The organism is Paenibacillus psychroresistens, from assembly GCF_009728935.1.
GTDB lineage: Bacteria > Bacillota > Bacilli > Paenibacillales > NBRC-103111 > Paenibacillus_AC > Paenibacillus_AC psychroresistens.
In genome coordinates this window covers 1,322,914-1,372,500 of record NZ_CP034235.1, presented here as the reverse complement: position 1 = coordinate 1,372,500, position 49,587 = coordinate 1,322,914, and the positions used below count along the sequence as shown (strand labels likewise).

General features: G+C 41.4%; 47 protein-coding genes and 1 riboswitch (1 of these 48 only partly in view). Of the genes, 11 read left to right on the top strand and 36 right to left on the bottom strand.

Annotation, left to right across the window (positions count from 1 at the left end; translation table 11 throughout):
• Positions 1 to 75 precede the first annotated feature (75 nt).
• A complete protein-coding gene (locus tag EHS13_RS06170) occupies positions 76 to 429 on the top strand; it encodes a DUF2614 family zinc ribbon-containing protein (RefSeq protein ID WP_155699519.1) in 354 nt (117 codons plus the stop codon).
• Positions 430 to 495: 66 nt separating this feature from the next.
• Here EHS13_RS06170 and EHS13_RS06165 read toward each other — a convergent pair whose 3' ends face one another.
• The 6 genes from EHS13_RS06165 to gatC all read right to left on the bottom strand — a co-directional run bounded on the left by EHS13_RS06165 (position 496) and on the right by gatC (position 6,792).
• On the bottom strand, positions 496 to 2,232 hold the full coding sequence (locus tag EHS13_RS06165; protein ID WP_155699518.1) for a glycosyl hydrolase family 18 protein: 1,737 nt from the start codon (positions 2,230 to 2,232) through the stop codon (positions 496 to 498).
• Between the two features lie 11 nt (positions 2,233 to 2,243).
• Positions 2,244 to 2,678 carry a Fur family transcriptional regulator gene (locus EHS13_RS06160; RefSeq protein ID WP_155699517.1) on the bottom strand — a complete coding sequence of 145 codons (435 nt, stop codon included), beginning with the start codon at positions 2,676 to 2,678 and terminating at the stop codon, positions 2,244 to 2,246.
• A gap of 28 nt (positions 2,679 to 2,706) precedes the next feature.
• The gene (locus tag EHS13_RS06155) at positions 2,707 to 3,399 is read right to left on the bottom strand and encodes an MgtC/SapB family protein (protein WP_155699516.1); all 693 of its coding nucleotides are present in this window, start codon (positions 3,397 to 3,399) and stop codon (positions 2,707 to 2,709) included.
• 170 nt (positions 3,400 to 3,569) lie between these two features.
• Complete coding sequence (gatB, locus tag EHS13_RS06150) at positions 3,570 to 5,018, bottom strand: Asp-tRNA(Asn)/Glu-tRNA(Gln) amidotransferase subunit GatB (protein WP_155699515.1); 1,449 nt, start codon at positions 5,016 to 5,018, stop codon at positions 3,570 to 3,572.
• A 13-nt stretch (positions 5,019 to 5,031) separates the two neighbouring features.
• Entirely contained in the window at positions 5,032 to 6,483 is a 1,452-nt protein-coding gene (gatA, locus tag EHS13_RS06145) for an Asp-tRNA(Asn)/Glu-tRNA(Gln) amidotransferase subunit GatA (RefSeq protein WP_155699514.1), read from the bottom strand.
• A 21-nt stretch (positions 6,484 to 6,504) separates the two neighbouring features.
• Positions 6,505 to 6,792 (bottom strand): Asp-tRNA(Asn)/Glu-tRNA(Gln) amidotransferase subunit GatC, encoded by a 288-nt coding sequence (gene gatC, locus EHS13_RS06140; RefSeq protein WP_155699513.1) that lies wholly within the window; start codon positions 6,790 to 6,792, stop codon positions 6,505 to 6,507.
• A 146-nt stretch (positions 6,793 to 6,938) separates the two neighbouring features.
• Positions 6,939 to 7,101: riboswitch (cyclic di-AMP (ydaO/yuaA leader) on the top strand.
• A 53-nt stretch (positions 7,102 to 7,154) separates the two neighbouring features.
• Here gatC and EHS13_RS06135 point away from each other — a divergent pair.
• Positions 7,155 to 7,961, top strand: a complete 807-nt coding sequence (locus tag EHS13_RS06135) for a 3D domain-containing protein (protein ID WP_155699512.1) — start codon at positions 7,155 to 7,157, stop codon at positions 7,959 to 7,961.
• 46 nt (positions 7,962 to 8,007) lie between these two features.
• Here EHS13_RS06135 and EHS13_RS06130 read toward each other — a convergent pair whose 3' ends face one another.
• The 10 genes from EHS13_RS06130 to EHS13_RS06085 all read right to left on the bottom strand — a co-directional run bounded on the left by EHS13_RS06130 (position 8,008) and on the right by EHS13_RS06085 (position 18,506).
• The gene (locus EHS13_RS06130) at positions 8,008 to 8,976 is read right to left on the bottom strand and encodes a polysaccharide deacetylase family protein (protein WP_227013816.1); all 969 of its coding nucleotides are present in this window, start codon (positions 8,974 to 8,976) and stop codon (positions 8,008 to 8,010) included.
• 54 nt (positions 8,977 to 9,030) lie between these two features.
• On the bottom strand, positions 9,031 to 10,689 hold the full coding sequence (locus tag EHS13_RS06125; protein WP_162462980.1) for a PucR family transcriptional regulator: 1,659 nt from the start codon (positions 10,687 to 10,689) through the stop codon (positions 9,031 to 9,033).
• Positions 10,690 to 10,779: 90 nt separating this feature from the next.
• A complete protein-coding gene (locus EHS13_RS06120; RefSeq protein ID WP_193571572.1) occupies positions 10,780 to 11,469 on the bottom strand; it encodes a cysteine hydrolase family protein in 690 nt (229 codons plus the stop codon).
• Positions 11,447 to 11,896 (bottom strand): cupin domain-containing protein, encoded by a 450-nt coding sequence (locus EHS13_RS06115; RefSeq protein WP_155699510.1) that lies wholly within the window; start codon positions 11,894 to 11,896, stop codon positions 11,447 to 11,449. Before EHS13_RS06115 ends, EHS13_RS06120 begins: the two co-directional genes overlap by 23 nt.
• 92 nt (positions 11,897 to 11,988) lie before the next feature.
• Entirely contained in the window at positions 11,989 to 12,666 is a 678-nt protein-coding gene (gene biuH / locus EHS13_RS06110) for a biuret amidohydrolase (RefSeq protein WP_155699509.1), read from the bottom strand.
• A 3-nt stretch (positions 12,667 to 12,669) separates the two neighbouring features.
• The gene (locus EHS13_RS06105) at positions 12,670 to 13,686 is read right to left on the bottom strand and encodes a formamidase (RefSeq protein ID WP_155699508.1); all 1,017 of its coding nucleotides are present in this window, start codon (positions 13,684 to 13,686) and stop codon (positions 12,670 to 12,672) included.
• A 94-nt stretch (positions 13,687 to 13,780) separates the two neighbouring features.
• Positions 13,781 to 14,944: a BMP family ABC transporter substrate-binding protein gene (locus EHS13_RS06100; RefSeq protein WP_155699507.1), complete on the bottom strand. Its 1,164-nt coding sequence runs from the start codon at positions 14,942 to 14,944 to the stop codon at positions 13,781 to 13,783.
• A gap of 66 nt (positions 14,945 to 15,010) precedes the next feature.
• Positions 15,011 to 15,913 carry an ABC transporter permease gene (locus EHS13_RS06095; protein ID WP_227013815.1) on the bottom strand — a complete coding sequence of 301 codons (903 nt, stop codon included), beginning with the start codon at positions 15,911 to 15,913 and terminating at the stop codon, positions 15,011 to 15,013.
• Complete coding sequence (locus EHS13_RS06090) at positions 15,910 to 16,974, bottom strand: ABC transporter permease (protein ID WP_227013814.1); 1,065 nt, start codon at positions 16,972 to 16,974, stop codon at positions 15,910 to 15,912. Before EHS13_RS06090 ends, EHS13_RS06095 begins: the two co-directional genes overlap by 4 nt.
• Positions 16,971 to 18,506, bottom strand: coding sequence for an ABC transporter ATP-binding protein (locus EHS13_RS06085; protein WP_155699505.1), 1,536 nt, complete (start codon positions 18,504 to 18,506; stop codon positions 16,971 to 16,973). The genes EHS13_RS06090 and EHS13_RS06085 overlap by 4 nt, the downstream gene beginning before the upstream one ends.
• A 206-nt stretch (positions 18,507 to 18,712) precedes the next feature.
• On the opposite strand from EHS13_RS06085, the gene mobA reads away from it, so the two are divergent.
• Positions 18,713 to 19,369, top strand: a complete 657-nt coding sequence (gene mobA / locus EHS13_RS06080) for a molybdenum cofactor guanylyltransferase (protein ID WP_155699504.1) — start codon at positions 18,713 to 18,715, stop codon at positions 19,367 to 19,369.
• 21 nt (positions 19,370 to 19,390) lie between these two features.
• Here mobA and EHS13_RS06075 read toward each other — a convergent pair whose 3' ends face one another.
• On the bottom strand, positions 19,391 to 20,530 hold the full coding sequence (locus EHS13_RS06075) for a DUF4097 family beta strand repeat-containing protein (RefSeq protein WP_155699503.1): 1,140 nt from the start codon (positions 20,528 to 20,530) through the stop codon (positions 19,391 to 19,393).
• A 183-nt stretch (positions 20,531 to 20,713) separates the two neighbouring features.
• Here EHS13_RS06075 and EHS13_RS06070 point away from each other — a divergent pair, with 183 nt between their 5' ends.
• From EHS13_RS06070 to EHS13_RS06050, 5 genes are all read left to right on the top strand, one after another.
• Positions 20,714 to 21,976, top strand: coding sequence for a molybdopterin molybdotransferase MoeA (locus tag EHS13_RS06070; RefSeq protein WP_155699502.1), 1,263 nt, complete (start codon positions 20,714 to 20,716; stop codon positions 21,974 to 21,976).
• A complete protein-coding gene (gene mobB / locus EHS13_RS06065; RefSeq protein WP_155699501.1) occupies positions 21,973 to 22,527 on the top strand; it encodes a molybdopterin-guanine dinucleotide biosynthesis protein B in 555 nt (184 codons plus the stop codon). The genes EHS13_RS06070 and mobB overlap by 4 nt, the downstream gene beginning before the upstream one ends.
• 140 nt (positions 22,528 to 22,667) lie before the next feature.
• Positions 22,668 to 23,048, top strand: coding sequence for a GntR family transcriptional regulator (locus EHS13_RS06060; protein WP_155699500.1), 381 nt, complete (start codon positions 22,668 to 22,670; stop codon positions 23,046 to 23,048).
• On the top strand, positions 23,048 to 23,899 hold the full coding sequence (locus EHS13_RS06055; RefSeq protein WP_155699499.1) for an ABC transporter ATP-binding protein: 852 nt from the start codon (positions 23,048 to 23,050) through the stop codon (positions 23,897 to 23,899). The genes EHS13_RS06060 and EHS13_RS06055 overlap by 1 nt, the downstream gene beginning before the upstream one ends.
• 2 nt (positions 23,900 to 23,901) lie before the next feature.
• Complete coding sequence (locus tag EHS13_RS06050; RefSeq protein ID WP_155699498.1) at positions 23,902 to 24,537, top strand: ABC-2 transporter permease; 636 nt, start codon at positions 23,902 to 23,904, stop codon at positions 24,535 to 24,537.
• A 112-nt stretch (positions 24,538 to 24,649) separates the two neighbouring features.
• Here the strand turns inward: EHS13_RS06050 and EHS13_RS06045 are convergent, their stop codons facing one another.
• Positions 24,650 to 25,027, bottom strand: a complete 378-nt coding sequence (locus EHS13_RS06045; protein ID WP_155699497.1) for an ATPase — start codon at positions 25,025 to 25,027, stop codon at positions 24,650 to 24,652.
• A 159-nt stretch (positions 25,028 to 25,186) separates the two neighbouring features.
• On the opposite strand from EHS13_RS06045, the gene EHS13_RS06040 reads away from it, so the two are divergent.
• Positions 25,187 to 25,489 carry a YciI family protein gene (locus EHS13_RS06040; protein ID WP_155699496.1) on the top strand — a complete coding sequence of 101 codons (303 nt, stop codon included), beginning with the start codon at positions 25,187 to 25,189 and terminating at the stop codon, positions 25,487 to 25,489.
• Here EHS13_RS06040 and EHS13_RS06035 read toward each other — a convergent pair whose 3' ends face one another.
• The 13 genes from EHS13_RS06035 to EHS13_RS05980 all read right to left on the bottom strand — a co-directional run bounded on the left by EHS13_RS06035 (position 25,490) and on the right by EHS13_RS05980 (position 41,000).
• Positions 25,490 to 26,692 (bottom strand): M24 family metallopeptidase, encoded by a 1,203-nt coding sequence (locus EHS13_RS06035; protein WP_155699495.1) that lies wholly within the window; start codon positions 26,690 to 26,692, stop codon positions 25,490 to 25,492.
• 33 nt (positions 26,693 to 26,725) lie between these two features.
• Complete coding sequence (locus EHS13_RS06030) at positions 26,726 to 32,641, bottom strand: hypothetical protein (protein WP_155699494.1); 5,916 nt, start codon at positions 32,639 to 32,641, stop codon at positions 26,726 to 26,728.
• A 13-nt stretch (positions 32,642 to 32,654) separates the two neighbouring features.
• Entirely contained in the window at positions 32,655 to 33,860 is a 1,206-nt protein-coding gene (locus EHS13_RS06025) for an S-layer homology domain-containing protein (RefSeq protein ID WP_162462979.1), read from the bottom strand.
• A 162-nt stretch (positions 33,861 to 34,022) separates the two neighbouring features.
• Positions 34,023 to 34,592 carry a hypothetical protein gene (locus EHS13_RS06020; RefSeq protein WP_227013813.1) on the bottom strand — a complete coding sequence of 190 codons (570 nt, stop codon included), beginning with the start codon at positions 34,590 to 34,592 and terminating at the stop codon, positions 34,023 to 34,025.
• Positions 34,585 to 35,034 carry a hypothetical protein gene (locus EHS13_RS06015; protein ID WP_155699491.1) on the bottom strand — a complete coding sequence of 150 codons (450 nt, stop codon included), beginning with the start codon at positions 35,032 to 35,034 and terminating at the stop codon, positions 34,585 to 34,587. Before EHS13_RS06015 ends, EHS13_RS06020 begins: the two co-directional genes overlap by 8 nt.
• 52 nt (positions 35,035 to 35,086) lie before the next feature.
• Positions 35,087 to 35,242 carry a hypothetical protein gene (locus EHS13_RS36355; RefSeq protein WP_193571477.1) on the bottom strand — a complete coding sequence of 52 codons (156 nt, stop codon included), beginning with the start codon at positions 35,240 to 35,242 and terminating at the stop codon, positions 35,087 to 35,089.
• An 18-nt stretch (positions 35,243 to 35,260) separates the two neighbouring features.
• Positions 35,261 to 35,437 (bottom strand): hypothetical protein, encoded by a 177-nt coding sequence (locus EHS13_RS06010; protein WP_155699490.1) that lies wholly within the window; start codon positions 35,435 to 35,437, stop codon positions 35,261 to 35,263.
• 36 nt (positions 35,438 to 35,473) lie between these two features.
• Positions 35,474 to 35,614 carry a hypothetical protein gene (locus EHS13_RS06005; protein ID WP_155699489.1) on the bottom strand — a complete coding sequence of 47 codons (141 nt, stop codon included), beginning with the start codon at positions 35,612 to 35,614 and terminating at the stop codon, positions 35,474 to 35,476.
• A gap of 3 nt (positions 35,615 to 35,617) precedes the next feature.
• Positions 35,618 to 36,517 (bottom strand): hypothetical protein, encoded by a 900-nt coding sequence (locus EHS13_RS06000; protein ID WP_155699488.1) that lies wholly within the window; start codon positions 36,515 to 36,517, stop codon positions 35,618 to 35,620.
• A gap of 6 nt (positions 36,518 to 36,523) precedes the next feature.
• A complete protein-coding gene (locus EHS13_RS05995) occupies positions 36,524 to 37,486 on the bottom strand; it encodes a type II secretion system F family protein (protein ID WP_155699487.1) in 963 nt (320 codons plus the stop codon).
• Positions 37,479 to 38,900, bottom strand: a complete 1,422-nt coding sequence (locus tag EHS13_RS05990; protein ID WP_155699486.1) for an ATPase, T2SS/T4P/T4SS family — start codon at positions 38,898 to 38,900, stop codon at positions 37,479 to 37,481. Before EHS13_RS05990 ends, EHS13_RS05995 begins: the two co-directional genes overlap by 8 nt.
• 28 nt (positions 38,901 to 38,928) lie before the next feature.
• Positions 38,929 to 40,173, bottom strand: coding sequence for a CpaE/TadZ family protein (locus EHS13_RS05985; protein ID WP_155699485.1), 1,245 nt, complete (start codon positions 40,171 to 40,173; stop codon positions 38,929 to 38,931).
• 11 nt (positions 40,174 to 40,184) lie between these two features.
• Complete coding sequence (locus tag EHS13_RS05980; RefSeq protein ID WP_162462978.1) at positions 40,185 to 41,000, bottom strand: SAF domain-containing protein; 816 nt, start codon at positions 40,998 to 41,000, stop codon at positions 40,185 to 40,187.
• Between the two features lie 521 nt (positions 41,001 to 41,521).
• On the opposite strand from EHS13_RS05980, the gene EHS13_RS05975 reads away from it, so the two are divergent.
• Positions 41,522 to 44,020, top strand: coding sequence for a S1C family serine protease (locus EHS13_RS05975; RefSeq protein WP_227013812.1), 2,499 nt, complete (start codon positions 41,522 to 41,524; stop codon positions 44,018 to 44,020).
• Positions 44,021 to 44,118: 98 nt separating this feature from the next.
• Here the strand turns inward: EHS13_RS05975 and EHS13_RS05970 are convergent, their stop codons facing one another.
• Together EHS13_RS05970 and EHS13_RS05965 are read right to left on the bottom strand one after the other, a co-directional pair.
• Complete coding sequence (locus EHS13_RS05970; protein ID WP_155699483.1) at positions 44,119 to 45,495, bottom strand: sialate O-acetylesterase; 1,377 nt, start codon at positions 45,493 to 45,495, stop codon at positions 44,119 to 44,121.
• A gap of 36 nt (positions 45,496 to 45,531) precedes the next feature.
• Positions 45,532 to 46,422, bottom strand: coding sequence for an AraC family transcriptional regulator (locus EHS13_RS05965; RefSeq protein WP_155699482.1), 891 nt, complete (start codon positions 46,420 to 46,422; stop codon positions 45,532 to 45,534).
• 243 nt (positions 46,423 to 46,665) lie between these two features.
• Between EHS13_RS05965 and EHS13_RS05960 the strand changes: the two genes are divergently transcribed.
• Positions 46,666 to 47,100 (top strand): CBO0543 family protein, encoded by a 435-nt coding sequence (locus EHS13_RS05960; RefSeq protein WP_405083551.1) that lies wholly within the window; start codon positions 46,666 to 46,668, stop codon positions 47,098 to 47,100.
• Between the two features lie 44 nt (positions 47,101 to 47,144).
• Here EHS13_RS05960 and EHS13_RS05955 read toward each other — a convergent pair whose 3' ends face one another.
• The 3 genes in view from EHS13_RS05955 to EHS13_RS05945 are tightly spaced (at most 25 nt apart) and all read right to left on the bottom strand, a layout consistent with a single transcriptional unit that may run on beyond the window.
• Entirely contained in the window at positions 47,145 to 48,197 is a 1,053-nt protein-coding gene (locus EHS13_RS05955) for an HD-GYP domain-containing protein (protein WP_155699480.1), read from the bottom strand.
• 25 nt (positions 48,198 to 48,222) lie between these two features.
• A complete protein-coding gene (locus EHS13_RS05950; RefSeq protein ID WP_155699479.1) occupies positions 48,223 to 48,600 on the bottom strand; it encodes a response regulator in 378 nt (125 codons plus the stop codon).
• A gap of 4 nt (positions 48,601 to 48,604) precedes the next feature.
• On the bottom strand, positions 48,605 to 49,587 hold the 3' portion of the coding sequence (locus tag EHS13_RS05945; RefSeq protein WP_227013997.1) for a response regulator. 1,381 nt of this gene lie beyond the right edge of the window; 983 of the gene's 2,364 nt are visible here — the last part of the coding sequence; the start codon falls outside the window, past its right edge; its stop codon occupies positions 48,605 to 48,607.

Below are 49,587 nucleotides of genomic sequence, written 5' to 3'. Positions count from 1 at the left end.
TACACGAAGACTCATTTTCCTGCTAAAGATAGGATCAAAGTCGCATACCCTTAATCTAAGAAAGAAGTTGAAAAAATGCTTTTTAAATCGAGTAAAGTGAATGAATTTCGATTGTGGGGATTAGCTTTAACGATGGGCGGCCTATTAATTATGATCATAGGAATGGCTGGAATTGTTTTTGATTGGGGAGTAATTGGTCAAGTTATCGCAGCAATTTTTCTAGTTTTAGGGCTTATAAGCGTTATGGTTAGCATGGGGATTTATTTCTGGGCGGGAATGTTATCTACAAGTGCAGTCGTCATTGAATGTCCGGAATGCGCAAAACCTACTAAGATGATTGGTAAAACAGATCGTTGCATGTTCTGTAAAACGATTCTTACACTTGACCCCGAGCTTGCTAATACTAATAAACCTGTTGCCAAAGAATAACTAAGCACAAAAAACAGGCTTGCTCCCCAAAAGGGAAGCAAGCCTGTTTTTAATTATCAATCAGATTCAAGGTCGTTTCTCAAGCCCATCTTGGATAACTGTCCAAATATCCGGACTTTCAAATGAACGACTCCATGATGCAACTCCTGCTAAATCAAGCTTCTTCGCTAACTCCACTCTACTGCCTATTGATTGCGCATCTTCAATCCATATTCTAATCGTTTTATTGCCATCTTTATATTCCACATAATTCTGCCCAGTTTCAGCATCGAAGACTGGAGTCAGGTTCTTTTCCTTGATTAGAGTTTGAACTACTTCCATAGAAACAGCCTTCGAAGTAACTTTACCTCCAGATTCTGTCCAAATACGCGTATAAAATGGGATCCCCATTAATATTTTGGATGCCGGTACCTCGTCTTCTTCAATAATCTGCGCAATGCCTTCCTCTACCCAAGGAAGCGAGGAGACAGATCCAGCAATCGGACTTGTCGACCAATGCTCATCATAGGTCATAACCATCATATAATCTACTGAATCCTTAACTGCGCGACGATCCATAAACTTAGAATAGACATCAGAACCATCTTTAACTGTTACATCTATAGAAACAACAAGTCCTTGCTCATGCAGAAACGGGGATAACTCACGCACAAATTGCACAATGTTAGCTTTATCCTTCAATGCTACATTCTCAAAATCAATATTAATTCCATCAATCTGATAGATTTGAGCAAAGCTAACCAGCTGTTTAATCATATTAAAGCGAGTATCATAGGTTGATAGAGCCTCAGTGGTTTGTTTCTGTTCAAAACCATTGCTAAAAAGCGCCCAAACCTGCAAGCCTTGACCATGCGCCCACTGCACAAAATCGGCATCTGCTAGATTCTTTAAATTCCCCTGCCCGTCCATCAAATGAAACCATTGCGGACTAATTACGTTTAATCCAGGCATTGGCGGAAGCTTGCTCGTATCTGGGTTTTTAGAATATACCTGCTGCCAGGTCAGATTAACCTTACCTCCAAGTGGTCGCCAAGGTACGTAGCTATCTTTGACTTTAGATTTAGGCGCTACTTCTATATGATCTAAAATCACTTCTGATTTAGCTACATAACCCATAATGCCATTATCCAGCTGCGCTCTATACCAGCCATTCACTTCTTCCCAAATCATAATGGGTGCATTCTGCTTCAAATCTGCATAGATTGGGGCTTCGGTCGATGGGTCAGAACGCAAGGCATATTGTTTCTCCATATCCTTAGGATCCTGTTTGATTTTGCCCCACTGTGTAACATCACCTTCTTTATGCAAAAAAACAACACCGTTCTCTTCGGATTCAAGTAAATTTATATTGTAATATTCACGCAGCGGTTCAATAGGCAAATAGACAATATCCTTATTCATCTCCACAGGAAAATGCAGTGTAAACGGCTTCTCATTTACGACACCTGTCAACTGGCTCGTTTTTAATCGTACTACTTTATCCTGGGTTGTTAGAATAATAGAGTTACTCTCAGCTTCATAAAGCAATGTAGGATCAATAAGCGATTTAATAATTTCAAAAGGCAGCTTTAGCGATTCTTTCTCCCCGATTGCTGACTGTTTAAGTAGTTCACCTTGATAAAAAATCGGCTTTTGTAAGCCACCAAAATCTCGTTTGATATGGGTTTCATTGGGTTGGTCTTTAAACCATGTTATATATAATGCTGTTCCTGACAGCAGTAAGAGGATTAAGAAAAACGAGAATAGAACCCAACGCCAGCGAAAAGGTCGGGGTTCGGAAGAGGGCATTCTAGCGAATCGCATGGTTCACTCCCTTAATGTATAGTTACGGGCGTACAATTCTTGCAGGTTCCGTACACTTCGAAACGATGTCCTTGAATTTTAAAGCCTGTTTCATCCGCTGCGGATGATTCCACATGATCAAGCGCCGGATAGTTGAAATCAACCAATTTGCCACAATGCGTGCATTTGGCATGGTAATGGTTGGACATGTCGGCATCAAATCGACTTGAGCTATCGCCATAAGCAAGCTCACGGACTAAACCTGAGTCAATAAACACCTTAAGATTATTATAAACGGTAGCCACGCTCATACTTGGAAAGCGGCTCTCTAAGGCTCTGTAAATTTCATCGGCGGTCGGATGCGAAACCGTATCCAGCAAAAACTGTAATACTGCATGTCGTTGCGGAGTCATCCGAACCCCTGTTGTCTTGAGTTTATCCACTGCTTCAGCAAATCTAGAAATCATATACACACACCACCATTCAATACATAATTTATTCGACCGTTACACTTGTAACGTCATTCATATGGCCAATTTGCTCCATAATCGGAACAATAATTGATTTTCTAGGGAATTTCAAAGATAGTGTTACATGAAAAATTGGATCTTTGGAATCTTGTACTTCTTCTTCAATAAGCAGCTTTCTGATATCTACACTCTTACCTTCTAAAAATGTAGAAATACTGCCCAAGGTGCCTGATTTGGTACCTAATTGAATTTTCATTGTATATATACGTTTGGCTCGGAAAAATTTCTTCTCGACCGCATTTAAAACCGTTAAACTAACAATAACCATCACCGTGGCTAGAATAGCAGCAAAGTAGAATCCTGCGCCTACAGCAAGACCAATCCCCGCAACTATGAATAAAGTAGCTGCAGTGGTTAACCCCGAAACCGACATTCCATTACGCATAATAACGCCCGCGCCAAGAAATCCAATGCCTGGCAAAACTTGAGCTGCTAAACGAGCAGGGTCCAACCGGGCAATATCCGAGTTAGCAAAATCAGCAAAGCCATAAATAGAAAGCAGCATAATTAAAGCCGAGCTCAAGCAAACTAAGATATTAGTGCGAAAGCCAGCAGGATGGCTATTGCGCTCCCGCTCCACTCCAATTAATCCACCAAGAAGCAAGGCAAGCAAAAGGCGAATGGTTATATGCAAGGGATCAATGTGCCAAATATCCATGACTGCACCCCCACTGATTATGATTATCATTATTGTAGCACAAAAGTAACCTGTCTACATATAGACTATACTCAAAAAGAGCGTTTCCGTTGCAGATTCTGACAAAGTAAATATTGTCATAGCTCTACAAAACAGGAAACGCTCCATTAATTGATCAGAAAATCATATCATTATTGGCGATTTAAACATTCAAGAATAAGTTTATTAACCAAACCTGGGTTGGCTTTCCCCTTGGTCTCTTTCATAACCTGCCCGACTAGGAAGCCGATAGCCTTTTCTTTGCCTGCTTTAAAATCAGCTACGGATTGCGGGTTGTTGGCAACGATTTTCTCTACTTCCGCCTGAATGGCGCCTTCGTCACTAATTTGCACAAGCCCCTGCTCTTCCACGATGATTTTAGGCAGCTTTCCGGATTCAAGCATAGCTTTAAAAACCGTTTTAGCGATTTTGCTGCTTATCGTTCCTTGCTCAATTAAACCGATCATCTCACCCAAGCCTTGACCCGTAATCTTAACCTGCGGAAGCTCAAGGCTATTAGCGTTCATAAACCCAAGCAAATCCCCCATGATCCAATTGGATACGGCTTTGGCGTCCGAGGTATATTGCAGGCTTTCTTGGAAGAAATCAGCCATATCTTTAGAAGCTGTGATTACTGCAGCATCATAGCTTGGCAAACCAAACTCAGAAGAGTAACGCGCTTTTCTCGCATCCGGTAATTCAGGAATTGAAGCACGAACTCTTGCCTTCCATTCGTCATCTATATACATTCTGACTAAATCAGGATCCGGGAAATAACGATAATCATGCGCTTCTTCTTTACTGCGCATAGAGATGGTTTTACCTTGTGCTTCATCCCAACGCAGGGTTTCTTGAACAACGGTTCCTTCACTGTCCAAAACAGCAGCCTGGCGAATTTCTTCATACTCCAAGCCTTTTTGAACACCACGGAACGAATTCATATTCTTCAGCTCTGTACGAGTTCCGAGCTTTTCTTGCCCCACTGGACGAATACTGACGTTAGCATCACAGCGCAGTGAGCCTTCCTCCATTTTCACATCGGAAACATCGCAGTACTGCATAATCGCTTTAATCTTCTCTAGATAGGCTCTCGCTTCCTCTGGAGAATTCAAATCAGGCTCAGAAACGATTTCAATTAGCGGTGTACCGACACGATTGAAATCAACTAAAGAAGCATAGCCGCCATCGACATGTGTCAGTTTGCCTGCATCTTCTTCCAAGTGGAGTCGGGTAATCCCGATGCGCTTAGTTACTCCGCCTACTTCAATATCAATCCAACCGTGCTCGCCTATAGGTTTATCATATTGTGAGATCTGATAAGCCTTAGGAGAATCCGGATAAAAATAGTTTTTGCGATCAAACTTGCTTTCTGTCGCGATCTGGCAATTCAAAGCCATTGCTGCTTTCATGGCATATTCAACAGCCTGTTTATTGAGCACAGGCAGAACACCAGGATGACCCAAGCAAACGGGACAAGTATGCGTATTAGGCGGAGCGCCAAAGGATGTGGGGCAGCCGCAAAATATTTTGGATTTGGTATGAAGCTCGACATGCACCTCTAGACCGATGACAGTTTCATATTCATTCTTGGTCACAAACATTAGGTTGCTCCTTTCACAGCTTAGGACGCTGTTTATGATGGTCAGTCTGAATTTCAAAAGCATGTGCTGTACGCAGAATGGTCGTTTCATCTAAAGGCTTGCCAATAATCTGCAGCCCAACCGGAAGTCCATCTACAAATCCACAAGGGATACTAATTGCCGGAAGACCAGCTAGATTAACCGGAATCGTGAGAATATCGTTCAAATACATCGTTAACGGATCATCTACCTGCGTACCGATTTTGAAGGCGGTAGTTGGGGCAGTCGGGCCGATAACGACATCAAATTTAGCAAATACCTCATCAAAATCTTGTTTGATTAAAGTACGAACTTTTTGAGCCTTTAAATAGTAGGCATCATAGTAGCCAGAGCTAAGTGCATAAGTGCCCAGCATGATCCGTCTTTTCACTTCTGAACCGAAGCCTTCGCTCCGGGATTTGCGATACATTTCGATCAAGCTATCCGCATTATCGGTTCTCACTCCATAACGCACCCCGTCAAAACGGGCCAAGTTTGAGGATGCTTCTGATGAAGCAAGCAAGTAATAAGCTGCAACTGCATATTCCGTATGTGGCAATGAAACTTCTTCCCACGTTGCGCCTAAGCCTTCTAATACTTTGAGCGCGTTCATCACAAGTTCTTTTACTTGCGGGTCTACACCTTTGCCAATGTATTCTTTAGGTACGGCGATTCGCAAGCCTTTAATGTCACCAGTCAAGCTGGCTAGGTAATCAGGAATATCCACTTTTGCTGAAGTTGAATCTGCTGGATCATGGCCTGCAATAGCTTGAAGGACATAAGCAGAGTCCTCCACATTCTTAGTTAAGGGACCGATTTGGTCTAGGGAAGAGGCAAATGCCACGAGCCCGTAACGTGACACGAGTCCATAAGTAGGCTTTAAGCCAACAATCCCGCAATAAGCCGCTGGCTGACGAATGGAACCGCCCGTATCTGAGCCAAGCGAAAAGTAAACTTCACCAGAGGCAACAGAAACTGCGGACCCACCACTGGATCCACCGGGAACATGTTCTAAATTCCAAGGATTATGCGTTAAATGAAACCCTGAATTCTCATTTGAGCCACCCATAGCGAATTCATCCATATTGAGCTTGCCAATTGTAATTGATTGAGCGCTTTTGAGCTTAGCCATAACAGTAGCATCATAAACTGCTGTGAAGTTGGCTAGGAATTTACTTGCACAGGTAGTAGGCAAGCCCTCTGTGGAGATATTATCTTTAATCCCTGCTGGCAAGCCATATAATAATCCACGCTCTGGATTAGATTGCTCGTCCAGTTTTTTAGCTGCTGCTCTGGCTTGATCTTCATTCAATGAAAGGAAAGCTTTCACTTTGCCCTCAACTTCATGAATTCTCGAGTAGGAATGCTCTACCAAATCAGTTACAGTCAGTTCCTTATTGTGCAGTTTATTATGTACTTCTTGTAATTTAAGATCAAATAAAGACAACTTAAAATCTCCCTTCAAAATCTATTCTAATACTGCCGGCACTTTAAATTGACCTTCTTCTTCCTCTGGTGCATTTAGAAACACTTTTTCAAGCGGTAGCGATGTATGATTTATGTCTTCACGCATCACATTTAACAATGGCATAGCATGGCTCGTAGGTTCAATTCCTTCCGTATCCAAGCCGTTTAATTGCTCTGCATATTTCAAAATGTTATTTAACTGCTCTGTAAAAACTTGTTTTTCCTCGTCACTTAGCTCCAAGCGCGCTAATTTCGCAACATGCTCAACATCTTTTAGTGAGATACTCATCGATTGACACCTCTTTTATCGTCAGCTGTCCCCGAAGTGGATCTGCCGGAATTTTCTCTTCATTATAGACGATTCAACAGAAAAATAAAATATTCGTGCGCGATTTCCATATTTTATGGGTTTCGATTTGTTTGTCTCTATGGTAGCCTTAAGAGATGCCGAAACCTTCTTCCCGAAGGTGCGGGGGATGATTTATTACGGAATGCAGACTTTTGCCTTCCGCTAGGGGTGAATCTTTACTTATAAGATGGGCTGTATCCTCAACCCAAACCCGACAACTAACCTCGTAGGACAAAACCTACTGGTAACAGACAACAAGGTTCAAGTTGCCGTTAACAGTATAAAAGGAGATTTATAAACCTATGGAGCAATCCAATTTCAGAAAATGCGTCATAAGTCTGACCCTCAGCGTTAGTTTGTTAGCGGGGACTGCGCTTGCTACAGCAAAAGCTAATAATTGGTATGCCGTACCTCAGCAACAGAAGCAAGTCGTATTAAAACCTCAAAAACAAGTAGCTTTTGCCAAACAGATGGATAGTAATGTGCAAGCAGACAATCTTCTGACGTTAGTTCAACCTCAAAATGTTGCAGCCAAAACTGTAACGGCTCAACCCGTTCAACCCACAATTCTTAAAGCTACCATTGAAGCAGCCACACAAACAGCAAAAAAAACGATCGAACAGCCTATTCAAGCTAAACGAGAAAAGCCCGTTCAGGCTAAACGAAGCGCACCAGTCCAACCTTTAATGAAAAAAGATGTAGCTGTAAAAAAGCAAGTTTCTAGCCCAACAGATTCTGCCTCAGCTAAAGCACACACCTTGGAAACCTCATCTGGGAAAACTATTAAATATAGCCGACTTATACCCGTTAAGGCTACAGCTTACACAGCATCAGCTGAAGAAAATGGTTTATGGGGGGCGTTTGACTTCCTCGGCAATCCATTAAAACTTGGCACCATAGCCGTGGATCCAGATGTAATCCCTATGGGATCTACTGTTTATGTCACAGGATATAGCTTTAACGGTCTGCCTGCGAATGGAATGATCGCTAAAGCAACTGACCAAGGAAGCAGTGTTCGTGGTAAACGTGTTGATATTTACATTCCCACTTCCAAAGCAGATGCAACCAAGTTTGGCATGCAGGATGTAAAGATTTATATTATGGAATAATAAAATTAGCCGAGATTGAATGAATGAGGTGCAGAAAGAATGCACCTCATTTTGCTACCGGCAAATGAAGCAGCTCGGGTACCGTAACCAATTTAAAACCCTGTTTTTTTAATTGTTCAATCACAATAGGCAAAGCCTTAAGCGTACCCGATAAATCTTGACTATCCCCGCCTGCAGAATGTTGAAGAATAATCGCACCTTTATGTGTGTGTTCCATTATGTTAGCTACAACCTGTGAGTCACTTAATTCCTTCCAATCCAAAGAATCGATATCCCAATTGACAGCAATTAATCCATTTTTAGCAGCCCATTTGAGTTGATTTTCTTGAATAGCCCCATAGGGTGTTCGAATTAACTTAGGCTCATATCCAATTAATTTATCTAAAATCAGCTGTGTTTGCGTAAATTGTTTTTCAAACTGAGCTTCTGTCATTTTTGCTGGATTAGCATGGTCGTAAGAGTGGTTTCCAATAGCATGCCCCTCGTTTACTATACGCCTAATAATAGAAGGGTTAGCTTGTGCACGGATACCTAACACGAAGAAGGTTGCCTTCACATGATATTTCTGCAAAACATCAAGGATCTGTGGTGTATATTTGTTATCTGGACCATCATCAAAAGTTAAAGCAATTTTGCTTTCATGATTGGAGCCGTTGAGACGGAAGAATTGTGGGTATTTAAGTCGAAGCTGGGGTAAGGTTAGCTTTTTTTGCTGTGATTGTTGAGCCGGTATGGAAGGTTCTTTCTTCTTTTTTTGCGTTATTCTTGGTGCGGGAGATGGCTTTGGTTTTAGCACTGGCTTTTTAGCAGGCTTTGGCACTGTGGTTGGCGATACCGAGAATGTCCATTCATCCTGCAGAAACCCTGTAAGACCATTCGAAATTTTATACGGTGTTTGGATTCCTGGCTGTTCGAGCGTTTGCACTTGGTTGGGTGAATGAATGGCCGAATGGTAAGTTTGGCTGCAGCCACTCATGAATAAACATACTAGTAAAACAGCCACTCCAAATTTCATCGTAGACGCCCCTTTTTTTGTACCTCCTTTCTAGTTTGGTTGGTTTGCGAGTTCTTATACACGCATTTGATGAAGTTTTAACGCTAGCTGCAGCTGCAGCTGAATTTCTGGATTTTCCAGATCCATGACCAGAATATCTTTAACGCGCTCAAGCCGATAGATGACGGTATTATAGTGTGTGAATAGTCGTTCTGCTGTTTGTTTCATATTGCGATTAACTTGAAAATACATTTGCAGCGTCTCCACCAGATTAGTGTCATGTTTAGCATCATAATCTAACAGCGGCTGCAGGAATTTTTTCTGAAAATGATTAACCTCCTCACACTCTGGGAGTAAATACAACAACGAATAAACACCTAATTCATCATTTGTTAAAACCGACTGGTCCAGCGCACAAATTATGCTGATTTTATGAATTTGTTTTGCCTCACGATAGCTGGTATTCAGCTCCTCTGGTTTATCCACTCGCTTTCCCAAACATAGACTTACGCGATCATTATGCTGCAGCTTACGTAAGAGATGTACAATCTTACTCGGATTTATTGGGTTTAGGTTTAAGTTGGAGTTATCTTCGTTACAAGGAATGACCAATATGGCCTCCCCTTCAATAATCGCCGTATAAATTTCTTTGCCTTCCAGCTTCACAGCTCTCCTCAGCATTTCCAGAAGCTCATGCAATTCTGCAACGGAGGGCTTAGAATCCGCCATGCGAACAATAGCTGTTGAATAACCTCCTTGGAGCACATTATAGCAACCACAGGCCTCCGCCCTTATTCGCAAATCAGATAAATTGTGAAATCTCCCCAAAAGCCAATCTTGGATAAATTGATCGATATATTGCGATTCCACCTGCCTTTTCGCCTCGATATTCATCATTTCAAGGCCAGCTATGGTTATGGTGCGATCCAGTGTCAAGCAATCAAGAGGGACTACTTCCTGCCGCCACTCCAATAAAATAAGCAAGGAATGCAGACGACGTTTTCCCGGAATATCCGACATATAAATTCGAATTTGTCTACCATCCAGCTTTAAATAGCCACTGCCCATTTCAGGTAAATACCTCAGCTCTTGCCAAGACTCGTCTAATAGATGCTCTTCAAAAAGAATTGCTGTTGCATCAGATGTCACTAATCGATTGGAGGAATCCAATAATACAATGGGATTCCCTAATAATTGCTCCAAACGTTTTAATAAATCCTTCATGCCCCCGCCATCTAACAATACACTGGACATCGCTTGAATCCGTTCCTGTAGAATAGATATTTGCTCCACTTCATGAAAAAGCACACGTTCCATGACGTCACGAACAACATCAGAAAATACAGTTCCAACTGGTAATTCGATAATAGGGAAATTTAATTGATTAGCTATTTCCAGTGCTTGTGATGGGATTTCGTGAATAAATCGTTTTGTTTTAATACCAAGTGCAGAAACACCTTTTTTCACCAACTGAGGGATTAATTCAATAAGCGCTTCCGCATTATCTCTAAAAGGGTAGCCAGTTGTCATTAAGAACTCACCTGGTTTGACCCAATCTATGACATCAGGAACCTCCATAACGTTGATCCGCTCTATGAGGTTATCCAAACCCTTTCCACCTGCGAGCAGCTTGGCATCCTTCAACAACGGAAATAAAAATAAGTCTCGACAGCGTAAAATCGGTGTTTTGATATCTGGAACATCTACTGTTGGTTTATCCTGAATTCGTTTCATAAGGCACCCCCTTTTTAAAACAGCATAGAGCTTGGGCATTTCGGCTTCTTTTAATGAAGCGCGATTAGCACAAGCTCTTTAACATTCGATTTATTGTATAGCCTCTAATAATGCGTTGCAATCGGAAACCCAACCAAATATGGCACCTTGTTGATGGACCATTCTAATGGCCGCTTCGTGATCAGCGAAGTCATATGCAGCTGTAGCATCCTCTAATACCAAGCATTCATACCCTCTATCATTGGCCTCACGCAATGTCGTATGCACACAAACATGTGTCGTAACTCCAGTTAATAGGAGCGATTCAATCCCATGGCTTTTTAACAATTGTTCTAAATTGGTATTATAGAAGGCTCCTTTGCCTGGCTTGTCTATCACCCATTCATTAGCCAAGGGTTTTAGCTCCTTTACTATCTCGTGACCATATTCACCTCGAATGAGAATTCGTCCCATCGGACCCTCATCTCCAATCCCTTTGCCATTGACTTGGCTTCGGGTTAACTTACTTTCTGGACAATCGGATAGATCCGGCAAATGCCCCTCACGAGTATGAATAATCATCATTCCGATTGCGCGACATCCTCCCAGAATACTCTGCACTTTAGGAATAATTGCCTCCGCGGGTGAAACATCATTGCCCAATGCTTCGCCAAACCCACCTTTACAGCAAAAATCATTTTGCATATCAATGACCACAAGCGCGGTGTGGCTCAAATCGCATTGGAAGGGAAACGGCAAGGCGGAAACAAGGATAGTATCAGACACTTGACTTACTTTCACTAATATACCGTTCCTGCGCTGGAACGAGAATGGTTTCAAAAAACCGATTGGTTGGTGTCTCCAGATTTGTTGGGATAAACATGCTGATTTGATAAGTAGGTGCAATATCATCATTAACCACCGAATGCACAGTCCCTTGCGGAACAAGAAAGCTATCCCCTGCTTGATAAGATTTCCACACACCATTACAGAGTAATTTCACTTTACCTTGAGTAATATGAATGATTTCTGCGACATCGTGGTAATGCGGAAGTACGCAACCGCCAACTCCAATTTTTTCCCATAGTACAGAGCTCATCTGGATACCCATGTTATCCGCATCTGCCGCTGTGCAAATCTCTTTATGATACAAATAAGGATGCGCTGGAATCGGGCTCCATTCCAATTGATCACCCTCGTAAACTTTTGTCTCTATTGTTGTGTTCATCTATTTATGTGCCTCCTAAGAGTTTTGTAAAAAACTGACATCGTAAGCATTAACCGAGTTTTTGTCAAAAAACTGACATCGTAAGCATTAACTTAATCCAGTGCAGCCAAGACTTTATCTGACGATGAGACACTGCCAAAAACTCCGCCTTGCATCGTGACCATATGTAAAGCCGCCAAATGGTTGTTATAATCGGTTGCTCCTGTGCAATCCTCAAGAATTAAACATTCATAGCCACGATCATTCGCATCCCTCATAGTGGTATGGACGCATACATCGGTTGTAATGCCTGTTAGAATTAAGTGCGTAATACCTTGAGTACGTAGAATCAAATCCAAATCCGTAGCATAAAAACTGCCCTTCCCAGGTTTATCGATGATAATCTCACCTTCAATTGGGGCCAGCTCCTCAATAATTTGCCATCCTGGCTCATCACGGACAAGTATCCTCCCAGTCGGACCTGGAGAACCAATCTCCGCACCAATCTGTGCACTGCGCCAGCGTTTATTCGCAGGTAAATCAGATAGATCTGGACGATGACCTTCACGAGTATGAATCACCATAAAATCAGGAGTTTCCCTTACTTTCTTAAGCAGCTTTTTAATGGGCTCAATGGCTTTTGCTGTAAGAGACAGGTCATATCCCATCCGATCGACATAGCCGCCTTTTCCACAAAAATCTATTTGCATATCGATGATTATCAACGCCGTTCTACGTGGTACAAATTCTCCATCATAAGGCCAATTGTATGGCTCTGCTTGAATGATCATCCGTTAGTCTCCTTTCCTATCGGTTTCTTCATTTATAAATAAACGATTGGGCTTAGGAAAACCATAGGCGCCGCCATCTTTATGAACGATACCTTCTTCCCATGGTAGGAGATACTTGCCCGCTACCATATCTTTCATAAAGGTATAAGGACAATCATTCGCTCCACCTTTAACGGCTACATATCCGCGATGTCCAAATTGATAAATGTTATTCTCGACACCCCAATTAAGGCGTGCTTCATCAGCTAAATCGGGTCTAACCTCTGATGTGATAATCTCGTCGGGACGACCGCCACCTTCAACTATGGATGTACCATCAAAGTTAACAATCATGCCCTCGCCCATTGAGTCAAAGGTTCCATCACTGCCGCTTAAACAAACCGAAGCTGTAATCATTAAATTGCAAAAGGCATTAGCTTGATTGGTCAATCTCCATGAATGACGGATCGGTGCTGTATATCCCGCTGTGCGAAGCATAACGTTAGCGCCTTTATATGCACATTCCCGCGCCATTTCAGGAAACATTCCATCATGACAAATAACTAAAGCCAATTTGCTCCCGTTTGGACCCTCACATACGGGTATGCCTAGATTGCCGGGCTCCCACGGTTCTACTGGTACCCATGGGTGAAGCTTGCGATAGTGGAGCTTCAGCTTGCCTTTATCATCAATGATCAATCCGGTATTATATGGATTACCCAATGGGTTGAATTCCATTATTGAGAAACAACCCCATATTTTATTATCACTGCATGCTGTTTGAAGAATGGCTACCTCCGGTCCATCGATCCTACACATAATTTCTGGATTCATATCCATAGAAAGTCCGTGCAAGGAATATTCAGGAAATACAACCAGATCCATCGTTGATAAATTTCTTCGTGCTTTTCCTACTAGACGACTAACTTTAATAGTCTGATCTCTAAGATCTGATGGTGTAACAACTTGAGGTAATTGCTGCTGCACCAACCCGATAACGAGCCCCCCAGAGGACTTATTCAAACCGCCGAGTCCATTCACACAACGTTCCCTCCCTTTGGAACACAGTTAGATCAGGGGGAAGATAAGCAACCTCCACCCCTGCCACTCTGTTATTTTTTTTATAGATTACCTATTAATTACCGCTCGGGATAGAACCCGTAACGCCTTCCACTAAGTAATCTGCTCCTTCTAGAACTTCCAATGCTGGCGTTTGGCCGTCTTCCACTTTTATAGTGCCTTTTTGATCCTTGATAGGACCTTTAAATGGACTTAACGTCCCAGCTAATAGCTCAGCTTTCTTAGCTTCAACCAAAGCTTTCACATCATCCGGTACTTTACTGCCGAAGCCCGTTAGCTGCACAACATTGTCTTTCATCATTCCGCGATATTTGCCATCGTACTTACTGCCTGTAAACTTACCTTCAACTGCTGTTTTAACCATATCTACATATAAGTCCGACCAATTCCAAACCGAACCGACAATCCAACCACTTGGAGCAAGCGAGGAACCGTCAGCATGATAGCCTACAGATAAAGCGCCTCTTCTTTCCGCTGTTTCAATGACTGTTTTTGTACAGTCTTGATGTTGAGATAGCACATCCACACCTTGATCAATCAGACTGTTAGCTGCATTGGCTTGCTGACCTGGATTACACCAGCTTCCAGTGAAGACAACTGCAGTCGTTGCAGCCGGATTTACCGATTTAGCACCCAACTCAAAAGCATTCACATTAAGCAATACTTGCGGAATCGGCACAGACACAATATAGCCGAGCTTGCCCGATTTAGACATTTTGCCAGCTGCTATACCTGCTAGATAAACCGGCTCCCAAATGGTTCCGAAATAAGTCCCTAAATTGGCTGCTGTTTTCAAGCCACCTTGATGATAGAACAACACGTCAGGATGACGCTTCGCCACATTCAACGCTGGATCCAAATGACCGTATGAGGTCGGGAAAATAATTTTGGCGCCGTTTTTAATCATCTCTTCCATAACACGTTCCGCATCTGCTGTTTCAGGGACATTCTCAGAGCGAAGCACCTTTAAATCCGGGAATGCCTTTTCAACGCCAACACTTCCTAAATAAGCTGCTTGATTATAACCAAAGTCGTCCTTAGCCCCTACAAAAATGAAACCAACTGCTTTTCCGCCCATACCCGCCACTGTTGCCGCTGCCGTTGATGATCCAGCAGTTGCATCTGTTGTAGTTGCCTTGTCTCCGCATGCCGTCAATGCTACCAAGCTAAATACCAATAACCCCATAACCGCCAATTTCGACCTTTTCACAATTCCCATGCAGATGACCTCCTCTTTTTTGTATGAAGCTTGAAGCTTTTCTCTCTGAATCTCTCCAAACCATCCCTAGCTCGCCCCAGTAAAAACCTTGCTTAAACCTTCGGGCATCCGACTGCGTTGCTTTCTCTCTACAATATACATAGCCACCAATGTGAGTACATAAGGTGTCATAAAGAGCAAGAAGGGTGAAATGTGCACGCCACTTTGTTGGACTACCAGCTGTAATGCTTGGGCACCACCAAACAGATAAGCACCCAGCATTGCACGATACGGCAGCCATGAAGCAAAAATCACAAGCGCCACGGCGATAATACCGCGACCCTGCGCCATATTCTCCACCCAAGTATGCGTGAACGCAGTCGATAGCTGAGCACCGCCAATACCTGCAAGAAAACCACCAGCTAGCACGGCAAGATAACGAATCAATTTCGGATTAACTCCATAAGCAAAAACGACTTCTTCTTTTTCACCTGTCGCCCGTAAAATGACACCCCAACGTGTTTTGAAGAGCAATAACCAGATAAGCGGTACTAAAATAAAAGAGAGATAAGTCAGAATATCATGATTAAAGAAAATGGGACCCAATATCGGAATCTTGGAGAGTCCGGGGATAGCTAGCGGCTCAAAGCCATTAATTTGCTTAGAGACTAGGTCTCTCCCGAAAAAAGCGGTCACCCCAATCCCAAAGAACATAACCGTTAAACCTGAAGCGAGTTGATTGGCATTACGTGCAATGACCAGAAAAGCATGAATGGAAGACATTGCCGCACCGCATAATCCGCCAATTAGAATACCTAACCAAGGATTGCCTGTATATACCGTTGCCGCGAAAGCTCCAAGTGCTCCAGCCAGCATAGAACCTTCGGTCCCGAGATTAATCACACCTGCTCTTTGGGCTATAAGCTCCCCAAGGGATGCATATAATACGGAAGTTCCTGAACGAATCGCACCTGTAAAAATATCTATCATGATTTACTCCTCCTCCCTTTGGCTAAAATGGCGAAGAGGACAAGTGCCATTAGAATATTAACGGAGGAGGATGGCAAACCACTTGTCATTTCCAAGGAGCTGCCGGTGATGCTGATTGCACCAATAATCATCGCTGTTCCCACTAACCATAAAGGGTGGTTCCATGCCATCCACGCTGCTAGGAAACCAAGATAACCATAGGTAGCGCCTGTTTCTGGACGGAGTCTGCCTTCAATTCCCGTAATCACTATCATTCCGGCAATTCCGGCTATCGCACCAGATGCTACCAGTGTCCAAAACTGCGTTCGCCCCACGTTGTAACCAGCTCGCATCGCAGCCAGCGCATTACCGCCAACAACCCTTATCCCAAAACCTAATCTAGTTTTCGCTACGATGAACCAAACGATAGCTGCAATGACGATTGCAATAATAATTCCGATGTGAAGTCGCGATCCGCTAAGTGTAGGCAAGCGAAGCTGACTTGCCAGCTCTGGAGAGAACGGCCAATTGAATGAGGCAGGATCCTTGAGTGCACCATGAACGAAAAGACCGACCGTAAATAAAGCAACATAATTGAGCAGCAAGGTAGTAATGGTTTCATTCATATTGCCTTTCACCTTGAGGAAAGCAGCAATAGCTGCCCATAACCCCCCACCTATTGCTCCTGCAACCATCATCAAAGGTATGCCGATAATTCCCGGAAGATCATGTAAGTAGAACACACCAGCCCATGTCGAGAACAAAGCGCCAATCGCAAGCTGGCCTTCACCGCCTACGTTGATTAAACCGGCTTTTGCTGGTAAAGCCGTTGCGAGTGCTGTAAGAATAAACGGAGTAGCTTTGATCAGCAGTTCGCCAAATCCATAAAAATCACCAAATACCGAATGTATCATTGTTTTATAAAGCTCTATAGGATTTGCGCCTACGATGATTAGGAAAATAGCAAAGATCACTAAGGGTGTTACTATCACTATCCCCCAGCCTAAACTAGGTCGAACGGAGCTTAATAATTTTGCAGCTGATGAAGGAGATTTAGCAATCGTTAATATCGCTTCTTTCACGCCGTTTCCCCCTTCAGCATGACATGACCAATGGCAAATGGGTCGGTTTCCAGTGGATTATAGGGTCCAAATAGCTGTTGATTAGCGAGTACGATTATTCGGTCTGATAAATCAAAGATTTCAGACAAATCCTCAGAAATGAGTAGAATAGCCGAACCTTTCTTTGCCAATGCGACCAACATATTTTGAATAGCTCGTGTTGTGCCAATATCTAAACCGCGGCTTGGGTAGCTCACCAAGAGAATACGCGGACTTTGCAACAGCGCTCTAGACAATACCATGCGCTGCACATTCCCTCCCGAAAGCTTATCCGCCCTCCTGCTGGATTCCGCCAATCCTAAGGTTTTCACTTCTTCGTAATCATTCAGCTGTTTATGGACCTTGAGCCAATCAATGCCTAACCCTTTTGGGGTCATAGGCAGACCCGCGAGCACCATATGATGCAGAATTGAAAATTCAGGGATAATCGATTCTTTTAAGGGATCTTCTGAAACATAAGCCATACCTGCTTCAATGAAGGTTCGCGGAGGAGCACTCGTTAAATCGCGTTCATTCAAAAGGAGCTTACCTTCCTCCGGTATTCTTAATCCAAAGAAGGCTTCAACTAGCTCACGCTGTCCATTTCCTGATATTCCAGCTACGCCTACAATCTCGCCTTCACGCAGCTTAAGATTAAGATTTCGCAATACCACTTGACCACGGTCATCACGAAGCGTTATATTCTCAGCATGCAGAGCAACGGGTCTAATTTCACTATACGCTTGTTTTTGAGGTGGTTTGGGAAGCTCCTTACTGCCCATCATTTTGGAAATGAGTTCGTCGCCAGTAAACCCTTCCTCAGTTGTTGACGTATAGGTTACTTTACCTAACCTCAAAACAGTTACCCGATCAGCACAAGCCATGACCTCATTAATTTTGTGAGTGATGAAAAGAATGCCATATCCATCCGCACGCAGCATACCCAGCATGTTCAGAAAAGCTTCTACTTCATGCGGGGTCAGAACACTAGTTGGTTCATCGAATATGACAATACGAGTTGTTTCAATAATTAATACCTTGAGGATCTCCACACGCTGCCGTTGCCCTAAATCAAGCTGCCAAATGTATGCATCGGGGTCTACTGCAATCCTGTAACGTGCTGATACCTCGTTAATTTTCTTACGCAGCTCCTTGCTGTTTAACAGAAAACCTTTGTTTAATACAGCGAGTGAAATGTTCTCCAAAACAGATAGTGCTGTAACTAGTCGAAAATCCTGAAATACCATGCTTACACCGTGCGCTCTTGCTAGAGAAGGTGGATGAAGAGACACTGGCTGATCATCCATCCAGATAGTACCGCCGTCTATCGCATGTACACCATACAGCATTTTCATTAATGTACTTTTTCCAGCTCCGTTCTCACCTAGGATTGCATGAATCTCTCCAGCTGCAACAATTAGATCTACTTGATCATTTGCCGTAAAATCACCGAATCGTTTAGTTATGCCTTTGGCTTCCAACAAAACCTTGTTTTGCGATTGCTCCATATCCATTCCCCTTTCTCCACACTCATTAGATTATATGTGATGTTTTATTACATATTAGCTTTATAAGTAAGATTATATAACATATAAATACCGTTGTCTTTGGTGTTTTGAGCTAATAATAATGAAATATGTTTGTTAATTACTAATAAAAGAATGAGAAACACGTTTTTATATGTTAGTTTATTTAACACAATAATGAAGGGGTGTATTTAATGAGGTTACTTGGTCAGGATAGTAGAGGGATAGTATTGTTAGCAGGAGGGGCCAGCCGCCGAATGGGACAAGATAAATGGATGCTGGATGCTGGAGAAATGACGGTAATGGAGCGTATTATTTCTGTTTTGTACCCTTTAGGGGGTGAGCTTTGGATTATTGCAGCAACTTCGGACGATCTGAAGAAGCCAGATAAATTTCCCGACTTATCGCAACGGTTTCCCAACATTCACAAGACGCATGACACATCACATGACATCGGGCCACTTGCTGGTATCGCTGCTGGTTTAGCCAATTGTACTCAAGCTTATATATTGGTATCCGCTTCGGATATGCCCTTCCCATCTATTGCGGTTGCTGAAGGTCTATTCGATTTATGTATGACTGCAAATGCTCAAGCTGCTATTCCACAATTTGAGGGGAGACACCATCCCCTATTCGCTGTATATCGTCAAGATTGCTTAAGCAGTTTGATGGCTTATATCGCGAATGATGGACGAAGAGTTATGGAATGGGTGCAAAGCCTGGACATCGCAATTCTTCCAGAAGAACAAATAAAACAGCTCGATCCACAAGGGACCGCGCTGTTTAACATGAATAATCGTGATGATTATGAATTGGCTTTGAAGCATATACAGGAAAAGGATCATTTATAACACTGAATGTAAAAGTATAGCTTATGGCGCAAGCGGGGCAAGTGGCGCAAGTGGCGCTATCGGCTTTAAGCTAGTTTCATCTGCATAATCTACATTAATGCTTCCATTGGAGCTTTTAAGTGTAATTTCATGAGTTCCCGCGTTAAGCTTGCTCGATCGATGCGTTTTTTCACCATCTTGCCAATCCATATCTCCACCTACGCTGCCGTTTGAGGTATCCGCTTTAATTTCTGCATCCGCATTCTCAGGGATCGCCAAAGTTATTCTGCCATTTGAAGTGATACATTCCCAATCACCACTAATGATCGATGAACCTTTAATCGAACCATTGGAGGTATTGGCCTTAACTGATCCTGAAATCTGATTTAAAGTTAGAGATCCATTATTCGTCTCAATTTCTAACGAACCTTTAACATCCGTAAACGTTGCAGAGCCGTTAGATGTATCCGCTTTGACATTCCCTTGCATATTAAGCACCGTAATGGTGCCATTGGAGGTTTTAATCTCCGCATCTCCATTCATATCCTTTATATTAACACTGCCGTTTGATGTTTTAATTTTCGTAAGTAAGGATTGCGGAATTTCGACAGTTACGTGAGGTGATTTTTGGGTCCAATCAAAGATGCTAAACAGATTCCACTTCGGTCCTGCCTGCTCAAGAATAAGCTTTAAAGTATCGCCATCTTGTTCCACTTTCCATTGCGATTTAATATTCTCGTTCGCTTGCTCCTGAGATTTAGCATTAACTAGTAATTCCCCTGCGTAAGAGATTACATTTTCTGTTGTTCCCACAACTTCGACTTTCCCATTAGGAATGCTAATTTCCACATTTTTGATTCCATTTTCTAAAGGGGCATTCCCTTCAATAACACTCAAAAATCTAGGCTGCCAATCAAAATTACTTGGAAAAACCATATGCGTTGAGCTTGTGATGAATACTCCGAAAAGTATAATAATACTCCAAGAGCTGAAGCCTTGCCGCTTTTCACTGCTTCGGAAGTAACTCCAAATGACCTCAATTCCAAAAAGAATGATATAGATCGGTCCTGCATATTGAAAGAATTCATTAGTGATCAAACCGCTATAATTCAATAGTAGCAATACTCCGATTCCAATTAAGCCGATTGATAAGGTGCCTGAACCTATTTTCCAGGTTTTCATATGTTTAACTCCCTCTATCCTTTAGATTACCTTTATAATAACAGGTTTTCATCCAAGCAACTTCCGTCGTAAGATCGGATTTCTTCTCCGCCTGAGGACTGACACTCGAAGAAGCTTCCGTTAGATGTTATAGTATTAGAGTGCTATTAAATCCAATTCGTTGCTTATAGGAGGCGTAGATCCATGAATACATATCCACTCCACATTGATGAGGCCCAACAAAAAGTTATTTCATCCCTTTCACATACAACACAAATCATACGCGTGCCTTTACAAGAGAGCGCAGGTTATATTCTCGGAGAGGCCATTCAAGCGGATACCGATGTTCCACTATTCGACCGCTCGATGATGGATGGCTTTGCAGTTCGCAGTGAAGATACGGTAGGTGCAAGCTTTGAACAACCGATTAGTTTTCGGGTTATTGAAGAAATTCCAGCGGGAGCGACTCCACTTAAACAATTAAAGCAGGGGGAAGCAGCTAGAATTATGACTGGGGCAATGCTTCCACTAGGTGCCGATGCAGTCTGCAGATTCGAGGCAACTAAGGATGCTTTCCAAACAGGCGTAATCGAAATGAAGCTGTTAGCTGCGCTAGAGTTTAACGAGAATGTAGCTCGACAAGGTGAGGATATTCGAAAAGGCAGCCAAGTACTCACACCAGGAATGCGAATTGGGGCAGCAGAAATCGCTGTTTTAGCGACTTTTGGGATTAGCGAAGTGCCTGTCTACCGCAAGCCAGTGGTTGCCATTCTCTCAAGCGGCAGTGAGTTAATTGAAGTAAGTGAGCCCATTCAACCTGGGAAAATTCGCAATTCAAACAGCTTAATGGTTGCCGAGCTTATTCGTCAAGCTGGCGGTCAGCCCTTGCTGCTGAAATCGACATCAGACGATATTGATTTACTTACCAACGAAATTAAATTAGTAATCGATCAAATTGATATGCTGGTAACGACAGGTGGAGTATCCGTAGGTGATTTCGACGTAATCCCTGATGTATATGCTAATCTGGAAGCTGAAACTATATTCTGGAAAATTCTAATCAAGCCTGGAAGTCCCTTTCGTTATGCCATGCGGGGCAAAATCCCCTTCTTCGGAATCTCCGGCAATCCAGCAGCAAGCTTTGTTAATTCGCAGCTTTTTGTTCTGCCAGCATTGCGTAAGCTCAGTGGGCAAAGTGTTGCAAATTTGCTGCCGCCAATGAGTCAAGCTAAGCTTGCTACTGCCCAACCCTTAATGCTAAGTGCCGTTAAACAAACGCGGTTCTTGCGCGCTACTGCCTATTTGCAAGAGGGGATATTGAATGTCACTACTGCTGAAGGGCAATCTTCGGGGATGATTGGAAGCTTAGTTCATGCCAATTGTTTAATCCGTCTGGATGGCGGGGTCATTGCTAATGTAGGCGAAACATTGCCTGTTCTGTTGTTTGGCGAGGTGCATGTTCGATGACAGATTCGAATGTTATCAGGACGACGCCTCCCCATCTCGGCTTCGTTGGGTTTAGTGGTTCAGGCAAAACTACCTTGGTTAGCCAAATTGTGATGCAATTGAAACGCAAAGAGTATCGTGTCGGCGTACTCAAGCATGATGCTCATGATTTTCAAATGGACGTGGAGGGTAAGGATACATTCAAATATAGCGAAGCTGGAGCAGATTTAATTACCATCTCATCTGCTGCCAAGCTCAATATATTAGAGAAGCATCCAAAACCTCTGGAGCTTAAGGAAATTCTACAGCGTATGAGCGGGGTTGACTTGATTCTAATTGAAGGATATAAACAAGCTGATGTCCCAAAAATACTTGTTGCACGCACCTTGGAGCAGCTCGCCTTGTACAGTCAGTTAAATCGTGTTGTTGCAATTGCCTCCACGTTTAGTAAGGATGATCCTGAGCTAACTAACTTACTTAATCAACCAAGCTTAATCTCTGTGCTGGATTTAAACGACGTTTCTTTAATAGCTGCTTATGTTGAAGATTGGCTGTTGAATCAGCTTAAATGAATTTTACTTATTACAAAGGCTTTATCTTTAGATTTTCTAAAGATAAAGTTTTTTTTATTTATATTGCAAAATCTTATGTGATAATTTATAGTGTTCATATCATACATATACAGTATAAACGATTAGAGAAAGGAGATCGCATGAATCTTTCCGTTTCTTTCACAACTGGGGAGCCCATCTACCTGCAGCTTAGAGAGCAAATCAAGAATCAGATACTAAGCGGAGCTTTACCCGAAGGGGAATTGCTGCCATCGATCCGGAACCTAGCTTTAACTCTGAAGATAAGTGTAATCACAACTAAACGAGCCTACGATGAATTAGAGCAGGAAGGGCTAGTTGCTTCCGTTTCAGGCAAAGGAACCTATGTATCAGGAAGCAATAAAGAGTCTATTCGTGAAATCAAGTATCGTCAGTTGGAAGATCGTATTAAAGCCATAGTTGTTGAAAGTCGCAATATCGGCTTAAAACCTCAAGAGGTCGTTCAATTATTTAATTTATTTTATGGAGAGGAGAATGCGTAGTGTCTGCTATTGAATTTCGTCAATATTCTAAACGCAATGGAGATTTTAAAATCGATAATCTCAATTTCCAAATAGAAAAAGGCTTTATTACCGGATTGATTGGCCCCAATGGATCTGGCAAGACAACATTAATTCGTTCAGTCATGAATTTAATTCGACCTGATGAGGGTGAAGTGCTTGTTTTTAATCAGTCTTATCTAAATAAGGAACGTGAAATAAAGCAGAAGATTGGATTTGTGTATGACGAGGATTTCTTCTATGATCATCTGACTGTTAAGGAAATGAAAAACATAGTCGCTGCTTTTTATCCCAGCTGGAACGATTTACTTTTTCAACGCTATCAGCATGACTTTGCATTACCTGATAAGAGAAAAATGCGCGAGCTCTCTAAAGGAATGAAAACAAAGTTTGCTTTGGCAGTAGCCTTAGCACATGAACCCGAGCTGCTGATTATGGATGAACCAACAGCCGGGCTGGATTCAATCTTTCGCAGGGAAATATTATCTATTCTAAGTGGATATATCCAGGACGGAAACCGCACTGTACTATTCTCTACTCATATCAGCATGGAATTAGAGCGAATTGCCGATTATATTGTTTATATTCAAAATGGCAGCCTGCAATTCAGCGGCACAAAAGAGGATTTGCTGGATACTTATATGCTAGTGAAGGGCCCTAATGCTCAGCTCCAACAGCACCCGCTCCCATTAATAGGCTTACAGCAATCATCGTTGGGATTCGAGGCTTTAATTACGAAAGACAACTATACTTCGATTCCTTGGAATGAACGAATCGCTGCAGAGAAACCATCATTGGATGATATTTTGTTTTTCACACAAGGGAGGAATTGAATATGCTCCAATTGTTAATGAAGGACATCCAGATATCCAAACGTTATCTTATGCTGGGATTCGTAGGTATCGGTGTATTCTTATTTATCATAAATACGGCTCTTGAAGGATTGCCGTTAATCATGTCACCTCTTCTTTTAAGCTATTTTATCATTGTAGCTACAAACAAATCAGATGAGAAAAACAACAACGGGCGCATGCTTGCCTCCTTACCCGTTAGAAGACGCGACATTGTAAACGCCAAGTATTGGAGTGTCCTGATGTTTACAGCTTCAGCCTTTCTACTCACATTGATTTGGCGACTCATTATCTATTTTATATTTCCTCAATCTGACCTACCTTGGTTCAGCCTTCATTCTATATGTATTGCTTTAATTATCCAGTCCATTTATTTTGCAATCTATTATCCTATTTTCTTTGCATTCGGAGCACGAATTGTTCTCATTATAGAGTATATTTTAGCTTTTATTGCTGCATTAATCCCAATGATTTTCCTGAGCAATCTATCAGATCCTGAAACCTTTATAGAGAAATTTTCCTTCGAAAACTCCATTTTATGGCTAACTATTATTTGTCTGGTTATGTTGTTTATATCCTGGCTCATCTCTAACCTAGTATATGAACGCAGAAATATATAGGTTTTCCTCCTCAGAGTGCAACAAAAAACCAGCTGAGAAAACTCGGCTGGTTTTTGCGTTTAAGAGAGTAGAAAGGATCACTTTCAACTCTAGCTAATTTGCCTACTATTGTTTAAATCCAGGCTTTTAAATTGACTTGTCTCACAAAATCGTCTTGCGGTACAGTATCATTATTCATCTCGGCCGCAGGCTCAATTTCTTCGCCATTCATTACGCGGTGAAACAATTCTGCATTATTCGTAGCCAAGGCATAATCAATCAATGCTTCTCTCTCAATTCGGCTTGCTTCTAGACTAATTAAAACTTCCTCTAGCTCTATATCAGCGGAGGGAAGAAAAATGTGCTTATTCATTTTTGGTATGCGAACAACGTAGTCGAATGCATTATCCACGTTGCGGTCGTATGCGATGATGTAACCATGATCACCAATTGTTAGATTTTGCTCAAAGCTGTCTGCCACAATGATCACTTTTTGTCCCAAAGGTAACATACGTATTCCCCCTCTTATGCTTATCACTATCCTACTAAAAAAAACAACAAGTGTCCAATTTTTAAGAGTAGTTGGAAAAATATAATTTAAAATGCTATTGTTTATACATATTGTGAGGTTAGTAAATCTATTCCCATTTAAAAAAAGGAGAGTCTCAGCATGGACCAACAGCTTGAATTCTTATATGTCTTTACACCTAAACGTGAAAATTTCATCTCAACAATGACTTTGGAAGAGCAAATCGCTTTTATGCAGCATCTCTCTTATACAGCAGCACTATCAGCAGAGGGCAAACTCATATTTTCAGGTGCTTGTACAGATGGCTCTTATGGCACGATCGTTTTCAATGCTCCATCCTTAGAAGCTGCTGAAGAAATATTCAATAATGATCCCGCTGTTAAAGCTCAAATCGTCAACGCGACGCTTCACCCTTTTAGAGTTGGCTCCATTCGCAGTAAATAATTAAGGATGTATCGAAATAATACCTTCCCGTGAACAAGTTAGCTTTGTATAGCCTTGTTCGGTAATGAGATAGCTATTCTCAAGCCCAACAACGCCTCGACCCGGGAAGGTAAACTTCGGTTCAATCGCAATCACCATCCCCGCCTCCAACGGAAGCTTGAACCCCTTAGCCAATATGGGCAGTTCATCAATTTCCAATCCAATACCGTGTCCCAGAAATTTAACTTGATCTGCGCCAAACCCCATAAAAAATTCGCTCAAACCCGCTTCCGCCGCTTGCCCTAATGCCAAGGTATAAAGCTCATCACACATTGTTCCCGGTCGGAGGTAAGTTTCAGTCGAACGTAGAATGCTCTCAGCTATGCGATAGGCAAATGTAAGCTGATCATCCAAACCACCAATAACGATTGTTCTCGTCTGATCAATGACATAACCATCTATACAGCAGCCGATATCAACGAGAATCGGTTCATTCAGCTCGATCCGTTTATTGCTGGAGCTTTGTGGACTTGCTGGACTCAAGCCCCGCCCACCTGCCGGACCGTCAAAATAAGTAGGCTCAGCAGCTGCCGCACCAGAACCAACCATACCTGTAATAATCTCTTGGTTGTAGCCACGCATTCGCATTAACCCTAGATGTCCATTTTGGCGAAGTGTGGTTTCAATTAAACTCATTAGTGCGACTTCTGTCATACCTTCACGAACATGTGCGATCGCATGCTCAAGCGCAATATCGATAACACGCGCTGCTTCTTGAATACGGCCTATTTCGTAGGCATCTTTAATCATTCGAGCTTCCCGGACAAGCATGGAACCATCCACCCACTCCACATCAGGCAAAGCCGATTCCAAGCGCCGAAAATGTTGTACAGGCAGCACATCAAACTCGGTGGCGATTGTAAGCTTTCTTGCTGCTTGTTTAGCCTCAGAGAATGTAACGGGAAAACGTTCTTGTAATATTGCTTCAAATTCTCGTAATGAATTTAATGCTTCTACGGCTACAGCCGACTCTTGCTCGGCTCGAACCACGCTCCGTCGTACAAAGAAGATTGCTTCGCCTTTAGCAGGAATCACTAGATTTCCCGTCTGCATCGAACCCGTGAAATAATATAGATCGACATTCTGAGTAATGATGATAGCATCTATTTGCTTTTGTTGCATTTTCAGTTGGAGATTAGCTTTTCGAGATATATAGTCGATCATGGTATACCAGCTCCCTTGTCGCATGGATTTTATTCAGTTACGCAGCTGAACCACAATTACATCAAGAATATTACCTCTGATATAGAATGGCACATCTGTTTTCTGTATCATACCATTGGACCACTGAATCTGAAACTGCATTGTATATAATCCATCTTCGAGCGAATGAATAAAATCTGTATTCACCATCTCACCTACATAATGAATTTGATCTGAACTGGTCAGGCTGACGGAATCCCCTGTCTGAACTAATTTAGCAGATACATTTAAGGGTTTGGTTAAGCTTGTTCCTGTATCCGTAGCTGTTGCAAATAATTCCAATGCTTCCCCTGCCCAAAATACATCTGTTGCGCGGATCTTCGCTGGGAATTTAACATTCCATTGTAATCTATTACTTTCCCAAATCGCAGTATGCTTTATGGCTCCGCTTAAGAAGAGTGGTAAAGCTGTAAATGTATAGGTTTGAGTGTATATCCCGCCTCCTCCATCATCTAGAGTTAGTCTAAGAGAATAAACGCCTTGAGCTAGTGGCCCCAGAGTAAAAGATTTTGAAGTGCCTGATGCTACTGATGTCCACTGTTTAACATTCGAATATCCGCCCCCGTTAAAGCTGCTGTCTACTTTTATGGTTAAGGCATCCCCATCCGGATCTGATTGAGTAATTGAAAATTGTGGTGTGTCATTTTGATAGATAGGTATCGTAAAGCTTATATTTCCAATTGGCGGTCGATTAATTTTAAAATATTTCTTAGCTGATAACCCACTGTATACTTTTCCATCATGAACCTGCACCTGAACGGAATATACAACATTAGCTGATAAGTCTGTAGGTTGTTGCCAAGAGAATGCTGATGATAACACCTCTCCCGAGGTATAAACTATTGCGTTACTACTATTATAAACATTCAAAGTGAAGCGCTGTTGGGAATCGCCATCTGCATCCGTATAAGTCCACTTGTAGATTGGTCTAAGTAAACTATAAACGGTTGGATTACTGGAATCAGTTGATGCTGGATCATATATAACAGCTGTTGGCGGTGTATTGATGACGATTTTAAAAAATTTCTTTGCTGATAATAAGCTGTAATCTGTTCCATCATGAGCTTGTACTTGAACGGAATACACGACATTCTCCGCTAAATTCACGGGTTGTTGCCATTGTAAAGCAGACGATAATACTTCGCTTGAAGTATACACGATATTATTAGCACTTTCGTAAACGTTGAAAATATACCTTTGTTGTGGATCTCCATCTGCATCTGAGTACGTCCATTTGTAAAGCGGTTTGAGTGTAGCATAAATGGTCGGACTACTAGAACTGCTCGATGACGGATCTATTATATTTGCTACTGGTAAATTATTCGGTACAGGGTTTGCAATAAAAATCGTTCTTTCGGTCCAATCACTCCATGCATTGTATTCATCTTTAACTGCCATACCGACAGTATATATGCCATATTCGGCAGGTTTTGTTAATTTCACGTTCGTAGTTACTCCACTTGGCGAAATATAATAATATTGTCGATCTAAGACACCACGAGTCGCTTGATAATTGATTCCAGTAGCTTCTGTTGAATAACTATTATTGGAAGGGTTAAATCGATCCGGATCATAGCTTGTATCTATCCAATTTATCGTGCTATTTGCGTTAAAACTAACTGAAAAATCTGATATTGGCTTGCGATGTGCTCGTATTTTCCCCGTGAGTGTATTCGACCAATGGCGATAGGGATCAAAAATCATTGATGGGTATTTGTACGCACTGTTCGGATCATCTCTTGATTTAAATACAAACGTGTACTCTCCAGGTAAAGGGAATGAAGTAACTGCGGTTGAAAAGCTGCTGCCCGAGCTTCCCCATGTACCCAATGGATTTAAAAAGATGTTTGGATTATGGGTATAGGTCCAGCTTTCACTTTGTGTCAATCTAGGGTCATTTTCAGGATCAGTAAAAGTAACGGTATTGGTTATCGGGCTATTAATAAGTGCAACTCCACCAAAGCTTCCCGAAGCTCCTAATCCTGTTTCATAACTCATACCGTTAAAGCCAATTCCTTGATATCCCCGATTAATAATCGCCATCTTGCCTGTACTCCAAGATGTATCAGATACGGTCATTACAGGAATATCGTTGACATAGAGATCAAAGCTGCTTCCATTAGGTACTACTTTTATTCTGTAGTTATTTCCTAGCGAGAGTAGATAACTAACTTCGTTTAGTACTGTAGACGTACCGTTAACAGTCTTTTTAAATCTGAACAATCCATTCTCAAACTCTGCACTTAGGTAGTTTTGGGAGTCTTGAACTCTAAAAGCTAAGCCCACACCCTCTATTGATGATTTACTCGCATTTATGTTTAACTTCATAATTTGATTGGATAGGTACGTCGGTCCTGTCCAGATGTTGCTAAAAGGCTCCCCTAAATTTAATGAATTTGGGTACAGGAGCGCGGAACTGGAGCTGTCATAGAGTGAATAACTAGTAGCGCCTGTAACCACTAATAATTTCTGATCGGCAAAAGGTAAAACGAATGGATCACCTCCAGCATAAAATTTGTAATAATTAGAACCCGAAGGATCAAAAGCATAGAAATAAGTATAATCAGCACCAGATATTTGTGATTGCTTATGGTTAATTCGTACAATGTAGGTGCCATCTGACCCAAAGAAAGCATCAGAGTATACATATGTGCCACTCATGTCAAGAACAGTATTCGAAATTAAAGATCCAGAGGAATCGTAAGCGTAAATAGTTGGACCTGTTCCAACAACACTAAAAAGGTATGTTATCCCTTTTTTACTTGTCATTATATATGCGTATGTTGACAATGATGCATATGGGTAAAATATGGGAGTAGTCAGACCACCTTGAAGGGCTATGAGGCTATTAGAGATTAGCACACCCGTCTGTGAAAATTCAGCAATGTTGTACTTAGTGGGTCTACTAGCTACATCCGGTTGACTCCCATACGTCACTACATAATTTCCAGTGGTCTCATTTCTAGTCACATCTCCAGAGGTTGATGGAATATCTAAGGGAGTTCTCCACACAACTGTTTGGTCTGCAACACGTACTTTAGTTACATAACCACTATAGTAAGAGACACTAGTTCCCTCTAGCTCATTTTCCCCCTCATGTACAGCAGTTGATCCTGAACGAGTAACTGCTGCAGGGTATACTCCAATATAGTTTAGGTTTATATCGTAAACATACACATTTGAGTAAGCAGTCACAATAACTTTATTATCAAAGATCTTCAAGGATGTACCATTACTGATAGTTGCTGAGTTTAATAGGGTCCCTGTGTCTCTGTCATAAATACTAATAAAATTACTATTACTGAAATATAATTTACCTTTATATGTTGTTAAATCACCTGTATAGGGAGCAGTTATTGTCCATACTAAATTTAGATTTTTGTCATAAGCCCGGATTTGCCCTCCTGTGTACTTAAATGCATAGACATATTTTTCATCGGCAATAGCTCCATCAAAATTAGAACCCGTAGTCGTTGAAGTAGGGGTGACTAGTTTTTGTGGTAACGCAAATGGGTAATAGCTGCTACGAGACCACATGCCATCATCGGGCTTTCTAATAGCATAGAGGGTATCGTATATCTTAGTAGTTAAACTTCCACTGTTCATATACCAATTAGCCTTATTTCCTGCTGTTCCGCCAATTGTATTGGTTACGGGCCAACTATTAAAAACAGTACTCATGGAAATTGGTGTAACTGTGCTTGGAGGGCCAGTTTGTCCAGACGTTTGTACATTCACGGTAGGCGCTAAATTTAGCGTATCTAGAATTTTCGTCGTAGATCCTTTTTGACCAAAATTTTCGGTAACTGTTAATCTAAAATTGTATTTCCCTATCTTTATTGGAGCAAAATTTACATTTTTATTTACTCCTGAGTAGAGCAGCTGCCAAGAATCGTTAGCATAACCATCATTAGCTGCATCATATTGATATTCAAAGTAATATTGTGTAATCGTATCTCCATCAGGGCTACTAGATAAACTTCCATCTATGGATATAGTTGAACCTCTTGTTGTTTGAGCGGGAAAATTAAGAACTGCAATAGGTGGTTGATCTGGGATGACATTGATATTTTTAGTTACTTCACCTGACCAACGACCGGCACTATCTTGAACTTTTAACTTAACAACTTCGGTTCCTGCTGTATTGTATTGTGTTAATTTATTTGTCCACGTTTCTGTTGTTATAGCCGCATTAACTGGACTGTAAGAACATGAGGTAATCGCATAGGGTATTGGCCTCCCTGCTTTCACGTTCAAAGGGGCATCAATACAGGCAATAGGTTTGGGATCGATGACATGTAAATTTGCCGATGCCGTATATGTGGCCCCTTTGGGATCATGAACGGTCAGAAAAACAGTATGATCTCCCGGTATATTTGCTACCATATCCATAAATTGAATTGTACTTATTCCTGTATTTAAGTTGTAGGTGCCTGGGAGTGAATTAACCCAAACGGTACTGCTGTTAAAATCCCAAGCAGATATAATAACAGGATCACCGTCTGGATCACTAGGAGAAGCAGGAATTGAGATTGAATCGCCAACAACCCTTAAATCAACGTTTGTATTTAAGTTAACAGTAGAAGATTCTGTTGCCTCCCCATGTTTATACCAGGCTATTCTTATATAGGGTGGTCTGTTAAGTTCGGGAATTGGCGTTGGAGTTGGAGTGGGGGTTGGCGTTGCACCAGATGTAACAATTAGTTCTGCTGTTGCAGTTAAACCGTTATAGTCAGCCATTATAGTAACTGTACCATCTACCTTACCGGTTGCAAGTCCTGTACTGTTAATCGTTGCTATTGTATTGTTGTTATTAGACCAAGTAGAACTATTAGTAACCGTGCTAGAAATACCCCCGGTATCGGTGTAAGTAGCTATATAATTGTTTGTACTGCCTACTAAAACTGTAGCTGTATCAGGTGTTACAACTAGCGTAGCTACACCGACTTGTGCATAGGTAACACGTATCTGATCAGGATAAACAAATGTTTTTGATTTTAAGGTGGTTTTAAAAGCAAAGAACCAGTCCATCCATGCGGCTCCCGGTGCTGTGAAGGTATCTTTATAAAATGCAGCCTCAGTAAAGCTTTTACTGAATTTAACTGTGTAATGATTATTGTTTGTCATTGTAGTGATAGGCGTTCCTGAAACCGATCCTGCATTTCCAAACTCACCGAAACCACCTAAGATATTAGTAACTGTAGTGTCAGCAACTGAGTTCCCTGAAAAATAAGCTGGGCTATTCGAAACAAAGTCAATTGGAATATCTGTAGGATTGGATGAAGAAATGGAATCTTCTAAAACATAGTCTAATGATCTCGTTCCAGACATAGTTAACAGATTCGATGAGACATTTGGAAATTTCCAAAAATATGTACCGTTAAACTCATCATATTCCCCAGGATCTCCAAAACAAGTTACAGAAGGCCCACAATTAGAAGGATTAGAGCTATTTTGTCCTGTTGGAGGGATGTCTGCAAACCAAAAAGGACCACTAGAATATCGATACCAAGAATAATAACCTTTTGCTGTTGTATTTAGATTCGTACCAAATCCTGAAACAACATTTTTAGCTTCTCCAGAAACTACCTTTGAAATAGTTTGCGTTTGAGTATTATTTGCGACAACGCCTATATTGATAGGAACACCATATTTTAAAAATTCAATTTTAGATATTTTATTGCCAGTACCAGCATTCAAGTTAATATTTAATGCTAATTGAGGATAATTACTTAAAACTCTTTGATAACCTTGTCCTATATTCACATCGGAAGCTCCACTTGAATAATTGTTTAATAATGCAATGCTTTCTGGATTAGGACTCGATAAAGCAGCTTCTAGAGTAATTAAAGGAAACAATATCGACAATAAAAGCATACAAGTAATTAAACGTGATAATTTTTTCTTCATAAGTTCCTCACTATCAATTATTCCATAATGCTAGTTCAAAAATACCTTTTTGAAAGTCTTTTGTTGGTGGTTTCACAATAATCCTAGATTTTATGGTTGGGAAATATTTAAAATCTTTCGATATTACCATTGAATCATTGGCTTCTCCAATATGATCATAGTAGAGCGAGAGCGTACCTTGTCCTTTAATATCCCCTTTTGCCATACGAGAGAAATCAATTTCAACACCGGAGTTAATATAAATGAAAACTTTATCGTTTGCTGGGTAATTTTTTTTATCCTCATTCACAAGTTCACGCCCTTGTGAAACTATAGCAAATACATTTTTATAGTCATGCAAGTAAAAGAGCTTCTTAACACCTTCTGCATATGGGAATATTTTTGCATCTTCCGGAATTAAATGCCGATTAGGATCTTGTGGATCATCCAAGTCAATCCACAATATAGCATCAATCACCTTTTTAACTTTAGGAAAACCAGCTGGTGTTTCAATGATCATATTGGCCGGATTGAAGGTCTTAAGAGTTGCTTCTATTTGTTCCCATCGCGGATCATCTTTTCCAATGGAATATTCCATCATGCTAAAAGCATTTGTGCCATGCCAAAGGACTTCTGCTCGATTCACGGCATGTTTGTCCACAGCCAATATTTTACCGGCTTTTAGATTTAAAATTCTTTCGATAATAGTTATGGATTGAGCTCTTGTTGTATTTTGATCTACACCTAATGTTCCCGTATTATCCAGCCCTTTAATTAAACCCAATCTTGTAGATTCATACATGATCTTGTTTGCTTTAAAATCATTGTCATTTCGAATTTCCTCAGAAATTACCCGTAAGGCTATTAAAGACATTTCTTGCCGCGTTATAGCAGTATTAAAGCTATTTGCAAATTCATTTTTATAGAAAAAGTTATCTGCAGCTGCATTAACATAATTATCATACCAATGTCTTCCTGGATTAGTAGGGCCTTGGACAATACCTAAGGCAGTAATGACCATTTTAATAAATTCCGCTCTTGTTACATTTGCATCAGGCTTAAAAGTTCCATCTGGATATCCTTCAACTAAGTTTCTTTGCACAGCTTGGTTAATAGATGCTTCTGCCCAATGCTTGGAAATATCTTTAAAAACAGTGAGTGATTCTGCTCTCGCTCTACCAAAGTTCATTGTCGAAACTAGCAAGGTACCTATTGTTAAAATTATTAAAATTCGCTTCATTATTGGTTTCCCCATTCTATGATGGCGCTTAGCCATAGTGATATGTATCTCTATTAATATAGGATTGCAATTTACCATCTAAAGTTATACTATGCTGTCGATTATTGTAAATATTTCAAACATATTATACATTTATTCCTATTTTTAAGCTTCTGTTTCTTTCTAAAATCGATTGCGAATGCTTGAAATACTTGAAATGACAATAGGCTCACCTGTGGCTTGCCCATTCATTTTCTGCTGTACTTCTACAATAGCAACTACAGAAGGTCCATAAAGTGTAGCTTGAATTTTCCTAACAACTTGCTGAGTTGAGCTAGGGTGAAGAGTTACGTTCTTACTATAGATGAAGGGATAGCTGCTATTGGATACCAATCCAAGGTAATGGACGATTGGTGCAGCCGTTAAATAGCTTCCAGGCAGCGGATAATTATTACTATCCAAGCTCAGATTTTTACGTAGATAGCTATAAAAGGAGGCTGTTCCTTTTACCGGGTCCCATGTAATACGTCCCTGTGCAGCCTCATTCAGGTCAAAATCCAACGCAGCAGCATGTGTAGCGATGTCTACTAACGGTTTAGAGTGATTCTTGTTGGTATACTCAAGGGCAATATTTAATGAGATGATGAAAATAATCAGTATGCCACCAATGGCCAAGAGCCCAAAAATATAAACATGCGCTCCACCATGCGAATCTTCCAAACCGCTAGCAATAACTTTCCTGAGCTTACTCATAAGCTTCACTACGACCCGAAAGCTGGATGTAATAAAAGCCATTAGAAGACTCCGCTTGCCCACCGATACTCGTAAATAACTTACTCAAATTAGCCGCTGGATATTTAATAATGATATGTATAGTCGGATCTGTTGCATCACGCAAAACCTTGGTCAGTGTGCTTCCGCCGAAATTAGGGTATGAATTACCACCAACGGATATAGCCGCTAATCCTACGGAGGATAGCTTTGCTGATGTACTGGTCATAATTGCATTCGATACGTAACCCGCGACTTCGGCTTCTTTTAGGGCATGGTTAGCGATCGACTGCAGATGGTCTCGTTGCATGATAAATACGAAATAAGGAATCAGCATAAAAGCAAAAACAACTAAAACTATAGACACGATTAAAGTAGCAATTAAGGTAGCCTCTCCCTTTTCGTCGGAAATTTTCTGCATCATAGTTACGTACCTCCCACATAATAATTGAAAGGGGCAGATCGCCCCTCCTCACTCAATTCGAAACATAATCCCAGGATCGGACTTTACCCTTCATCGTGGTATGACCATCTACTACTTTTTGTTTAACTGAATTATTTCCGACAAAAATATAACTGCCAATACCCACAATCAACACACATAATAAAATAGAAACCGCTAGTTTAGACATCCTTTCACCCCTCAGTTTTTATGGTGCCGTAGCGGTCACAGCTCCAGTTGTTTTATCCACGGTTGTTCCACTAAGACTTGTTGAAATCGAGTTGCTTTTTGCAACGACCTGCGGATTTACCTTCGTTCCGAGAAAGTAAATTGCACAGCCAATTAATAGAACAGATAAGACGATCATCACACCAATTTTTGTCATCTATAGCCACCTCCTTTCAGTTCTTAATCTTGCGAATCATTGAAAAGCCTGCGTAATCGAAGTCTTAACCGAGTTACCTGCATTGCCTATCTCAGGAATCACCTTAGTCCCCATCGCATAAATGCAACCTCCAAGCACTAACACAGTAAGGACAATACCAACCAAAAGCTTGCTCATCGCTCATTCACCTCCAAAGGATGTGGAAAGCTGATCTGATAAATAGGCAATCCACGGGTAAATCATCAAGACGAACACCACCATAAATGGAATCATAATTAAAAAAATTATTAGTAGGGGTGCATTTTCAATTTTCTTTTGAATCTCATGTTCTAGTGTTTTATCAATATTGCTAACCTGCTGTTCTAGCATTCGAGCAACCTCTCCACGTTCTACATGGCTAACGGCAACCAATGTATTCACCAATGGATACATTTCAGTTAGACCCACTCTACTGCCAAGCTGAAGAATAGCTTCGTATTGATTTTTATTCCACTGCACGCTCAATTCATGAAGATAGGGCTTCAATACTTTAAGCGTCCTGCCAGCTCGTAAAATCACTTCCCGCAATTCTGATTTTTCTGTAATGCATAAGGTTAGTCGATGGGATAAGCGCGATATTTCAAATAATAGAATGGTTTTTCGGCGTTTAGCTAGCAAGGATAGAGCTATATCAGGAACAAGCCATATCACGATAATCCCCAACGTTAGCGGAATTATCGGAGCACCTTCAAGACTACCACTTAAACTCATTCTCAAGAACCCGATAAAACCCCAATATAGGATCCAGATTAAGAGTAAAATGAGCTTTATTGCTTGATAGTGAAAGACAGTTAATCCCCATGGGTCACCAGCTAGCTTGAGCTTTTCTTTGAGCTTACGCCCCGCTTTTGTTGCTTCCTCCGATTTACGCCAGCGCTCTAGCCAAAGCTGCCATTTCGCTTTCACTCTATAACGTTGAAAATTAGCTAATCGCCCCATCCTGCCCAATTTCAAACCAGCCGTAAATGTAAAAATAATAAGTCCCAAACCAACCGTCAATACAGCTGGAATGATTACACTAAGCATCCAATAGGCACTCAAGCTGCATCAAATCCTTTTCCGTCCAGATAGGACTACTGCAATTAAGGAAGCAAATAAGATTAAAAGCGATGTGGTCATGATGGCTTTACCCTTAGCCTCCAGAAAATAATATTTGTAGTTGTTGCCATCGGCATAGATATTGAAAGCAATAATAAAAAACGCTGCAAAGACCATTAAGGTTGTACCAATTCGATAAATGGAGATCACGGCTTGCCGCTTCTCTTCATTGCTTTTTGCCGTTTGCATTTCACGTACTAGCTTGTGTAAAGATTGGATAATCTCGTTGCCGAACTCTCCTTTTACTAGCATGATATCAGCCCAATCCTCCGCCCAAGCATTATCAATCCTGCGCGCAAAAGTGTATAATGCCTCTTTCATACTCCTTGAACGAATCGCCAGCTCGAGTAGATTCCACTCCGCCTTTATCTCCTGCGGCATTGTTCGACTGGCTTTGGTAATTAACTCAGCAAGGGTATGTTTATCATTGTAAATCCCAATAAAATTCTGTACCGCAGAGATTAAACAAAGCGCTAGCTGCTGTCTTTTACGCTGAAGCTTGAAAAATACATAGAAAAAGGGCAACGAACCTATTACTAAAGCAAAAACACTATTGAAAACCAATAAATTGGGGCGAATACTCGAATCAATCCCCACGGCGAAATGCATCTGCAGCCAATTAACAACTCCCTCAGCACTGAAGAAAGCCGTACAAAATCCGATAAACGCAAGGCTAAATATAAAATTAGGAGTAAATGGTATACCCGCGATCGCAACAGTTTCTTTGAATTTATGCAACCAAGCCAGCTGATAAAGTGAGAATGAATGGATAATGCCATGATTCCGATTTAATATACGCATGCGCTGCATGGTGATAAACTTTCGTGCAATTGCTTTTACCAAGCTCACTGTAATAACCACTGATCCTAATATCCATAACGCTAAGGATAATCCTCTATAAAACTCACTCACTATACACCCCTAACCTGCGGAATGTCTCGACTTCTGCATTGTAGGTTATCATGTGCTCCATAATATATTTGCTGAGCTTATTGCCGGTAGCCTCCCATTTCTTAGTTTCATAATCCCAAACAATCAACGGATTCACATAAACATGATCATCAGAATCTGCATAAAGCTCAGTAATTTCAGTAACTACTCGCCGATTTACTCCATTAATATTAATTAATCGTAGGAATATAATGATATTAAACGCTCGAGCAATCCTCCCTTTTAAGTTATGATCCTCATGATTCCTCCCATCCTGCTTGACCATATCTACCACATCCGACATAAAAGATTCGCGATATTTGGTATGAATCGTTCCCATAATGTCATGTCCTCTTAAGCTGCCTTGGATCATCTGGGAAACCTCTGCGCCTTTGGCTTCTCCAATAACAACCCACTTGGGAGACATCACCAAAATCGGCTTAAATGCCTCTTCCATAGGTAACTCCGTTTCTGTAACCTCTCGTAATGAGACAATATTACGTTTACCATTCAGCCTCTCTCTTAGTGAAATCTCGAATTCTTTTTCCAAGGTGATTATCCGTTCTTGCACAGGGATTTGCTGAGCTAAAGCGAATAAAAATGTCGTTTTCCCTGTATTTGTACTGCCACCTACAATAATTGATGCATGATACTTAACGAAGCTTTGGAGCAGCTCTGCCATGCGTTCATCAATCGTTCCTAGCTGAATTAATGTATCCAGAGTAACGTCGCGAACAATAAAATTACGAATACAGATGATTGGAACATCCGAGTAGTTTTCACGGGCCATGACCAGTCGGGAACGGTTATACATGTAGGATTGCAAAACCGGATTTTTCTCATTAATCGGTTTTTTGCCGCATAAAGCCAAGCGATCTTGTAATAGATGCACGTCTTGAACAGAAGCGAATTTCCGTGGATGAGTGATGGATTCACCGTTGCGAATGATGAAAATATCGACACCTACGACCTGCACCTCCTCTACATCCTTCATTCTATATAGATCCTCCAGCAATCCAGCCCCACAAGTGAGAGCAAAAATACTCTCCGTAGCATTCATTGGCACAATTAATGTAGAATCATCAACTTCAATCCGATGCTCTGCCAGCAAATTTTCGACCATTGCTTTCAGCTTTTCTTGGGCTTTGGGGTTGCCTAAGCCTGCATCGAGCACATACTGCCGCAGCTCTTGATTGCTTTTTGATAACTCCGTAATATGCTCATAGATTAAATCAACTGCCTGTGCAAGCGGGATGACTTGATAGGATTGCTTTCCTTTGCGATTCCATTTATGCTCAGGCTTCAGATCTGTAGTCTCGTATTGAATCATTTCCTCCTTTACATTAATTAGAATGCGCGGCTTCATCGCCACTTTCCTATGAGTTAATAGCGACATTGCGACCTCCTTTTTTGATATACTGAGCTCACTCAAATTTGGCCAGCATCATTGCGATCATTTTGCTTAGTCGGCTGGTTTGCAGTTTGTCTGCTGGTTTAGCATTTGTAAGCTTAGTGCCCATTCTCCCAAGCAACTGAGCGGCTATTAAATTAATTTCTTTAGTGAACAAGCCATTATGCTCCGCCAACAGTAACGGAATCCCCTCGTTTACAGCTTTAATCCCCACCCCACCAGCTACATTGGTAATCACTCCTTCAATCTTCATGCCTAATTCGCTGCCTATCCCATTCACTTTAATGGCATGGTTGGTATTAGAACGATTAACGATAAGCGAGAAATCTGTCTTATCCAAGCCACAGTGACGCCAAAAGCATTCATACCAATCTGCCCAGCTGATCTTAAAGCTTGTATAACTAGGCTGTGTAACAAGCCAACGCTCATCCGCATGCTTGATCGCACAAACGGTTGCCGCATTATCTGGAAATGTGTGTACATCTGCAATTACGATATCGAAGGTACGTTTCGCAGCATCCAGTAAATTCTTGGTTTGATCCATAGTTAGATCTCCAGCCGTATCTCGACGATGGCTTCCCAGCAGCAAATGTAAATTTTTATAGCCTTTGTATGTATAACAATGCTCCATAATATCTGCCGATTGAATAGAATTTGTACTGATCTTCGGTCTTAAGGAGAATAAGCTTTTGCCCAATTGTGCGATGTTGAAATTGTCTTTAATATCCGGTGATTTTAGATTCAAATCCAATAAGCCGATGCTTAAATTAGTTGTCTTAGCTAGGCTCAATGCTGTGCTCACAGCCACGGTCGTCGCGCCATCCTTAGGTGAAGCTGATTTCACTGCAATTAAGGATCCGTTTCTAGCTATGGGTATAGTCGAATTGGCCAATAAGCCGTCCGTAAATCGCTCCATAATCTCTTTTTCCGTTAAACCAAGCGGGATAATCGTAAATTCATAGTCGGCCGCCAAGCGCATAATGACATCATTGTAAATGGAATCGTAGGTTTTGAGTGATAAGGCAATGGTTACTTTCGAATGGGGCTGCCGCAGCTTAATCTCCGTCATCCAATCCCAAGGGTAAGCCTCAGTAAAAAGCTCACAGTGAATAATTATTCTTTCGTAGATACCTCCTAGCTTTAGGATCATCTGCTCGTAGCTGTGCACAATGACTAGTTGAACATCTATAGCCTCTTTAGCTAAATCCAGCAGATAATCATTCTGCTCTGAATTGCAAACTGCTGCTAAAATCTTCATTTAATCTCCTCCTATTTCAGATCTTTGTTAAAAATCTCTGTCCCTTGATACTTCAAGTATTGCTCCGATATTCGTGAATCTCCTCCGTTCTCGACCATAATATTAGCTAATGAGAGCTTTATTTTTCCAGCTAGCGCACCTATCACATAAACGTTGTACTCGGCTTCATTCATAATATAGGTATTCAATTCCGGTTTAGCATTTGGACTCGCCCGAATAAGATTCAAATCGGGTTCTTGATTATGCAGCATGCTTACATTTAAAGCCGAAAAGCCACCACCATTCTCGTAGGCATCTGAGATTTCGATTCCTTCCGCGCTCTTCACATCTGCAACGAGTAAGTTTTCCAGTAATTTGACGCTGCCAATCCACATACCACCTGTTTCAAGATCGTCGGAATGTCTTGGCTTATCGAATTCAACCCATACATCTACGCGATCTCCTCGTCTTATCATGTTGGAAACATTCTGTAAGGCATCGGTTTTAAAGGCGTAATAACGCTGATCCGGTCGTGGTGCTAGAATAGCATCAGCCAGCTTCCAAGCTGTAAATTCCTCCCCTGTGCTCAGGGGGACCTTGAGCTTCTTCCCACGAATGGCATCGATATCTATTAAAGCATTCGAATCATGCGCGGAAACGGGAATTAGTACATTTTGGACATTGTCGTTGGTGATCACTTCCCCAGCCTGTAAGGGCCTTAAGGGCTTTAATGTTCGCATCGTAGTTATCTTGGTTTGGTATTCATCCGTAAACTGATAATAGAAATAAAGCGAAAAGCAGATCATTAGCAAGCCCATTACATAAGCAACCCATTTGCGTTTATTCACGTCTTTCCTCCCACCTCCTCTCTGAAAAAACAAAAAGAACGCAACCCACGGATAGCTCTCCGTAAGTTTGCGTTCTTCGCAAACATTGCTTGCACATTCATTTGTATCACCGATAATAACATACAAAAGATTTGCTTGTCTACCTATTTTCATTAACGATTAATATAAATTTGAAATAAAAGGAATTACAGAAAGCTCATAGAATAAATGTAATTATCAATAACTATATTTTGTTATTAGTAAAATCATCCCAGGAGGAACCAACAGATGAGAAAGGTTTTATGCTTAATTCTTGTAATATTCATGGTAACATCAACACAAGGCACAACGATTTTTGCCGCCGATAACACTGTAAAAGCGCGTGATTTGGTACACGGATGACAATGGTATTCGCATGTTCTATTCGATTCCATCGAATTAACGCATGATGTTTTCGTTGACATAACAAATTTTTCCATGGTAAATTCAAATGAGTTTAATTCAGTTTAGGAAAAGAGGAGTTATAAGTGGAGATAGGTACTGTGAGTAGAGAGAGAAAGAAGCGTTATATTAGAGCAACTGGGGTTTCTATTATGGTGATTTGTTTATTGGCTTTGGGAATGCTTCAAGGGAGCCAATCGGCAAATGCAGATGATGCTTCAAGCACGATGACCGTACCACAGGTAATTGAAAAAGCAAAACCGTTTGTAGTGGCCATTATAGGTAAACCCACCGAATCAGAGGATCCTTATGGATATGGCATTGATAGTTCAAGCAATCGCTTTGATTTGGCCCATGGGACTGGGGTTATTGTTGGAGCAGACGGAGTTATTCTTACCAATGCGCATGTAGTAAAAAACATGAAAAACATTGTTGTTGTTACTTCAGACGGTAAGACTTACCCTGGGAAAACGACGCATTACGACGAAGTCAGCGATTTGGCATTAGTGAAAATTGATGCACAGGGCTTACCCGTAGCCACCTTCGGCGTGCAGTCTTCGATCCGTGTTGGTGATCCGGTGCTAGCTATTGGTACTCCGATTTCATTTGCATTGAGGAATTCCGTTACGCAAGGTATTGTTAGTGGAATGGAACGCACGATTAATTCTGAATATCTACTCCTCCAAACAGATGCGGCGATTAATGCGGGGAACAGCGGCGGCGCCTTGCTGAATATGAAAGGGGAAGTCATCGGAATCAACGCCTTGAAATTCAGCTCTGTCGGAGTGGACAGCTTGGGTTTTGCGATTCCAGTCGATACCGTTCAATATGTGTTAAAGCAATTTCTGGCTTATGGTAAAGTAAAACGCCCTTATCTAGGCATGGAGCTTGAAGAAGGCTGGGAAGCAGTTGTTGGTTTGCCAACCGTTTCCGCTTTGAATGTTGCTTACATCGAACCCGATTCCCCAGCAGCTAATGCAGGCATTAAACAAGGAGACACATTGGTTTCCGTGAATAGTGACCCAATCTCCTCTCTAGTAGAATTAAATGAAATTATGAAAAAATACCTGCCTGGCGACACCGTGAAGCTGAACATGAAATCAGGTGGTGCGGATGTCGTTCGAGAGGTTATTCTTGGAGAAGATTTGACTGGAACCATCTGGAAACAAGGTGAAGATGGCGCCTATATTGACGCTGACCAGGGTAAAACTGCAATTGGCGACAGCCATTTCGGGTGGTCGATGAATTATCCGGCAGAGCTTGTTAAATTGGATGGCTACGGGGATGAGAATACTATTTTTGGTGATGCAAAAGGCGAATTTGCAATATCCATTCAGGTAGAAGAAAAAGCCAAAGACGTATCTGTGAATGGTTTATTGCGTAAAACAGCAGCCATGAATGAAGGTATGATTTTCGAGAAAAAATATGTCGATACAGCCATCGTACCTTATGCTTTAGTGACAGGCAAGATCAGCGGTGAGGGCTATTATGTCTCCCGAGCTTTTCATAAAGAGGACCGAATCTATTACATTACTTTGTTCGTTAACACGGAAGAAAATTATAAAAATCCATTTAAGTTAAATGGTTATTTGCAATTAATGGACTCATTCTCCTTAACCTTTGATAAATCAAACACGGCTTTGAAGGATATATCATCCTTTAAAGATTTCAAAACTATTACTAGTGATTATGGAGTTTCGTTTGACCTCCCTTCTGAATGGACTTCATTCTACGATGAAACTTCCCTTAGCTTTGCTGATAAAACAAGAGAGCAATTCCTATCTGTAGAAATTACTTCAGCCTCATCTGGAGATACCTTGAAGGCTTGGACATCACGCCAAGAAAAGCTGTTTACAGACAGCTTCGTAACCGCCTATCGCAAAATAAGTGCTTTATCGGATAAAGTCGTATCCGGAGTACCGGCGAGTGGAATCCAGTCGTCATCGACCATGGACAGCAAAACCTGGCAAACCACTCAAACCTACTATGTGATTAAAGACAAATACAAATATAGCTTCATATTCGCTTTTGATGAGCATAAGAAAGCTGCTGATATGAAAGCTCTTGTCGATCAAGTCATGGATTCCGTAAAAATCCAAAAAGATACTATGGACACTTCGATCGGTTTTATTCAAGATGAAGCAGATATTGCAGTTGCAAATGCGACCCTGGCTTACACGAACAAGAAATATAAATACACCGTCCATATCCCAGAAACTTGGTTCTCTAGTGAATATGGCTTGAAAAAGGACATGCCTGCCCAAACCTATTATTTCACAGGTGGTACTGTTAATATCAATACAGACGACAAAACAAGCCTAGAGGATATCTGGAAGAAAGCTGAAGCAGGCTATAAACTAAGCACTAAAAATGATAAAAATTATAAATATAAAGTAACTTCCGAAAATAAATTTGGTGTAGCTGTAAAGAAAGTTGAGATTTCTTATAACCCTAAAGACGGACCTTATAAAGAGACTCAATATATCTTTAAAAAGAATGAGATTGTCTATAAAATCGTCTTGAACATCAATGATGCTGTGCATACCGAACAGAACGACAGCCTGATTAAGCAGGTTTGGACTACATTCCAAGTACAGTAGCTTCTGGTTTCTGGCATTACTTCATGATTTGAGATCCTAAAAAACGCAGCTCGCGGAAAACATTCCGCAGGCTGCGTTTATTTTTATTACTTACACTATTAAATTCGAACAATAAATGGAGTAATCCCCCGACAATTATCATCCAACAGACTAACCCTAGGATTAGCTCCATATAGCCCCGTAACCTTGGTAATTCCCTGTGGTTCTCGCTGCAAATTAAGATGTACTATCCCTGCATCTAAGAGTTTAACCAGATCTATATCGAGATGACCGAGCTCATCCTCCACTCTAAAATCCGTTATAGCGCGATGAGGTGTCCAATCTCCTCCAACATGAGCAAACTGCAATTGAAGCTGCCTTTTATCCTCATCCACAAAAGCTGCAGCAACTAGATCTGGAAAGCTTGAGCTAATTGGCAATCCATAAACATGTTCAAGTGCTGCCGATGCATACCGCTGGCCAATTACAACATTGGACAAGGAGCTATTATGAATTTCATCCGACATGCCGAGGCCAATCGTGACGATCAAGTAAACTCGCCCCAGCTCTAGAGATAGTTCACGTTGAATCTGCCTCATTTCACTCCACGCAAAATCATCCGCATTTGGTGAGACGACTCCATTGAGCTGTGCAGTAAATATTGGGAATGCATCATCCTGTAAAAGCTTACGTGTTTCCGCAACAAATTGTTGAAAACGATGCTTATACTCTTTTAATCCACTCGTTGAAGTATCCGATTCTCCCTGATGCCAAACTAGGCCAGCTGCTTTACCGCCTGCTTTCTCCAGCATCTCCGCCATATTATCAAACAGCACACCTGAACAGTCTTCACCATGAATCCACATCGAAATCGGGCTTCCTCCAAGAGCAGTCGGAATTAAACCAATAGGCACACTTGTTTTGAGAAAAATAGCTTTGGCAAATGCAATCCACGGACTGTGCCCGTGAAATACGCTGGTTATCGTAATCGGATGAAGGGTGTTCGTTGCATCCTCAAGTGGATGACTGCCTAGCTTCCATCGCTCATCATTGGCAAACATATGCACACCAAGCATCGGACCATCCTCTACTTCACCTTTCCCAGTACCTGAAGCGTTGCTTTGTCCAGCAATAATATACAAATCTCCGATGCCAATATGATGAATACAGTCTCCACGCATAGCTCTAGCATCAAGAGCATTTGGACGTCTTATCCGTGTTTCAATTCGATATAAACCACCTTGAGGGATCTGGTTCAAAGTGATTCTAAACTGCTTGTTCACCGTATCGAGCGCAGCGGTTTGCCAGTCTAGATAGTTTGTTACAGGCATTTGATTACTTTCATTTACTAAACGCGCTTGAATTGAAAATTCCTGCTCCTGAGTTTCCCAAGTCCCTATAAGACTCAGACTACCAAATCCTTGTTTATCTCGCTGAATAATCTGCCAATCCTCTGGTCCATCAACGATAGTTACTCCTGCAAATAATGGCTTCATTTCGTAGTTCCTCTCTGAATCGTGATTGTTTATATTTTATACCATTCTGCACATTTTTCGGTAGCCAAGCGGTGTATAGGTGGTTTGATTCTTGAATAATCGACAAAAATAATGCACAGAGCTTAAACTCAGCTGTTCAGCTATGAGGCTGACTGTAAAATCACTATGCTCTAGCAATTCTTTAGCTTTGCTGATTTTTTGCAGCAAATGATACTGATGAGGCGGAATGCCAAATTGCTCATGAAAGCAACGAGATAAATAATCTTCGTTATATCCGCTCCACTCGGTTAACCATTTACGTGAATAAGGAAGCAAGGCTGTCGATTCAAGCTTGATCTTCACATCAAACAGAAGCTTTACAAATGGAGAAAAGCTTGGCGCAACCGTATGGGTATGCCGATGCAGCAGCAATAACAGATGCAGAAAAAGTCCACGATTTGCAATGCTGCTTTTTTCACTATCATTTCGGAATTGTTTAATGATATCTAACAGCAACTCCGCGATGCCTGTCCCATAGACATTTATTTGATCGCCAATTTTCAGCTCATCAAGCCCTTTGTCTCCGATTACCATTAAATTCTGCAAAGCTGATGTGGATGTAGTTCGTCGCGAAACATCAATTATCGATTGTGGTGCTTTAACTGCTGTAAGCTTATCATGCCAAGTGAAATGAACCCCATACAATTCAAAAGGGTCCAATTGATCCGCTTTAAAAGTATGAATAACCTCAGGTCCATAGTAGAAGAGATCCCCTTTTCCAGCACTATATTCACGCGTTTCAATCTCCACGTTTCCGCTTCCTTTGGATACATAAATGAACTGATGATTGGAAATCGTTCGAGGTCCGAATTGAAAGCTCGGTTCGCATTGTAAGATATTTGCATAGTTGACAATTGGGTTCAACAAATCCCATGCGATACGCTGCATTTCTTCACTGTCCTTCTCTATAAACCGCTGCTTTCTTCTTCATAATAGATCGCATACTTAAGTCTGTAAAGTGCAATAAATGCAAAAGATAATTTTTTAAATAGCCGATTCCTGTTGTTTACATATTTCTATTCAATTCGGTTAAACTACTATGGAAATAAATTCTAGAAATCGGAGTGGGTTATTATCAAGCTTGAATATTGGTTACTGATCGGATTTTGGGTATTATTCATATCCGCTCTATTGATTCTTATACCTAAAAGGCAGATTAAAGAGGCTCTTTATGTCTTCCTGTTCGTGCAGGTTTTCACTTGGCCAGTAGGGTTAGCTGTGGTTGAATTAAATTTAATCGAATACCCAGTACGTTTTTTTCCAAATGCGCTAAAATCCAGCTTTACCTTGGAATATCTCGTTAATCCAGTGATTTGTGTGTTCTTTATACACTATTTCCCTAGAAGCTCCAAACGGATTATCCGAGTCGGGTATTATGTGCTTTGGACCTCTTTGCTAACGATTGCTGAATCAATCATAGAAAAATATACGGATCTGATCGAATATATAAACTTCACTTGGTATTATGGCTGGCTCGTTTTGTTATTTGTCTTTTATATATCTGATTTAGGATATATTTGGTATTTTAATGTTAAAAATAATAAAAAACCTCAACCAGCCGATTGAGGTTCTTTATCGCGAGTGCAGCAGAGCCTGTGACTGCTAACGATTTACAAGGGATTTTCCGAAATACTGTTTTCGTTAAACATTTCAATAAATATATCCACAAGCTGCGGGTCAAAATGAATGCCGCGCTGCTCTACCACCTCATCGAGCGCTTCCTGTGGGGTCCAAGCTCTTTTGTATGGTCGTTCATGGGTTAAAGCATCATAGAAATCAGCAAGTGCTACGATACGCGCTTCAATGGGAATCTCTTCTCCCTTCAACGCTTGAGGATAACCAGTGCCATCCCATTTCTCATGATGGGCTTGGGCAATAACTCCTGCCAATTTCAAAATTGTGAAGAAGCTGCCTTCCAGAATATTGGCACCGATCGTCGTATGTGTTTTCATCCGTTCGAATTCGTGCGGTTCAAACCGTCCCGGTTTCAGCAATAGCTCATCCGGAATGCCAATTTTTCCGATATCGTGAAGCGGTGCCGCCATTCGAATCATGTTAATTAGTTGTTCCGAGAGTCCTAGACGACCTGCGATCAAGCCAGACAAATGTCCTACCCGTTGTGTATGCTGACCTGTCATATCATCGCGATATTCCGATGCGCGCCCGAGAAGCTGTAGAATTTCAAATTTTGCCTTTTCTAATTCCTCTGTTCGCTCCTTTACTCTCTCCTCTAATTTGCTATTATACTGTTGGAGCTCTAAATGAAGGAATCGTGTTTTCAATAAATTATGAATACGGAGAATGACCTCCGTTCTATCAAAAGGTTTTGTTAAAAAATCATTCGCTCCTGCTTGAAGCACCTGCTGCTTGGCCTCAGGAGTCATATCAGCAGTAAGCACTAACACTGGCAAATAACTGTCTTCCCCACTTCGTTCACGTATCAGCTTCAGCACCTGCAGACCATCCATACCCGGCATATGTAAATCTAGCAAAATAATATCGGGTTCAATCTCCACCAACATATTTTCAACCAGGTGGGGATTCATAGTACTGAACAAATGCTTGAATTCTGCTCGTCTTAGAATTCGTTCCAAGAGACTAATATTGTATTCCTGATCATCGACAATCAGTATCTTCGCGAGCTTTAGCCCGGTCTCATCCATATATTTCACTCCATTATTATTGCATTTAATTGCTCTTACTCTTATCTAACGCTGCGGCTATCTTCGCAAGCAGCCGACTTAGTTCAACCGGCTTGGTATCGAAATCATCACACCCTGCTTGATAAGCCTCGGCTTCATCCTTAGCCATTGCATGAGCTGTCAAGGCAATGACCGGAATATGCTTCGTGTCAGCCGTGCTCTTGAGCAAACGGGTTGCCCCCCAACCGTCTAGAACAGGTAAACTCATATCCATCAATATCAAATCTGGTAGCTCCTGTATGGCCAGATCAACACCTAGTTGGCCGTCCTCAGCCGTTAAAACACGAAATCCTTTGCGCTCTAACCGCCGAGAAAGCATGTCCCGATTCATTTCATTATCTTCGACCAGAAGAATGGTAGGCATTTAATCAAACTCCTTCTATAGCAACGGTAATCAACCGGTGAATTTCTGCCAATAATGATTTGTGATCAAACGAGCCTTTTTGAATGACACCTTTTACATAACCGTTTAATTTCATTTGGTCTTCCGACGTAATCGTTTTGGCAGTCAGAACAACAATAGGAATAGCGCTCCATGCCTCATGCTTGCGCAATTCTGCAACAAATTGAAAGCCATCCATCTCCGGCATCATTAAATCAAGCAAAATCAATTGAGGTATTTCCCTTGCCACTTCCTCCAGAGCAACCCTGCCGTTTGCGGCTTGAGTAACTTTATACCCTTCTTTGTGCAGCAGCTTGGCCATCATCTCGCTTGTCATTACATCGTCCTCGATAACCAGAACGGAGTGATCCGTTCGATGTAAGATGTACTTGTCCATCACGACGACCAAACGCTCACGCGGCACTGGTTTTGTGAGAAATTCAGAAGCACCAAGCGCGAAGCCCATTTGTTTATCATCTGTCATGGACAAGATAACAACGGGTATATCCTCCAGCTCCGGATCACTCTTCAATGCGGACAAAACACTCCACCCGTCCATGCTAGGCATCAGAATATCCAAACAGATTACTTCCGGGTGAAGCTTTTTTGCAAGTCTGAGCCCTTCCTGGCCGCTGTCGGCAAATGCCAATGTCCATCCTTCTTTAGCAAGATACCTCCGCATTAATTGGTGATTAGATGAGTCGTCATCAATGATAAGAATGCTAGCCTGACTGATTTCCTCCGAATTTTTACGATTAGCTGCAGGTGGATTCGTAATCAAACTCTGCTCAGGTGAATCTGTTGGCAGCCAGCAAGTAAATGTACTACCCGAACCAAGCTCGCTTTCAACATAAATATCGCCACCCATGATACTGCAAAAGCGTTGGCTGATTGCAAGCCCAAGACCGGTGCCTCCATAATTGCGAGTTGTTGAAGAATCCGCTTGTGTGAAGGGTTGAAACAGCTTCT

What these genes read in the sequence shown, in the direction of transcription:
- EHS13_RS05955 (WP_155699480.1), bottom strand. Translation starts at nt 48,197, where the DNA reads ATGGATGAGACCGGGCTAAAGCTCGCGAAGATACTGATTGTCGATGAT.
- EHS13_RS06160 (WP_155699517.1), bottom strand. Translation starts at nt 2,678, where the DNA reads ATGATTTCTAGATTTGCTGAAGCAGTGGATAAACTCAAGACAACAGGG.
- EHS13_RS06030 (WP_155699494.1), bottom strand. Translation starts at nt 32,641, where the DNA reads ATGAAGAAAAAATTATCACGTTTAATTACTTGTATGCTTTTATTGTCG.
- EHS13_RS06015 (WP_155699491.1), bottom strand. Translation starts at nt 35,034, where the DNA reads ATGATGCAGAAAATTTCCGACGAAAAGGGAGAGGCTACCTTAATTGCT.
- EHS13_RS06170 (WP_155699519.1), top strand. Translation starts at nt 76, where the DNA reads ATGCTTTTTAAATCGAGTAAAGTGAATGAATTTCGATTGTGGGGATTA.
- EHS13_RS05970 (WP_155699483.1), bottom strand. Translation starts at nt 45,495, where the DNA reads ATGAAGCCATTATTTGCAGGAGTAACTATCGTTGATGGACCAGAGGAT.
- EHS13_RS06115 (WP_155699510.1), bottom strand. Translation starts at nt 11,896, where the DNA reads ATGAACACAACAATAGAGACAAAAGTTTACGAGGGTGATCAATTGGAA.
- biuH (WP_155699509.1), bottom strand. Translation starts at nt 12,666, where the DNA reads ATGATCATTCAAGCAGAGCCATACAATTGGCCTTATGATGGAGAATTT.
- EHS13_RS06040 (WP_155699496.1), top strand. Translation starts at nt 25,187, where the DNA reads ATGGACCAACAGCTTGAATTCTTATATGTCTTTACACCTAAACGTGAA.
- EHS13_RS06045 (WP_155699497.1), bottom strand. Translation starts at nt 25,027, where the DNA reads ATGTTACCTTTGGGACAAAAAGTGATCATTGTGGCAGACAGCTTTGAG.
- EHS13_RS05950 (WP_155699479.1), bottom strand. Translation starts at nt 48,600, where the DNA reads ATGCCTACCATTCTTCTGGTCGAAGATAATGAAATGAATCGGGACATG.
- EHS13_RS06135 (WP_155699512.1), top strand. Translation starts at nt 7,155, where the DNA reads ATGGAGCAATCCAATTTCAGAAAATGCGTCATAAGTCTGACCCTCAGC.
- EHS13_RS06125 (WP_162462980.1), bottom strand. Translation starts at nt 10,689, where the DNA reads ATGAAACGAATTCAGGATAAACCAACAGTAGATGTTCCAGATATCAAA.
- EHS13_RS06070 (WP_155699502.1), top strand. Translation starts at nt 20,714, where the DNA reads ATGAATACATATCCACTCCACATTGATGAGGCCCAACAAAAAGTTATT.
- EHS13_RS06130 (WP_227013816.1), bottom strand. Translation starts at nt 8,976, where the DNA reads ATGAAATTTGGAGTGGCTGTTTTACTAGTATGTTTATTCATGAGTGGC.
- EHS13_RS06100 (WP_155699507.1), bottom strand. Translation starts at nt 14,944, where the DNA reads ATGGGAATTGTGAAAAGGTCGAAATTGGCGGTTATGGGGTTATTGGTA.
- EHS13_RS06155 (WP_155699516.1), bottom strand. Translation starts at nt 3,399, where the DNA reads ATGGATATTTGGCACATTGATCCCTTGCATATAACCATTCGCCTTTTG.
- gatB (WP_155699515.1), bottom strand. Translation starts at nt 5,018, where the DNA reads ATGTTTGTGACCAAGAATGAATATGAAACTGTCATCGGTCTAGAGGTG.
- gatC (WP_155699513.1), bottom strand. Translation starts at nt 6,792, where the DNA reads ATGAGTATCTCACTAAAAGATGTTGAGCATGTTGCGAAATTAGCGCGC.
- EHS13_RS06005 (WP_155699489.1), bottom strand. Translation starts at nt 35,614, where the DNA reads ATGAGCAAGCTTTTGGTTGGTATTGTCCTTACTGTGTTAGTGCTTGGA.
- EHS13_RS06075 (WP_155699503.1), bottom strand. Translation starts at nt 20,530, where the DNA reads ATGAAAACCTGGAAAATAGGTTCAGGCACCTTATCAATCGGCTTAATT.
- EHS13_RS05985 (WP_155699485.1), bottom strand. Translation starts at nt 40,173, where the DNA reads ATGAAGATTTTAGCAGCAGTTTGCAATTCAGAGCAGAATGATTATCTG.
- EHS13_RS06025 (WP_162462979.1), bottom strand. Translation starts at nt 33,860, where the DNA reads ATGAAGCGAATTTTAATAATTTTAACAATAGGTACCTTGCTAGTTTCG.
- mobB (WP_155699501.1), top strand. Translation starts at nt 21,973, where the DNA reads ATGACAGATTCGAATGTTATCAGGACGACGCCTCCCCATCTCGGCTTC.
- EHS13_RS06020 (WP_227013813.1), bottom strand. Translation starts at nt 34,592, where the DNA reads ATGAGTAAGCTCAGGAAAGTTATTGCTAGCGGTTTGGAAGATTCGCAT.
- EHS13_RS06165 (WP_155699518.1), bottom strand. Translation starts at nt 2,232, where the DNA reads ATGCGATTCGCTAGAATGCCCTCTTCCGAACCCCGACCTTTTCGCTGG.
- EHS13_RS05965 (WP_155699482.1), bottom strand. Translation starts at nt 46,422, where the DNA reads ATGCAGCGTATCGCATGGGATTTGTTGAACCCAATTGTCAACTATGCA.
- EHS13_RS06095 (WP_227013815.1), bottom strand. Translation starts at nt 15,913, where the DNA reads ATGATAGATATTTTTACAGGTGCGATTCGTTCAGGAACTTCCGTATTA.
- EHS13_RS06050 (WP_155699498.1), top strand. Translation starts at nt 23,902, where the DNA reads ATGCTCCAATTGTTAATGAAGGACATCCAGATATCCAAACGTTATCTT.
- EHS13_RS06085 (WP_155699505.1), bottom strand. Translation starts at nt 18,506, where the DNA reads ATGGATATGGAGCAATCGCAAAACAAGGTTTTGTTGGAAGCCAAAGGC.
- EHS13_RS05990 (WP_155699486.1), bottom strand. Translation starts at nt 38,900, where the DNA reads ATGTCGCTATTAACTCATAGGAAAGTGGCGATGAAGCCGCGCATTCTA.
- mobA (WP_155699504.1), top strand. Translation starts at nt 18,713, where the DNA reads ATGAGGTTACTTGGTCAGGATAGTAGAGGGATAGTATTGTTAGCAGGA.
- EHS13_RS36355 (WP_193571477.1), bottom strand. Translation starts at nt 35,242, where the DNA reads ATGTCTAAACTAGCGGTTTCTATTTTATTATGTGTGTTGATTGTGGGT.
- EHS13_RS06060 (WP_155699500.1), top strand. Translation starts at nt 22,668, where the DNA reads ATGAATCTTTCCGTTTCTTTCACAACTGGGGAGCCCATCTACCTGCAG.
- EHS13_RS06010 (WP_155699490.1), bottom strand. Translation starts at nt 35,437, where the DNA reads ATGACAAAAATTGGTGTGATGATCGTCTTATCTGTTCTATTAATTGGC.
- EHS13_RS06035 (WP_155699495.1), bottom strand. Translation starts at nt 26,692, where the DNA reads ATGATCGACTATATATCTCGAAAAGCTAATCTCCAACTGAAAATGCAA.